The sequence below is a fragment of the Streptomyces sp. NPDC005955 genome (assembly GCF_042871255.1).
GTDB lineage: Bacteria > Actinomycetota > Actinomycetes > Streptomycetales > Streptomycetaceae > Streptomyces.
In genome coordinates this window covers 266,310-323,980 of record NZ_JBIAIF010000001.1, presented here as the reverse complement: position 1 = coordinate 323,980, position 57,671 = coordinate 266,310, and the positions used below count along the sequence as shown (strand labels likewise).

General features: G+C 70.4%; 43 protein-coding genes, 1 pseudogene and 1 CRISPR repeat array. Of the genes and pseudogenes, 22 read left to right on the top strand and 22 right to left on the bottom strand.

The window, feature by feature from the left end:
* Positions 1-162 precede the first annotated feature (162 nt).
* The gene (locus tag ACFYOU_RS01320; RefSeq protein ID WP_391302574.1) at positions 163-1,551 is read right to left on the bottom strand and encodes an amino acid permease; all 1,389 of its coding nucleotides are present in this window, start codon (positions 1,549-1,551) and stop codon (positions 163-165) included.
* 166 nt (positions 1,552-1,717) lie between these two features.
* On the opposite strand from ACFYOU_RS01320, the gene ACFYOU_RS01315 reads away from it, so the two are divergent.
* The 4 genes from ACFYOU_RS01315 to ychF all read left to right on the top strand — a co-directional run bounded on the left by ACFYOU_RS01315 (position 1,718) and on the right by ychF (position 5,742).
* On the top strand, positions 1,718-2,722 hold the full coding sequence (locus ACFYOU_RS01315; RefSeq protein WP_391302572.1) for a 4-hydroxy-3-methylbut-2-enyl diphosphate reductase: 1,005 nt from the start codon (positions 1,718-1,720) through the stop codon (positions 2,720-2,722).
* 82 nt (positions 2,723-2,804) lie between these two features.
* On the top strand, positions 2,805-3,599 hold the full coding sequence (ppgK, locus tag ACFYOU_RS01310) for a polyphosphate--glucose phosphotransferase (protein WP_391302570.1): 795 nt from the start codon (positions 2,805-2,807) through the stop codon (positions 3,597-3,599).
* 419 nt (positions 3,600-4,018) lie between these two features.
* Positions 4,019-4,498: a DUF6542 domain-containing protein gene (locus ACFYOU_RS01305; protein ID WP_391302567.1), complete on the top strand. Its 480-nt coding sequence runs from the start codon at positions 4,019-4,021 to the stop codon at positions 4,496-4,498.
* A 155-nt stretch (positions 4,499-4,653) separates the two neighbouring features.
* Positions 4,654-5,742 carry a redox-regulated ATPase YchF gene (ychF, locus tag ACFYOU_RS01300; RefSeq protein WP_385495975.1) on the top strand — a complete coding sequence of 363 codons (1,089 nt, stop codon included), beginning with the start codon at positions 4,654-4,656 and terminating at the stop codon, positions 5,740-5,742.
* Positions 5,743-5,876: 134 nt separating this feature from the next.
* On the opposite strand, the gene ACFYOU_RS01295 is transcribed toward ychF, so the two are convergent.
* From ACFYOU_RS01295 to ACFYOU_RS01285, 3 genes are all read right to left on the bottom strand, one after another.
* A complete protein-coding gene (locus tag ACFYOU_RS01295) occupies positions 5,877-6,140 on the bottom strand; it encodes a type II toxin-antitoxin system RelE/ParE family toxin (RefSeq protein ID WP_391302566.1) in 264 nt (87 codons plus the stop codon).
* Positions 6,133-6,402, bottom strand: a complete 270-nt coding sequence (locus ACFYOU_RS01290) for a type II toxin-antitoxin system Phd/YefM family antitoxin (protein ID WP_007266282.1) — start codon at positions 6,400-6,402, stop codon at positions 6,133-6,135. Before ACFYOU_RS01290 ends, ACFYOU_RS01295 begins: the two co-directional genes overlap by 8 nt.
* Positions 6,403-6,884: 482 nt before the next feature.
* Entirely contained in the window at positions 6,885-8,588 is a 1,704-nt protein-coding gene (locus tag ACFYOU_RS01285) for a TIGR04141 family sporadically distributed protein (RefSeq protein WP_391302563.1), read from the bottom strand.
* A gap of 337 nt (positions 8,589-8,925) precedes the next feature.
* Between ACFYOU_RS01285 and ACFYOU_RS01280 the strand changes: the two genes are divergently transcribed.
* From ACFYOU_RS01280 to ACFYOU_RS01245, 8 genes are all read left to right on the top strand, one after another.
* Positions 8,926-11,067, top strand: a complete 2,142-nt coding sequence (locus ACFYOU_RS01280) for an N-6 DNA methylase (RefSeq protein ID WP_391302561.1) — start codon at positions 8,926-8,928, stop codon at positions 11,065-11,067.
* Positions 11,068-11,091: 24 nt separating this feature from the next.
* On the top strand, positions 11,092-12,711 hold the full coding sequence (locus ACFYOU_RS01275) for an N-6 DNA methylase (protein ID WP_391302559.1): 1,620 nt from the start codon (positions 11,092-11,094) through the stop codon (positions 12,709-12,711).
* A complete protein-coding gene (locus ACFYOU_RS01270; protein WP_391302557.1) occupies positions 12,704-13,921 on the top strand; it encodes a restriction endonuclease subunit S in 1,218 nt (405 codons plus the stop codon). Before ACFYOU_RS01275 ends, ACFYOU_RS01270 begins: the two co-directional genes overlap by 8 nt.
* Positions 13,918-17,226 carry an HsdR family type I site-specific deoxyribonuclease gene (locus ACFYOU_RS01265; protein WP_391302555.1) on the top strand — a complete coding sequence of 1,103 codons (3,309 nt, stop codon included), beginning with the start codon at positions 13,918-13,920 and terminating at the stop codon, positions 17,224-17,226. Before ACFYOU_RS01270 ends, ACFYOU_RS01265 begins: the two co-directional genes overlap by 4 nt.
* Positions 17,227-17,486: 260 nt before the next feature.
* Entirely contained in the window at positions 17,487-17,672 is a 186-nt protein-coding gene (locus ACFYOU_RS01260) for a hypothetical protein (protein WP_391302554.1), read from the top strand.
* Positions 17,654-19,081 carry an N-6 DNA methylase gene (locus ACFYOU_RS01255; RefSeq protein WP_391302551.1) on the top strand — a complete coding sequence of 476 codons (1,428 nt, stop codon included), beginning with the start codon at positions 17,654-17,656 and terminating at the stop codon, positions 19,079-19,081. The genes ACFYOU_RS01260 and ACFYOU_RS01255 overlap by 19 nt, the downstream gene beginning before the upstream one ends.
* A gap of 119 nt (positions 19,082-19,200) precedes the next feature.
* Positions 19,201-20,280, top strand: coding sequence for a hypothetical protein (locus ACFYOU_RS01250; protein ID WP_391302549.1), 1,080 nt, complete (start codon positions 19,201-19,203; stop codon positions 20,278-20,280).
* 149 nt (positions 20,281-20,429) lie between these two features.
* Complete coding sequence (locus ACFYOU_RS01245; RefSeq protein ID WP_391302547.1) at positions 20,430-22,610, top strand: SNF2-related protein; 2,181 nt, start codon at positions 20,430-20,432, stop codon at positions 22,608-22,610.
* 11 nt (positions 22,611-22,621) lie between these two features.
* Here ACFYOU_RS01245 and ACFYOU_RS01240 read toward each other — a convergent pair.
* From ACFYOU_RS01240 to ACFYOU_RS01225, 4 genes and pseudogenes are all read right to left on the bottom strand, one after another.
* Positions 22,622-22,816 (bottom strand): annotated as a pseudogene (locus ACFYOU_RS01240) (type II toxin-antitoxin system RelE/ParE family toxin); the annotation flags it as partial.
* Positions 22,817-22,831: 15 nt separating this feature from the next.
* Positions 22,832-23,413, bottom strand: a complete 582-nt coding sequence (locus tag ACFYOU_RS01235; protein ID WP_391302545.1) for a Uma2 family endonuclease — start codon at positions 23,411-23,413, stop codon at positions 22,832-22,834.
* A 48-nt stretch (positions 23,414-23,461) separates the two neighbouring features.
* The gene (locus ACFYOU_RS01230) at positions 23,462-23,794 is read right to left on the bottom strand and encodes a DUF4326 domain-containing protein (RefSeq protein WP_391302543.1); all 333 of its coding nucleotides are present in this window, start codon (positions 23,792-23,794) and stop codon (positions 23,462-23,464) included.
* 53 nt (positions 23,795-23,847) lie between these two features.
* Complete coding sequence (locus tag ACFYOU_RS01225; protein ID WP_391302541.1) at positions 23,848-25,095, bottom strand: MFS transporter; 1,248 nt, start codon at positions 25,093-25,095, stop codon at positions 23,848-23,850.
* A 182-nt stretch (positions 25,096-25,277) separates the two neighbouring features.
* On the opposite strand from ACFYOU_RS01225, the gene ACFYOU_RS01220 reads away from it, so the two are divergent.
* Positions 25,278-25,790, top strand: coding sequence for a MarR family transcriptional regulator (locus tag ACFYOU_RS01220; RefSeq protein ID WP_391302539.1), 513 nt, complete (start codon positions 25,278-25,280; stop codon positions 25,788-25,790).
* Positions 25,791-25,800: 10 nt separating this feature from the next.
* Here ACFYOU_RS01220 and ACFYOU_RS01215 read toward each other — a convergent pair whose 3' ends face one another.
* Positions 25,801-28,671 (bottom strand): glycosyl hydrolase family 65 protein, encoded by a 2,871-nt coding sequence (locus tag ACFYOU_RS01215; RefSeq protein ID WP_391302537.1) that lies wholly within the window; start codon positions 28,669-28,671, stop codon positions 25,801-25,803.
* A gap of 483 nt (positions 28,672-29,154) precedes the next feature.
* Between ACFYOU_RS01215 and ACFYOU_RS01210 the strand changes: the two genes are divergently transcribed.
* The 7 genes from ACFYOU_RS01210 (at position 29,155) to ACFYOU_RS01180 (ending at position 38,100) form a co-directional block, all read left to right on the top strand.
* Positions 29,155-30,756 (top strand): S8 family serine peptidase, encoded by a 1,602-nt coding sequence (locus ACFYOU_RS01210; RefSeq protein ID WP_391302535.1) that lies wholly within the window; start codon positions 29,155-29,157, stop codon positions 30,754-30,756.
* Positions 30,757-31,252: 496 nt separating this feature from the next.
* On the top strand, positions 31,253-32,374 hold the full coding sequence (locus tag ACFYOU_RS01205; protein WP_391302533.1) for a DUF4190 domain-containing protein: 1,122 nt from the start codon (positions 31,253-31,255) through the stop codon (positions 32,372-32,374).
* A 165-nt stretch (positions 32,375-32,539) separates the two neighbouring features.
* Positions 32,540-33,292, top strand: a complete 753-nt coding sequence (locus ACFYOU_RS01200) for a GntR family transcriptional regulator (protein WP_389765067.1) — start codon at positions 32,540-32,542, stop codon at positions 33,290-33,292.
* 390 nt (positions 33,293-33,682) lie between these two features.
* Entirely contained in the window at positions 33,683-33,865 is a 183-nt protein-coding gene (locus ACFYOU_RS01195) for an SPOR domain-containing protein (RefSeq protein ID WP_385495985.1), read from the top strand.
* A gap of 199 nt (positions 33,866-34,064) precedes the next feature.
* The gene (locus ACFYOU_RS01190) at positions 34,065-34,454 is read left to right on the top strand and encodes an NUDIX domain-containing protein (protein WP_391302530.1); all 390 of its coding nucleotides are present in this window, start codon (positions 34,065-34,067) and stop codon (positions 34,452-34,454) included.
* Positions 34,455-34,756: 302 nt separating this feature from the next.
* Complete coding sequence (locus tag ACFYOU_RS01185) at positions 34,757-35,200, top strand: ATP-binding protein (protein ID WP_385495989.1); 444 nt, start codon at positions 34,757-34,759, stop codon at positions 35,198-35,200.
* 215 nt (positions 35,201-35,415) lie between these two features.
* Positions 35,416-38,100: a SpoIIE family protein phosphatase gene (locus ACFYOU_RS01180; protein ID WP_391302528.1), complete on the top strand. Its 2,685-nt coding sequence runs from the start codon at positions 35,416-35,418 to the stop codon at positions 38,098-38,100.
* A 36-nt stretch (positions 38,101-38,136) separates the two neighbouring features.
* On the opposite strand, the gene ACFYOU_RS01175 is transcribed toward ACFYOU_RS01180, so the two are convergent.
* Together ACFYOU_RS01175 and ACFYOU_RS01170 are read right to left on the bottom strand one after the other, a co-directional pair.
* Entirely contained in the window at positions 38,137-38,850 is a 714-nt protein-coding gene (locus tag ACFYOU_RS01175; protein ID WP_389765073.1) for a PspA/IM30 family protein, read from the bottom strand.
* Positions 38,851-38,935: 85 nt separating this feature from the next.
* A complete protein-coding gene (locus ACFYOU_RS01170; protein ID WP_391302525.1) occupies positions 38,936-41,008 on the bottom strand; it encodes a TPM domain-containing protein in 2,073 nt (690 codons plus the stop codon).
* Between the two features lie 221 nt (positions 41,009-41,229).
* Between ACFYOU_RS01170 and ACFYOU_RS01165 the strand changes: the two genes are divergently transcribed.
* On the top strand, positions 41,230-41,610 hold the full coding sequence (locus ACFYOU_RS01165) for a hypothetical protein (protein ID WP_391302523.1): 381 nt from the start codon (positions 41,230-41,232) through the stop codon (positions 41,608-41,610).
* Between the two features lie 17 nt (positions 41,611-41,627).
* Here ACFYOU_RS01165 and ACFYOU_RS01160 read toward each other — a convergent pair whose 3' ends face one another.
* The 5 genes from ACFYOU_RS01160 to ACFYOU_RS01140 all read right to left on the bottom strand — a co-directional run bounded on the left by ACFYOU_RS01160 (position 41,628) and on the right by ACFYOU_RS01140 (position 47,794).
* On the bottom strand, positions 41,628-43,046 hold the full coding sequence (locus ACFYOU_RS01160) for a glucoamylase family protein (protein ID WP_391303757.1): 1,419 nt from the start codon (positions 43,044-43,046) through the stop codon (positions 41,628-41,630).
* Positions 43,047-43,323: 277 nt separating this feature from the next.
* The gene (locus ACFYOU_RS01155; RefSeq protein ID WP_391302521.1) at positions 43,324-44,520 is read right to left on the bottom strand and encodes a family 1 glycosylhydrolase; all 1,197 of its coding nucleotides are present in this window, start codon (positions 44,518-44,520) and stop codon (positions 43,324-43,326) included.
* A 117-nt stretch (positions 44,521-44,637) separates the two neighbouring features.
* Positions 44,638-45,534 (bottom strand): ABC transporter permease subunit, encoded by an 897-nt coding sequence (locus tag ACFYOU_RS01150; protein WP_391302519.1) that lies wholly within the window; start codon positions 45,532-45,534, stop codon positions 44,638-44,640.
* The gene (locus tag ACFYOU_RS01145; protein WP_391302517.1) at positions 45,531-46,544 is read right to left on the bottom strand and encodes an ABC transporter permease subunit; all 1,014 of its coding nucleotides are present in this window, start codon (positions 46,542-46,544) and stop codon (positions 45,531-45,533) included. Before ACFYOU_RS01145 ends, ACFYOU_RS01150 begins: the two co-directional genes overlap by 4 nt.
* A gap of 5 nt (positions 46,545-46,549) precedes the next feature.
* Complete coding sequence (locus ACFYOU_RS01140; protein ID WP_391302515.1) at positions 46,550-47,794, bottom strand: extracellular solute-binding protein; 1,245 nt, start codon at positions 47,792-47,794, stop codon at positions 46,550-46,552.
* 541 nt (positions 47,795-48,335) lie between these two features.
* Between ACFYOU_RS01140 and ACFYOU_RS01135 the strand changes: the two genes are divergently transcribed.
* On the top strand, positions 48,336-49,424 hold the full coding sequence (locus ACFYOU_RS01135) for an acetylxylan esterase (RefSeq protein ID WP_391302513.1): 1,089 nt from the start codon (positions 48,336-48,338) through the stop codon (positions 49,422-49,424).
* A gap of 13 nt (positions 49,425-49,437) precedes the next feature.
* Here the strand turns inward: ACFYOU_RS01135 and ACFYOU_RS01130 are convergent, their stop codons facing one another.
* From ACFYOU_RS01130 to ACFYOU_RS01105, 6 genes are all read right to left on the bottom strand, one after another.
* Positions 49,438-50,547 carry a substrate-binding domain-containing protein gene (locus tag ACFYOU_RS01130; RefSeq protein WP_391302511.1) on the bottom strand — a complete coding sequence of 370 codons (1,110 nt, stop codon included), beginning with the start codon at positions 50,545-50,547 and terminating at the stop codon, positions 49,438-49,440.
* Positions 50,548-50,777: 230 nt separating this feature from the next.
* Positions 50,778-51,168: a CRISPR direct-repeat array (repeat unit 25 nt; unit sequence CCAACCCCGCACGCGCGGGGACGAC).
* A 595-nt stretch (positions 51,169-51,763) separates the two neighbouring features.
* Complete coding sequence (locus ACFYOU_RS01125; RefSeq protein ID WP_391302509.1) at positions 51,764-53,017, bottom strand: helix-turn-helix domain-containing protein; 1,254 nt, start codon at positions 53,015-53,017, stop codon at positions 51,764-51,766.
* A 228-nt stretch (positions 53,018-53,245) separates the two neighbouring features.
* Entirely contained in the window at positions 53,246-54,031 is a 786-nt protein-coding gene (locus ACFYOU_RS01120) for a succinate dehydrogenase/fumarate reductase iron-sulfur subunit (RefSeq protein WP_391302507.1), read from the bottom strand.
* Positions 54,028-55,983, bottom strand: coding sequence for a fumarate reductase/succinate dehydrogenase flavoprotein subunit (locus ACFYOU_RS01115; RefSeq protein WP_391302505.1), 1,956 nt, complete (start codon positions 55,981-55,983; stop codon positions 54,028-54,030). Before ACFYOU_RS01115 ends, ACFYOU_RS01120 begins: the two co-directional genes overlap by 4 nt.
* Positions 55,983-56,804, bottom strand: coding sequence for a hypothetical protein (locus ACFYOU_RS01110; RefSeq protein ID WP_389765098.1), 822 nt, complete (start codon positions 56,802-56,804; stop codon positions 55,983-55,985). The genes ACFYOU_RS01115 and ACFYOU_RS01110 overlap by 1 nt, the downstream gene beginning before the upstream one ends.
* Positions 56,805-56,864: 60 nt before the next feature.
* Positions 56,865-57,209: a hypothetical protein gene (locus ACFYOU_RS01105; protein ID WP_391302503.1), complete on the bottom strand. Its 345-nt coding sequence runs from the start codon at positions 57,207-57,209 to the stop codon at positions 56,865-56,867.
* Positions 57,210-57,671 lie beyond the last annotated feature (462 nt).

The window sequence follows — 57,671 nt, the reverse complement described above, 5'->3', positions numbered from 1 at the left end:
CCGGGGCGCCCCGATAGGGGCGCGGGGAACTGCGCAAACCCACAGCGCACCCGCACGGCACCAGCGCACGCGGGCCAGGGCGCACCCCCTGGGGGCGCGGGGAACTGCGCAAAACCACCGCGCACCTGCACGGGATCAGCGCACGCGGGCCAGGGTGCACCGTCAGGGCCGCGGGGAGCTGCGCGAGCGGCCCCGCTGGGCCCACAGCACCACCAACCCCACCACCAACCACGTCGCCCCGACGACCCGCGCAGTGCGCGACGCCTCGACGACCACCGCGACGGTGACCCCCGCACCCAGCACCGGCAACAGCACGTGCCGCCACCACACCACCGGGCCGCCCCGCCGCTGCACCACGAACCAGCCGACCACGCTCGCGTGCAACAGGGTGAACGCCGTCAACGCACCCACGTCGACCACCGACACCAGGTGGTCCAACCCGTCGTCCCGGCGCGCCGCCCACACCGCGGCCACCAGCGTGATCACCGCGGCCACCACCAACGCCACCCGCGGCGTCCCGTCCCCGGTCCGGGACAGCACCCGCGGCAGCCGCCGGTCACGCGCCATCGCGAACAGCAGCCGACCCGCCGCCGCCTGACCCGCCAACGCCGCGAAGGCCGCACCGATCGCCTTGCTCACCGCCACCAGGTCGTGCAACCAGGTCCCCACCGACGCGTCCACCGCGTCGTAGAACGCGGAACCCTGCCGCCCCGGCTCGGCCGCCAACTCCGCCGAGGACACCGGTTGGAGCAGCGCCGCCAGATACGTCTGCGCCACGAACAGCGCCCCCGCGACCACCAGACACACCAGCACCGCCCGGGCCACCTTCGCCGAACCCCCGGTGACCTCCTCCGCGAACGAGGCGATCGCGTCGAACCCCAGGTACGACAGCACCGCCACCGACACCGCCCCCAGCACCGCCCCGAACGCGAACCCGGTGTCCCCCGCGAACGGCGACCACAGGTCCCGCTGCGCCCCGTCGCGCGCCAGCACCACCACCGCCGCGACCACGAACACCAGCAGTACGACGATCTCCATCGCCAGCACCACGAACCCCACCCGCGCCGCGGCCCGCACCCCCCACAGGTTGAGCAGCGTGGTGACGAGCACCGCGAGCGCCGTCCACACCCACTGCGACACCGACGGCACCAGGGCGTGCATCGCGATGCCGGAGAACAGGTACGCCACCGCCGGGATCAGCAGGTAGTCGAGCATCGCCATCCACCCGGCGACGAACCCGGGCCCCTCGCCCAGCCCCGCCCGCGCATAGGCGAACACCGAGCCCGCCTGCGGCACCACCCGCACCATCTGGGCGTAGCTGTACGCCGTGAAGCCCATCGCGACGGTGGCGACCACGTAGACCAGGGCCACCGCCCCGTGCGACCGGGCGTCCAACGCCCCGAACACACCGACCGGGGCCATCGGGGCGATGAACAGCAACCCGTACACCACCAGGTCGCGGAAGCCCAGGGTGCGCCGCAGCCCGGGGGCGCCGGAACCGGCCGGGCCACCACCGCCGACCTCGTCGTCCGTCGTACCGCTCGCGGCCATCGTCCTGCCTCCGTGGAGCCGAACCCCCCGGAGCAGTGGGGGTGGTCGCCCCGCGGGGACGGGCCCGGGGACCGTCGGTGACGCACCCCGTGCGCGGGCGGCCGTGCTCCGGCACACCCAGTTTCTCCAAGAAGGCGATCAATGACCTGTCGGACAGGGCCTTACGATGGTCCGTATGACTGCTTCGCCAGCCCGCCGGGTCCTGCTCGCCGCCCCTCGTGGGTACTGCGCCGGTGTGGACCGGGCCGTGATCGCCGTCGAGAAGGCCCTGGAGCAGTACGGGGCCCCGATCTACGTCCGGCACGAAATCGTCCACAACAAGTACGTCGTGCAGACCCTGGAACGGAAGGGCGCCATCTTCGTCGAACAGACGGACGAGGTCCCCGAGGGCTCGATCGTCATGTTCTCGGCCCACGGCGTCGCCCCCACCGTCCACGACGAGGCCGCCCGCGGGAAACTCGCCACCATCGACGCCACCTGCCCCCTGGTGACCAAGGTCCACAAGGAGGCCGTCCGGTTCGCCCAGGAGGACTACGACATCCTCCTCATCGGGCACGAGGGGCACGAGGAGGTCATCGGCACCTCCGGTGAGGCCCCCGACCACATCACCCTGGTCGACGGTCCCGCGGACGTCGCCAAGGTCGAGGTCCGTGACCCCTCCCGGGTCGTGTGGCTCTCCCAGACCACCCTCTCGGTGGACGAGACCATGGAGACCGTCGACGCCCTGAAGGACAAGTTCCCGCAGCTCATCTCGCCGCCGAGCGACGACATCTGCTACGCCACGCAGAACCGTCAGGTCGCCGTCAAGCACATGGGCGCCGAGTCCGACCTCGTCATCGTCGTCGGCTCGCGCAACTCCTCGAACTCGAAGCGGCTCGTCGAGGTCGCCCTCCAGGCGGGCGCCCGGGCCTCCTACCTGGTCGACTTCGCCAGCGAGATCGAGGAGGAGTGGCTGGACGGCGTCACCACCGTCGGCCTGACCTCCGGCGCCTCCGTGCCCGAGATCCTGGTCGAGGAGGTCCTCGCCTGGCTCTCGGCCCGCGGCTTCGAGGACGTGGAGCTGGTGAAGACGGCCGACGAGTCGATCGTCTTCTCGCTGCCCAAGGAACTCCGTCGTGACCTGCGCGCCGAGGCCGCGGCCCTGGTCGCGGACCGCCTCGGAGCGCAGTAGTCCGCTCGCGCCCCCGGGAGCGGTCGGCCCGGAGGAGCCGTTCGGGAAGTGACGGGCGGCGGGGCACCGTAACGTGTTCCGCATGGAGATCTTCGGTGTGGACATCGGCGGTTCGGGCATCAAGGGAGCGCCCGTCGACCTGGACCGCGGCGATCTGGCCACGGAGCGGCACAAGGTGCTGACCCCGCAGCCCGCCACCCCCGACGCGGTGGCCGACGGCGTGCGCGAGGTGGTCCAACGGTTCGACTGGCAGGGCCCCGTCGGCATCACCTACCCCGGGGTCGTCACCGAGGGCGCCACGGTCCGCACGGCCGCCAACGTCGACAAGAGCTGGATCGGCGTCGACGCGCGCACCCTGCTGTCCGAACGGCTCGGCGGCCTGCCGGTGGTCGTGGTCAACGACGCGGACGCCGCCGGGGTCGCCGAGATGCGCTTCGGCGCCGGCCGCGACCGCACCGGGACGGTGCTGCTGCTGACCTTCGGCACCGGCATCGGCAGTGCCCTGTTCGTCGACGGGGTCCTCGTCCCCAACTCCGAGCTGGGGCACGTGGAGATGCACGGGCGCGAGGCGGAGAAGCACACCTCCACCAAGGCCAAGGACGACCACGGCCTGAGCTGGGAGCACTGGGCGCACCGGGTCCAGAAGTACCTGCTGTACCTGGAGAAGCTGTTCTCCCCCGAACTGTTCATCATCGGCGGCGGGGTGAGCCGCAAGGCCCACAAGTTCCTGCCGCTGATCGAGGACGTCCGGGCGGAGGTCGTCCCCGCGAAGTTGGAGAACAACGCGGGCATCGTCGGCGCGGCGATGCGGGCGGCCGAACAGGGCGAACAGCGGGTGTCCGCGGCTACGGCGCCCGACCCGTCCGGGGGCGTCTGACCGGTCCGGCGCCCGTCCGGTCCGATCGGCGGGGGCACGACGGGGGTACGACGGGGGCGCGGCGGGACCGCCCGCCCTCACCCGATCGGCGGTGCCGGTACCGCCTACGCCTCGAACACACCCCCAAGGTCGGCCAAAGCGCGTGTCCCGCTGGCCATTCAGCACATAACCCGACCTAAGTTGGACCAGTGGAACAACCCAGGACGCGCCCCCCTCAGAACCGCCCGCGACGACCCGCGCCGCTACCCCCGCAGGCGGGGCCCCGTGGCCGCGGGTCCGCCGCGGACGGCCGGGACGGGACCACGGCCGCGGGCTCCCGCCGTCCCGGCCGTCCACCGTCCCCGCTGGTCCGCCGGCTGCGCGCACTGCCGAACCCCCGGCTGACCGGGCTGGGCAGCGGGCTCTTCTGCATCGGCTCCATGACCCTGCTGGGGTGTCTCGTCGAGTTCCTCTTCGGCGGCTCCCCCGGGGCGTACGGGGTGCTGTTCCTGCTGCTCAGCGCGCTCACCGCACTGTGGGTGCGCCGTGCGGACCTCGTCACCGCGCCCATCTGCGTCCCCCTCGCCTTCACCGCCGGAGCCGTCCCCATCGCCGACGGCAACGGGTTCGTGGCCCGGGTCATGGGCGTGTTCACCGTCCTCGCCCTGCACGCCGGCTGGCTGTACGCGGGGACCCTCGTCGCGGCCCTGGTCGTCCTCGTACGGGGCGCCCTGCTGGTGGCCCGCAGGGCCGCGGCGGCCCGCGCCGTACGGACGGCCGCCCGCACCGGGCGCCCCGCACGGCCGACCGACCGGGCGGCCGGTGCCGCACCCCCGCCCGCCCGGCGCTCCCCCTCGGCCCCGCGGCCCCCGCACCCGGCACCGCAGCGGGCCCCCGGCCCCCGTCGCCGCACCGTCTGAACGGTGCCCGGCGCCGGCCGGCGGAGCCGCCGTCGGTCCCCGCCGGACAGGGGCGGGCACCCCGTAGACTGTGGGATCGGCCCGCGCCCCGGGTACCCCAACGGGGACCAGGAGACCAGGGCCTCCACCCAGCCTCTCGTACGGGAAGTCGCAACGTGTCGCTCACGATCGGAATCGTCGGTCTGCCCAATGTCGGCAAGTCGACCCTGTTCAACGCCCTGACCAAGAACGACGTGCTCGCGGCCAACTACCCGTTCGCCACGATCGAGCCGAACGTCGGCGTGGTCGGCGTCCCCGACCCCCGGCTCGGGAAGCTCGCGGAGGTCTTCTCCTCGCAGCGGCAGCTCCCGGCGACCGTCGACTTCGTCGACATCGCGGGCATCGTCCGGGGCGCCAGCGAGGGCGAGGGCCTGGGCAACAAGTTCCTCGCGAACATCCGCGAGTCCGACGCGATCTGCCAGGTCATCCGGGCGTTCAAGGACGAGAACGTCGTCCACGTCGACGGCAAGGTCTCGCCGAAGTCCGACATCGAGACGATCAACACCGAGCTGATCCTCGCCGACCTCCAGACCATCGAGAAGGTCCTGCCGCGCCTCCAGAAGGAGTCGCGGATCAAGAAGGACATCCAGCCCAAGGTCAAGGCCGTCGAGGCCGCGAAGGAGATCCTGGAGTCGGGCCAGACGCTGTTCGCCGCGGGCATCGCCCAGGGCACCGAGGCCGCCGAGCCGCTGCACGACCTCCACCTGCTCACCAGCAAGCCGTTCCTCTACGTCTTCAACGTGGACGAGGACGAGCTGACGGACGAGACCTTCAAGGACGAGCAGCGCGCCCTGGTGGCACCCGGCGAAGCGATCTTCCTCAACGCGAAGCTGGAGGCGGACCTCGCGGAGCTGGACGACGAGGAGGCCCTCGAACTCCTCCAGTCCGTCGGCCAGGAGGAGCCGGGCCTCGCCACCCTCGCCCGCGTCGGCTTCGACACCCTCGGCCTCCAGACCTATCTGACGGCCGGCCCGAAGGAGGCCCGCGCCTGGACCATCAAGAAGGGCGCGACGGCCCCCGAGGCGGCCGGGGTCATCCACACGGACTTCCAGAAGGGCTTCATCAAGGCGGAGGTCATCTCCTTCGCCGACCTGGTCGAGACCGGCTCGGTCGCCGAGGCCCGCGCGAAGGGCAAGGCCCGCATGGAGGGCAAGGAGTACGTCATGCAGGACGGGGACGTGGTGGAGTTCCGCTTCAACGTCTGAGCGGCTGACTTCTCGCCACGTCGCTGATCTGGCGAACATGCAGTTCAGAAGGGGTCGCCTCCTCCGGGAGGCGACCCCTTCGTCGTCACCGTGCTGGATGGGTGCTGGATGTTCTGACGCTGGCTCAGCCGGCGTCAAGTGTCGTGGACGGTGGAGCGGTGTCCGACGTGAACGACCCACACCACGAGCTCTCCGTTGTCGATCGTGTAGACGACGCGGTAGTCGCCGACCCGCAGGCGACGGCGGTCGGGTTGTGACACCAGTGCGGTGGTGTTGAAACCGAGGGGGTCGGTCTCCAGCTCGGTCAGCTTGGCCAGGATGCGCAGTGCCATGTCGCGAGGGATCTTCCGAAGTTCGGCCTGTGCTTCGGGGCGGAAGACGGTTCGGTACTCACTCACTGCGCGCCAGCGTCTCCCTCATGATGTCCTCGATCGGGATGCCGGGTGCTGGGTTGGCCATGCGCTCGTCGATGATCCGATTGATCTCGCGCTCTTCCCATTCCTGGTACTTGCGCAGTACCTCGATGGAGACGACGGCGGCGACTTCCTTGCCTCGGCGCGTGATCACTGTGGGTACGTCGTCGCGATCGGCGCGCTCCACGACCTCGGCGAGGTGGGCACGCACGTCGCGGATGGACTCTATGGGCAGCGGCTGCGTCATGCACCCAAGGGTACCGAGTGTCCCATGTGTACACAACGCATCGCGGGTGGTGGGTGTTCGTCGCGGTCGTGCGTGCTGGATGTGCTGGATGAACTCGCACCGTGCTGGATCGGTGCTGGATAAGGGCACCGAGAACCGCGTTTCCGCAGGCGGGAGCTCTGTGTCGAACGTTCCGGTTCAACGTCTGAGCGGCTGACTTCTCGCCACGTCGCTGATCTGGCGAACATACAGGTCAGAAGGGGGCCGACTCTTCTGGGCCGGGCCCTTCGTTTTTCCCGTGCTGGGACTGTGCTGGGATGAAGATGAGCCGCCCGTGCTGGGACGGTACTGGGCGTAGAGGGGATCAGCGTGCTGTACAGACCTGGTACGAAACTTAGCTTGCCTGCCTGTGCTGCCCTACCCAGGAATCGTCTTGAGGCAGGGCAGCTTGTTGGGCGGATGGGCGTATCGGGTGGGAAAGAGCATCTGTCGGAGCTGCGCGGCTACGCGGCGGCTGCGACGCTGACGTCCTCACTGCCCGGAGCGGCGTCAATGCCTACGACCTCCAGGGCCACACTCTTCACGGCCAGGGCCTTGGCGGTCTGGGCGAGGGTGATGAGAGAGAAGGGGAACAGGGACTCGGGGGTCAAGCGAGTCCCCTTCTTGAGAAGCACGGCGAGGATGACGCGCTTGGGCATGAAGTCTTCCGGGACGGTGTGCTTGCCTTCGCTGCGCTTGATGACGAGCTGGGAGAACTGCTGGCGAACGGCGGCCGATTCCTGGAGCAGTTCGACGGCTACCCGAGCCTGGGCGAAGAGATGGCTGAGAGGCCCGGAGCCGTGTGCCCGCTTGACCATGACCATCGTGTCATCCGGAGTCAGCAGGTCGCAGAGTTCGACCTGATTGGTGGCCTTGAAGGGGTTCTTCACGTTCTTGCGATCCAGGCAGACCCACTTGTCCCGGCCCTGGGCGGCGAGATCGTTGTAGTCGCCTTCATCCATGCTGAGTTCCCAGGGCGGAAGGTCATGCGACGGCCGGGTGGTGAAGAGGGTCGCGACGGTGGCGCGGACGGCGTCCAAGTAGTCGGTGCCAAACTCGTACCAATCACCGTCCAGAAGGCAGAACCGCCGCGCGCTGAGGGAGACCTCGGCTTCGACCCACCGCAGTGCGTTCGTGACGCACTGGACTTCGAGTGCCGCTGCCAGAGACCACGGCCGCGCTGAAGAATGGCGGAGGAGCGTGACGGATCCTTGACGCAGGGCTTCCAGGCGGTGGCCGACCCGCTGGATGCGGGCCCGGTCGAGGAGGTAGTCGAGACTGAACTCGTCCGACTCGAATGCTTCGCGGCTCGCGATCCGGGTCTGATAGATGCTTGCGGCCTCGAAGTCCTCCAGGTGGTCCGTCGGCACGGTGGCGGTGATCCGCCCCTCTCCTGCGGGCTGGCCAAGAAGTTTGTCCAACTGCTGGTCGAGCGCATGAATGGTGTCCCGGTCTTGGACCGGAATGACCTGCTCGACGAATTCGAGGCCTGGCTGGGGAACGCGGTCACGGCAGGCGTGGGAGATCGCGCGGATGTCGGAGATGAGGTCATCCGGCTCGATACCCAGGGGGAGACGCAGTCCGGTTCCGCCGTCGGCGGCGCACACGTCGCCACGGCCATTGCGAGCCCTGGTCAGTTCGATGCCATCGAGGTATCCGCCCAGACGCCGCACGATCCGGGCATGGTCGCGGACGCCGAGGGAGGGTACCGAGGTGCCACCGGGCACGATGGCGATATCGGTCCTGGCCTGCCCCAGAGTGTTGGAGACGAGGCCGCGGACGTGCAAGGGGTCGATCTGGCGGATGGCGAAGGACAGGCCGAACCTCTGGTCCTTGAGGTGCTGCGGGATCAACCGGTAGCCCTGGTCACGGCCGATCGCGTACACGGCCTCATCGACGGCGAGCAGCAACAGCGCTGCTGTGCGCCGCACTGCCTCGCTGACCCGTACCCCTGTGGTGCGTGCCAGCTCCCCACACCATTCGGCCTCGCCCAGCTCCAGCCCGGCGGTGACGACCAGCGCCGGGGTGCCCATCCACGTGTCGGCCATGTGAATGTCGGCCTTGAGCCGCGTGAGCTGTTCGTGGTCAAGGGACTCGAACATCGCCTCCAGCGTCGGGGCGACGCCGCGGAGCCGGTACAAGGTGCGCTTGGAAGTGCTGGGAGCCAAGGCTTCCTCCAGGGCGAGGGGAGCGCGTGCTGCGCGATGGGTGGGAAACCCGTGACGGGTCTTACGGGTCTTACGGGTCTTACGGGTCGTGCGGGGACGGTGGTGCTAGGCCGATAACGGTGGTGATGGCCCCGTCCCGATAGGACTGGGGTGTGGCGCATCCAAAGTGACAGCTAGAGTCATCGATGTGGGTACAGAAGTCTGATAACCCTGGTTATCAGTTGCTTGTAATTGCCCCGACGTGATCAGCGATAGCCTTCAGAAGGCTGGCGGAGGCACTGCGTCGCCAGATTCCGTACAAGCGGCGAGATCTGTCACGGGAAGGAGACGATCCCGTATGTCCACTGCGCACGATGCGACGCCGTCCATCCTGTCCGAGCCGATGTCTTGGCGGATCAGCTACGCCGAAATCGGCGCCTTGGCCCAGGTCAAGCGTCCCGTCGTGACCACGTGGGCACGACGACACCCAGATTTTCCTCGCCCTGTGCACCATGACGGAACCCGGCCGCTCTTCGACGGCCGCGAAGTCCTTGACTGGCTCCTCGCCACTGGCCGGGGCAACGTGGACGCCCGCCAGCTGCGCGCCGAACTTGCCCTGCACACGCTCGCCGCGTGGGGTGAACGACTTCCGGGCACGGCTCTTGTCGACACCCTGACCTCGCTGGTCTGCCTGCGCCGTCACGACGACCAACCACTCGCCGCCGACGGGTGGCCGGAGCTGGCCGCACGGGCCCGGTACTTCGATGAGGAAGACACCTTCTTCACCCGGGAGATCGAGGCGGCCGCCCAAGCCGGGGCGCATCTCGACGGCCTGCCGGCCGTGGCCGACGCACTGGTCGAGACCGCGTACTCGCCGACCGAACCGTTCACCTGGATCCTCGACGCGCGCCGTCGCCTGGGTGCTCATCACTTGGCGGAGGGTTCCGTCACCTCGGCCATGACCCAGTGCATCGCCCGGCTCTCCGGCATCGAGGAGATGGCGGAGAGCCGTGTCATCGGTATCCCATATGTGCGGACCGGCGACCTCCTGACGGCTCTGCGCGACAAAGACGTCACCGACACAGGACACCTTTACCAGGCCTGTGACCCGGACCCGTCCCTGGTGCGCCTGGTCCGGCGCCGGGCCCTGGTCCACGACATCGCGGAGTACGAACTCGACATCAGCGAGGGCGACGAGCTACCCATCGAAGCCTTCGACGCGCCCGACCTCGTCACTGCCGTGCTCCCATACGAGGCGGGCGAGAACCGGGACCCGCTTGTTGCGCTGGAGCGCATACAGGCCCTGACCGACCTCCTCGCGGACGGCCGCATGGCGGTGGTCCTCGGCCCTGCCGATGCTCTTGCCCAGGTGCTGCCCCCGGGAGGGGAGGCGGACCGGTTGCGCCGCTCTTTGCTCACTGCCGGTCTGGTCAAGGCCGTCGTCAACCTCCCTGGCGGGGTCATGCCCTACCGCCCCGCGTATCGCACCGCACTCTGGGTGTTGCACCGCACTCCGCAAGGCCAGCGACGAGGCCGTGTCCTGCTCATCGACCTCTCCGCGCAGGACCTCACCCGGCGCATTCTCGACACGCTGTGCGAGGACGTCCACATATGGCGCACAGCCAACTGGGACGACGACGGCCGTCACGAACCGCGTCACGGCGCTATCCTGCCGATTCAGGTTCTGGACGACCGGCCCGGCATCGCTTTCACCCCCCAACACCGCTCCCACGCCAGCCGCTACACCAGTGCGGTGATCGACCGTCCCGCCCTGATCTCAGAACTCGAAGTACGTCTGAGTCGACTTACCGACGCCGCGCACCGCCAGCACGATCAACGGCAGGAACTACGTACCCACGCGGCACTCCGTCCTGCTGACCGGCCCATACGACGCATCACGGTCACCCGTCTCATCAAGGAACGCCGCCTGCGTAAACTGCCGGGCCACCGCATCGACACTGAGCACCTTCGACCTGAGGGCCGTTACGACGTCCTCACCCCTGCCGAGATCACCGGCACCGCCCCGGTCGGTACGCACCGCATCGACCGTGCGGTGCTGATGAAGACGTACGAGCACGCGCAGTTCACCGAACCTGGCGACGTTGTCATCACCGTTACTCCTCGTTTCGGGGTCTACGTCGACGAGGAGGGCCTTTCCGTCGTCGCATATCCGGCCCGTGTCCTACGCGTCCGCTCCGACGCTGAACGACCCCTCCGCCCCCGTGTGTTGGCCGCCCTGCTCCGCGCGGCGGCGGCTGAACACCGCCGCGCCAGCGGAGCCGTCCGAGCCGCCCGACGCATCGAGGAGATGGCGATACCAGATCTGGAACCTGACGAAGTCGCCCGCTGTGACGCTCTGCTCCTCGAGATCGCCCAGCGTGCCGCACTCCTACGTGCACAGGCCGCGGCGCTGGAGGACTTGAGCGAACTGACGGCGGCTGGCCTCTCTGACGGCACCCTTACGATCCTCGCTCCCGACTTTCCGAGCCATGCACTCTGACACCTCGAAGGAGTCCTTCACCTCATGCCTCCAGCTAAGAAGCCCACACCGCAAGGCGAGTTGTTCTCAGCATCCACGCCCAAGGAGATCCAGGACATTCTTTGGAAGGCCGCGGACAAACTGCGCGGTTCCATGGACGCAGCCCAGTACAAGGAGTTCGTCCTCGGCTTGATCTTCCTCAAGTACATCTCGGACGCCTTCGATGAGCGCCGCGAAGCGCTCGCCAAAGAGCTCGCGGACGAGGGCATCGAGGAGGAGCGCCAGACCGAACTCCTCGAAGACAAGGACGAGTACACCGGCGAACACGTCTTCTGGGTCCCCGAGACCGGTCGCTGGGGCTGGATCGCGGCGAACGCCAAGGCCAAGGGCGTCGGCCTCCTCCTCAACGAGGCCATGGACGCGATCATGCGCGAGAACCCCTCACTCACCGGCGTCCTCCCCAAGATCTTCAACAGCGACAACGTCGACCAGAAGCGCCTGGCCGAACTCGTCGACCTGATCAGCGACGCCCGTTTTGGCGGCAGCGGCGACAAGCCCGCCCAGGACGTGCTCGGCGAGGTGTACGAGTACTTCCTCGGCAACTTCGCCCGCGCGGAGGGCAAGCGCGGTGGCGAGTTCTACACGCCGCGGTCCGTCGTCCAGCTCTTGGTGGAGGTCCTGGAGCCGTACGAGGGCCGGGTGTACGACCCGGCGTGTGGCTCGGGCGGCATGTTCGTCCAGGCCGGCAAGTTCATCGAGGCGCACCGGGGCCGCGACCACAAGTCCGACATTGCGGTCTACGGCCAGGAACTTAACGAACGCACCTGGCGCCTCGCCAAGATGAACCTCGCCATCCATGGCATCGACGGCAACCTCGCTGCCCGCTGGGGTGACACCTTCGCCGAAGACAAGCACCCGGATCTCAAGGCCGACTACGTCATGGCCAACCCGCCCTTCAACATCAAAGACTGGGCACGCAGCGAGTCCGACCCGCGCTGGAAGTACGGCGTCCCACCGAAGAACAACGCCAACTATGCCTGGCTCCAGCACATCGTCGGCAAGCTGGGCGAGAACGGCTCCGCCGGTGTCGTCCTCGCCAACGGCTCGATGAGCAGTCAGCAGAGCGGTGAGGGCGAGATTCGCAAGGCACTGGTTGAGGCGGACCTGGTGGCATGCATGATCGCACTGCCGTCGCAACTGTTCCGGACGACGCAGATTCCGGCGTGCTTGTGGTTCCTGTCGCACAACAAGTCGCCGCAGGGTGCCAAGCGCCTTGATGATCGGCGCGGAGAGATCCTCTTCATCGATGCGCGCGCGATGGGTGAGATGGCCGACCGCACGGAGCGCGTGCTGACGGAGGCGGACCTTACGAAGATCGCGGGGACGTATCACGCGTGGCGGGGGACGAAGTCGGCGCGGGAGGAGGGGCTTGCGTACGCGGACGAACCCGGGTTCTGTTTCACGGCTGACCTGAAGACGGTCCGGGAGCACGGGTATGTGCTGACGCCGGGGCGGTACGTCGGGGCCGTTGAGGCGGAGGAAGAGGACGCGGAGGCGGTCGCGGAGAAGATCGCGCGGCTGACGAGCGAGTTGTACACGCTCTTCGATAAGTCGGACGAGCTGGCTGAGAACATCCGACGACAGCTAGGAGGTATTGATGCCTGAGCGTGAGGAAGTTCGACTGAAGGACCTGATTTCCATTAAGCACGGGTTCGCCTTCAAGGGGGAATTTTTTGGGGATGACCCATCGGGTCCAATCTTGGTGACTCCCGGGAATTTCTCCGTGGGGGGAGGGTTTAAGAAGGTGAAACCGAAGAGCTATAGTGGAGAAATCCCTGAGGGGTGCTCTCTGCTGGAAGGGGATCTCATCGTCACCATGACGGATCTCAGTAAGGAGGCGGATAGTCTCGGATATGGAGCCCTAGTCCCCGGAGATTCCCATTATCTGCATAATCAGCGTATCGGATTGGTGAAAGTTCGCGACGAAAGTCGAATTGCAAAGGGATTTCTGTATTATGTTTTGCGCACGGACGGTTATCGTCAACATGTTATTGCGGGTGCAACCGGTACGACTGTGAAGCATACGAGCCCAGGGCGCATCTGCGACTACTCGTTTCGGCTTCCATCACTTTCTGAACAGTTCTCAATCGCTGCCGTGCTCGGGGCGCTCGACGACAAGATCGCCGTCAATGAGCGCATCGCTGCCACGTACGAAGCGTTGCTCCACTTGAGGTTCGCCGAGTTGGGGATGACTGATGAGCCTGATGATGCGATGGCCATGCCTCTGACGGAGCTCATCACCTTCAACCCCAAGTTGGCAAAGCCTGGTGATGAAGAGCCGATCTACGTCGACATGGCCGCCCTTCAGGCGAGCCGGGCTGGGATTCCTACCTGGAGTCGACGCGCTCCCAAGTCTGGTTCACGATTCATGAATGGCGATACTCTTCTGGCGCGTATCACGCCGTGTTTGGAGAATGGGAAAACTGGCTACGTTGACTTCATGGGTGAGGGAGAGATTGGGCTCGGGTCCACTGAATTTATCGTGATGCGCTCCCGGCCTGGAATCCCCAGCCAGTTGAGCTACTTTATAGCGCGTGACGCGCGGTTCAGGGCACACGCCATTCGGAACATGGTCGGCACATCGGGGCGTCAGCGCGTTAGCGCGGCAGACGCGTCAAACTACCTTGTGAGTGGGCCTGATCCTGCGGAACTCGAACAATTTGGCCGACAGGCATCGTCTGCCTTCGAGCACATGAATTCGCTGGAGGTCGAGTCCCGTACCCTCGCCACCCTCCGCGACACCCTCCTCCCCCAACTCATGTCGGGCCGACTTCGCGTCAAAGACGCCGAGAAGATCGTAGAGGACCAGGTATGACGAACGAAGGTCACGGCAACCGCGGCGACAGCACGTACGACTCCCACGCCGCCGAGAACTTCGCCAGCGGAAACTACCGTCCCCTGGAGGTCGACTGGGAGCATCTCGCCCTCGGCGAGCTCCTCGAACTCGGCTGGCCGAAGGCTGAGGGCACCGAACTCGCCCCCGGTTCAGGGCACCGGGCCTCCTGGGACGACCTCGTCCTCTACACCGATCTCCGTGACGCGGTCGAACGGCTGAACCCCGGCCTCCCCCCGGACGCCGTCCGCGACGCCCTCGTCATCGCCTCGACCCCCGCTTCGCAGGACGCGTACGAGGAAAACCGGAGCGCGCACGGCTTCCTGATCTCCGGCATCCGATCCGTCACCTACGCCGACAGCTTCGGCGCGGAACACAATCCCACTGTCCGCCTCGTCGACCTCACCGATCCCGAGGCGAACACGTACCGTGCCGTTCGCCAGGTCACCGTCATCGACGGCGAGAAGAACCGACGTTTCGACCTCGTCCTGTACGTCAACGGCCTCCCCCTCGCCGTGATCGAACTGAAGCGCGCCGGCGATGAGAGCGCCACCCTCGAAGGTGCGCACGCGCAGGTCAGCCGGTACGTGGAGGAGTTCCCCACGGCGTTCCGTTATAACGCGCTGGTGTTGCTATCCGATGGGATAACGGCCAAGTACGGCACCCCGTTCACGCCGTACGAGCACTTCGCCCCATGGAATACCGACGAGTTCGGCGCCCGCGTGGACCCCCTCCGAGGCGAGGGACTCGTCGACTCGGCTCAGAATCTGGCCCTGCACGGCCTGTTCACCCAGCCGCGATTCCTCTCCCTGATCGGCAGCTTCATCAACTTCGTACCGTCGAAGAAGATGAAGCGCATTGCCAAGCCGCACCAGTACTTCGCCGTCGTCCGCGCCGCCGACAAGGTTCGGCAGGCCGCGGCCAGCGACGGCAAGGCAGGCGTGGTCTGGCATACGCAGGGCTCGGGCAAGTCCGAGGAGATGGTGCTCACCAGCAACCTCGTCTCCCGTGACCCTGCCTTGCACAACCCGACCGTCGTCGTTATCACCGACCGCAACGACCTCGACGACCAGCTGTACGGCACCTTCCTGGAGAGCGAGGTGCTTCCGGAGAAGCCCCAACAGGTCCTCACTCGCGCCCGGTTGCGTGAAGAGCTGGCTGCCAAGCGCACCGGTGGCATCCTCTTCACGACCCTGCAGAAGTTCGGCAAGACCAAGGAGGAGAAGGAGTCGGGCACTGACCACCCGCTGCTCTCCGATCGCCGCAACATCATCGCCATTGTCGACGAGGCCCACCGCAGTCACTACGACAACCTCGACGGCTACGCTCGTCACCTGCGCGACGCGCTCCCGCACGCGACTCTGCTCGCGTTCACTGGAACCCCGCTCTCCGAGTCCGACCGAGACACCCGTGAGGTCTTCGGCGACTACATTGATGTATACGACCTGAAGCGGGCCGCTGACGACGGCGCGACTGTGAAGGTCTACCACGAGAGCCGCGTGGTGCAGCTCGTCCTCGACCGGGACGTCGACCCGACGTCCATCGACGAGGAAGCCGACCGGATCACTGACGGTCTCGACGACTCCGAGCGCTCCCGTATTGAGCAGGCCGTGGCCACCATGAACGCCATGTATGGTGCCCCGGCCCGGATACGGGACCTAACCCGGGACCTGGTCGAGCACTGGGAGGCGCGCCGCACACGGATGAAGCCGTTCGTCGGAGTCTCCGAGAACGGTGGCGCGCCCGGCAAGGCGATGATCGTGTGTGCCACCCGCGACATCTGCGTCAAGGTCTACGACGAACTGCGCACGCTGCGCCCCGAGTGGCACAGCGATGAGATCGCCAAGGGTGCGATGAAGATCGTGTTCTCGTCCAACACCCGTCAGGACGCCGACCATCTCAAGGCCCACGCCTTGCGCGACGGCCAGCGCAAGGCTGTCATCAACCGGGCCAAAGACCCCGACGACGAACTGGAGCTGCTCATTGTCCACAGCATGCTCCTGACCGGCTTTGACGCACCGCCGATCCACACCATGTACCTGGACCGCCCCCTAAAGGGCGCCAACCTGATGCAGGCCCTCGCCCGCGTCAACCGTCGCTACCGGATGAAGGAGGACGGCCTCCTCGTCGGCTACGCCCCGCTCACCGAGAGCCTGCAGCGTGCCATCGCCGAGTACTCGGAGTCCGACCAGAAAGATCGCACCCTCGGCCAGGACATCGACCGGGCTCTGGAGGAACTGCGCAACGAGTACGACGTCCTCGACGAGATGCTCCACGGCTGGGACTGGCGCGACCGGCTCGGCCGGCCCACCCGGACGGCGTTCATCGACGCCGCCCTGGGCACCGCGAACTACCTGCGCAGTCCGCAGACTCCGGGCAACAACCCCGAGGAACTCGACAACCCGGAGGAGACGCGCGCCCGCCGCTTCCGCAACCACGCACATCGCCTTGAACGCTTCTTCGCGCTCGCCGGCTCGTCTGCTGACATCGGAGCGTGCTTCGAGGATCAGCTGTACTGGAAGCGGGACATCCAGTTCTTTGTCGAGGTCCGGGCGTACATGGCGAAGCTCGACGCCATGGAGCGCGAGGCGCGGGGTCTGCCGATCTCCCGCGACGTACAGCTGTACCTCTCCCAGCTGACTTCCGCGGTCGTCGAAACAGGGGGCGTGACGGACCTCTTCGCCGAAGCCGGCCTGGAGACCGCGGACTTGACCCATCTCAACGATGCGCTGGTCGCTAAGCTGCAAGGCAGTGAGACCCCGCATCTGGCGGCGGAGGCCCTGCGCCGCCTTGTCGAGCAGAAGATGCGCGAGGTCACCCGGCACAACGTGGTCCGCCAGACGGCTTTCTCCGACCGGCTCCAGGACCTGATGGTGCGCTACATGCGACAGCAGCTCACCAGCGCCGAAATCATCGCCAAACTGGTCGAGATGGCCAAGGAGATCGCAAACGACGCCAGGCGAGGTAAACAGTTCACCCCCGCCCTCGACAGCAACGAGCTTGCCTTCTATGATGCCGTTGCTGACCTCGGCAGCGCTCGCAAGCTCATGGGCGACGAGACCCTTGCGGAGATCGCCCGCGAGCTCGTCGTGCAAATCCGACAGCAGCTCAAGCCGGACTGGATCTCTCGTGAACCTGTCCGTGCCAAACTTCGTACCACGATCAAGCGCCTTCTCGCCCGCCGCGGTTACCCGCCGAAGCAGGCCCCGGCAGCCATCGAGCTCGTGCTGAAGCAGATGGAACACTTCGCCAACGAGTGGTCCACGGATAGGCCCGCTGCCAGCTGATTCGAACTCCCCAGCTCGTCGCCAGGTTCTCGCTGTCTGCGGGCCCCAGCGACGGGGGCGTGTCCCGGACCCGTCTGGCCCCACAGTGAGCATGCCGTTTTCGCCAGGATGACGATGGCCGTGTTGAGGCCGGGTGTAGTCGTCTCTACCTCTCAGAAAATCAAAATCTCGTGCTGCGGGACGTGAGGGGGGTCCGGTCGCTACTTTCGTGTCCGCGGAACAGTCCGCCTAACTGTCGGGACACGTAAGGGAGTAGCAGCATGCCGCACAGAGCGCTGCCGTTGGCCGTGGTCATCCTGGCGTCCGTCGTAGTGGGTCTCGTCGCCGGCATTCTCGAGTACGCGAGCGCGGGCAAGGTTGTTACGGCCGTCAAGTATGGCGGTGGAGCCTGTGGGACGGCCGTGCTGATCGGTCTGGCCACCGCAACTTGGCTGATGTCGTCGTGACGCCGGGGGAGCGGGAGAGAGACCAGGGGCAGCTGACGTATCGCCGCGTGCTCGGTGCGCTTGATCGGTTGCGGCGTGCGTCGGATGCCGATACGGCCTACCGGTTGGCTTTTCAAGTGGTGTATCTCCAGTGCAAGTTCGGAGCCGGAGAACGTGGGGTGAGCGGGACGGGCAAGTGGTGGTGGAACGACGCTACCCCCCGGCCCCGGTCCGTGGGGGAGGTGCTGAGCGCTGTTTGGTCGCGCACCCATCTTGCCCGCGAGTACCGACTCCCTGCGTACCGCGACGAAGGCGTGAGCCGCCCCTTCGCGCAGACGGAAGCAGCTCTCGAAGAGCTGGTCACGGAAGTGGGACGGTTGGAATCAGCCGAGTATCTGCTCGATGTGTTGCTGGATGTGTATTCCACGCGCTATGCGCGTGGCGGTGACTATTTCACGCCGGATACGGTGTCGTACCTCTTCGCGGGACTGGCCGCGCCCCGAGCCGGGGAGATGGTGCGAGACCCGGCGTGCGGATCGGGGCGACTCTTGCGCGCCGCCGCCTTCCGGGCCCAGAAACAAGGGGCCGAACTGCGCCTGTCCGGGGCAGACATTCGGCCCTTGGCGCGCTATGCCGCAGCTGTGAACCTGGCACTGCACGGATTCCGCATCGACCTCGCCGGCGACGGAACTGACACTCTTAGAGAGGGGATTCCGCAGGAACGGGCCGACGTGATCATCACTAACCCTCCCGTGAACATGCGGGATTGGGGCCATGGTGAGTTGCGGGGCGACTCACGGTGGGACCTGGGTGTGCCACGGCCTGGCAACGCGAACTTCGCCTGGATCCAACACGTTCTGGCCGATCTCACGCCGCACGGACGGGCGGTCATCCTGCTCTCCTCGGGGGCGGCGCACAGCAGTAGCAGTTCGGATGGGCTGATCCGCCAGAGGTTGCTGGAACACGGTCTGGTCGCAGGCATTGTCGACTTGCCGTCGTGGCCGTTCCCACACACCAGAACGAGCACAGCGTTGTGGCTGCTGGCGAAAGGGGCTCGGCCCAACGGCGATCGAGTCCTGTTCGCAGATGCGGGCAAACTGTCGATGTGGAGGGACGGCGCGCGGCGCGGCTTCGACGCCGCGCAGGCTGAGCGTCTTTTCCGGATCTTCAGGGCATGGCAGGAGGAACAGATTCCTGAAGGAGAGGACGCGCAAGGCTCCGTGCCTTGGTGCCGCGCGGTAAGCCTTGAGGAAATCGTCCGGGCGGGCTTTGACCTGAGGCCTGCGCGCTACCTGCAGCCGCGAAGCAACGTGACATTGAATTCCGGGACGGACAGCCGGATCCGGAAGCGTCAGCTGTACGAGGCCATGGACCGTAGTTCCGCTGCCTGGCGTCGAGTCCGCGTCGTGCTGGAAGGCAGGCATGAATGACTGGAGATCCGGATGGCCTTTACTCGTCGTGGCCCGTTGTTGAGCTGGGCGAGTTCCCCGGCGTCGAGCACACCACGTACGGCATCGCGCGCCCGCGAAAATCTCCCCATGGAGTTCCCATGATCGGTGCCAAAGAGATTGTCGGGGGAGTCCTCCAGGACCAGGCGCCCACGTACGTGGATCCAGATATAGCCAGACGTTACCCGCGCAGCATGATCAGAGCGGGGGATCTCCTCGTCGTGGCTGTAGGACGTGTGGGGGAGACGGCGGTGGCGACGGAGGAGCATCACGGGTGGAATGTCGCCAGGTCTGTCCTTGTCGTCCGCTGGACACCTGAATCCCGTGATCAACAATGGGATCTGTGGCTTCGCTGGTGGCTCAGAACCCAGCAGAGCCGCGACTATCTCACGGTCTCCTCGTCGAACTCCGAGCACGTGACCCTGCCCCTGCAAGCCCTCAACCGGCTACCCGTACCGGTGCCACCACCTTCGGAGCGTAAACGGCTGCTACGAGCGATTTCCCTTGCCGAGCAGCGGCATGCGCTGAGCACCCGGATCGAGGCCTGCGCGACCGAACTTGCTGACACGTACTTCGTCAAGACGCTTGATGACTACGGACGTCCTCCGACTACCGAGCGTGCGGTGGGTGACGTGGGCCGGATTGTGACCGGTACGGTCCCGTCGCCGCCGAACGGTGAGCAGGTGACCTATCCGTTCGTGTCCCCCGCGGAAGTCTTGAACAGCAGGTCCGTCTTCCTGGATGCGACAGCTGCGCGCACTGTGGCGCAGCCCGATGCCGTGTGCCCGTCCGGCACTCTTCTGATCGCGCCGCGCCTTGGTGAGGTACGGACTGTTCTGACCGCTGTCCCAGTAGTTGCGGGTCCCCGCACGCTTGCGATCCGTACAGAATCAGATGCTGATCGGATGTGGCTGCTGCACTCACTGCGACATCGGAGTCGGGAGCTGGTGGCCCTGGCCCAGGGGATGCAGGCCCGAGCGATGCGGCGTAAGGACTTCTCCCGCTACAAGATCCCCTGGCCGGATGTTGCGGTCAGGCAGGAGTTTGCCACGCGTGCCGTTGCTTTGCATGACCTTGCACGGGCGGCGGTCAAAGAGAGCTGTGTGATGGAAGAACTGGTGCTGCACGAGATGTCACAGGGCGGCTCCCGGCCGATTGATGTGGGCCTCGATGTCCTCTGAGCCGAGCGCTGACCCTACCGGCGGTCGTAAGTCTGGGGTGTGCATGACTGCCCCGAGGATCGGTCGATCCGCAGGGGCTGAGAACTCCCGCCGAGGCCCGGTGCGGCCGGTGGGAAGATGCGGGGACGGGCCGGAGAGGGGCGGGAAGCGTGGGGCGTGGCGAGCGGGACACAGTCGCGAGGGGAGCGCGGCTGTATGAGGCGGCGCAGGCAGTGGTCGGTGACCACGGAAGGGCAGTGGAGGCGGTACGGGCGGCACTGAAGCCGATCCACGATGCGGCGGTGAAGCGGGAGCTCGACGCCATTCCCGTCGCCCGTCTGCAGGAAGTCACCGAAGGGCGGCTGCGGCTGGGGAGCGTCGAGAAGAGCGGACTGCACACCCTGGGCAGTGTTCTCGAAGCGGGCCCGTACCGGCTGCGGCAGATTCCCGGTGTCGGGCAGCGCACCGTCGACCAGATGCTCGCCGCCGCCCGCCGGCTCTCCGAGGCCGTACATGAGACCGTGGCCGTCCACATCGACGTGGACCGGCCGGAACCGCGCACCACCGTGCTCGTCATGGCCCTACACGTCCTGGTGGAGGCCGGCCCGGACGCCCGGCGTGCGGTCGACAAGGCCACCGTCCTGGCGGAGCGGCTCGGTCCATTACTGGCCGATGCAAGGCCCGCCGCCGGAAGGATCCGGATGCTTCTGGCCGGCCGGGAGAAGAAGGCTCGCGCGTGGGCGGCGGTCGCCGAGATCCGGTCGCTGGTGGACGAGGCGGAACAGGCCTGCTTGCCCGAGATGCTCGCGCAGACGTCGGTGGACCTGCTCAGAGGGTCCTCGTCCGACGTCGCGGCCTGGGTGGACTTCGAACTCCGCTCCGCCGAGTACTACAGCCTGCTCGCCGTGATCTCCGGGAGGTTGTCAGACGCAGCTGCCGCAGAGGGCTTCCTGCCGGACGAGATTGCGGAGCGGGTACGGACCCAGTACCTCGACGACACACACCGGCGGGTCTCCCTGCGCGGATACCAGTCGTTCGGCGCACGGTTCGCGCTTGCGCAGCGCATGGTGATACTCGGCGACGAGATGGGCCTCGGGAAGACCATCCAGGCGATCGCCGTCCTTGCGCACCTGGCCGCCGAAGGACAGAGCCACTTCATGGTCGTCTGCCCGGCGAGCGTCCTCGTGAACTGGACACGGGAGATCGAGGCGCGGAGCGCCCTGCGCGTCATGGTGCTCCACGGTCCCGACCGGCACTATGCGTTCGCCGAATGGAAAGGGCGGGGCGGCGTCGGGGTGACCACGTTCGACGCGCTGCGCGGCTTTCCCGCACCGGGTGGCGGAGAGGTCGGGCAGCTGGTGGTCGACGAGGCGCACTCCGTGAAGAACCCGAGAGCCAAGCGGTCCCAAACGGTCGGTCTGTGGGTGGAGCGTTGCGAGCGCACCCTTTTCATGACCGGAACACCGATGGAGAACAGGGTCGTGGAGTTCCGCAACTTGGTCCAGATGCTCGACGGCGACGTCGCGGACTCTCTGAGCGAGCGGGACGCGTTGGCCGGATCAATCGCCTTCCGCAAGGCCGTGGCCCCGGTCTACCTGCGGCGCAACCAGGAGGACGTGCTGACCGAACTCCCAAGCCTTCAACAGACCGACGAGTGGGAGGAGCTGAGTGCTTCGGACGAGGAGGCGTACCGCGAAGCCGTACGCGCGGGCAACTTCATGGCCATGCGCAGGGCCGCATACATGCGCCCCGAGAAGTCGGCCAAGCTGGACCGGCTCCGGGAGATCGTTGAGGAGGCCGGCGAGAACGGGCAGAAGACGGTGGTCTTCTCCAACTTCAAGGACGTACTGGTCGTGGTGAAGGAGGCCCTCGCGGCCGGAAGCGCCAAGACCACTCCGGTGTTCGGTCCGCTGACCGGTGACGTTCCGGCACAGCGGCGCCAGGAGATCGTCGACGACTTCGCCGGTGTCCAAGGGCCGGCGGTGCTCCTAGGGCAGATCCAGGCAGCGGGCGTCGGCCTCAACATGCAGGCCGCCTCCGTCGTCGTCATCTGTGAACCCCAGATCAAGCCGACCATCGAGCACCAGGCGGTGGCCCGGGCCCACCGTATGGGTCAGGTCAGGCCGGTTCGCGTGCACCGTCTCCTCGCCACCGGAGGCGTGGACGAACGCATGGTGAAGATGCTGGAGGCCAAGACGCGCCTGTTCGACGCCTATGCCCGCCGCAGCGCTGTGGCCGAAGCCACCCCGGACGCGATCGATGTGTCGACCACCGAACTGGCACGTCGGATCGTCGAGGAGGAACAGGCTCGGCTGGGTATGACCGACGAGAGGCTCATGCCGGCCGAGTGAATCGGGCACCGTCAAACGGTGGACCTGACTGACGGGTTTCCTCCGGACATGAGTCGGTGCGGTCGATCCACGTAGACCACGCGGTGCTCGTTCACCCGCAGGCGTCGGCGGTCCGGCTGGGACACGAGCACGGTGGTGTCGAAGCCGAGCGGAACGGTCTCCAACTCGGTCAGCTCGGCCGGGACGCGCAGCGCCATGTTGCGGGGGAACGAGGCCCCCCTTCAGGCGCGGCGCGGTGGTGTGAGCTCGTCGAGGTCCAGGGCGACCTCGAAGGGCACCGGGCGCTGGAGGGTGCCCCGGAAGATCCCGGCGGGCGCGTACGCGCCGGTGGGTCCGTCGAGCTCGTAGACGTGGACGACTGGTGCCCCGTCCTCGTCCTCGATGCACCAGTAGTGCGGGATGCCGGCCTCCGCGTACTTGCGGAGCTTTACTGTGCGATCGCGATGGGCGGACTCGGGAGAGACGACTTCCACGACCAGCACCACTTCGTCCGGTGCGAACCAGGTGCGGTCGCCGTCGAAGTCGGCCATCGTCACCAACAGGTCGGGTTCCGGCCGGTTGCGCGGATCGAGCTTGACGGTCATCTCGCGGCTGACTCTGACGCCGGCGGGTGTCTGCTCCATGAGGGCGACGGTGAGCATGGTGACGAGGTGGCCGTGCCACCACCGCTGGGGGGACAGCATGAAGACGAGGGCTCCGTCGATGAGCTCGGTGTGGCGGGGTGCCTCGGGGAGGCGGTCCAAGTCCTCCGCGAACCAGCCTTCCGCGCGCGGCGGGCGCATCCAGTCGGGCAGTGCGGTCATGCGTCCACGGTAGCCGCTCGGCTCGTGTGCGTGGTGTCCTCGCCGGTGCTACGGCTGCCGCGGCGGCGGGCGTTCCGGGGCGTCGGCCAGTTCGGCGATCACCTGGGCGTGGCAGGGCAGCGGTACGCACCAGCAGCCCAGGCGGTGACCGCGCAACTCGGGCAGGAGGGCGAGGAGGTCGGGGCGGGACAGGAGGTGTGCGCGGTACCGGGCGAGGACCTCCTCGCGGCTCCCGTCCGGACCCGGGCGGTACGGGCTGGCCAGGGGTGACCCGGCCAGGTGCCAGCCGCCGCGGTGCATCGCGCGTCCCACGTAGACGACGTCGTCGTAGGCGGGGTCCCCGCGGTGGCCCTTCAGGTTCACGACCGTGGTGCGCGTCATGGCTCCATCGTGCCGCCCGGACGGGTTCGCCGCCCGCCCCGCGGCACTCCGCCTCAGCTCAGCACCAGTGCCGTGGCGATGCCCGGGCCGATCGCGCCGCCCAACTGGTACGTCAGGGTGAACAGTCCGATCGCCGTGGGGCGCAGGGGTTCCGGGGCCGCGCCCGCCGCGTGGACCGAGAGGTTCGCGTTGCCCGCCGTCGCGGTGAACACGGACGCGCCGGCGACCACCAGCAGCGGCCACGGCGACCGGGCGAGCGCGGCCGTCGTCAGGGCGGTGGCCGTCACGGTGAGCAGGAACGTCCGGATCGCCGCGCGGCTCAGCCGGTGGGCCGCCGCGGCCAGTAGCCACGACAGCGCCGAGCCGGTGACCAGGGCGACGAGCTGTCCCGTGCCGATCGCCTGGGTGGACCAGCCGGCGCGGTCCGCCATCAGCCGGGGCACCGCGAACAGCAGCACGAAGTACTGGGTGGAGAACACCGCGATCAGCGCGCAGGACAGGGCGAACGTACGGCTGCGCAGCACGCTCAGCGGGACGAAGCCGTCGGGGCGGCGCCGGACGTGCACCGCCAGGAGCACCGCCGAAGCGCCCGCCGCGAGGAGGGCGGGTGCGGGGAGGGCCGGGATCAGGGCCAGCGCCGATGCCAGTACGGCCAACAGCGCGGCGCCCCGGGCGTCGAAGGGGCCTTCGGCGCGGGGTGCGGGGCGGGCGTGGCGTGCCACGGCGGGTACGGCGAGCAGGGTGACGGCGGACACCGCGAGGGCCAGTCGCCAGGACACCGCATCGGACAGTTGGGCGCCGACGAGGGGGCCGGCCGCGCCGAGCGAGCCGAATCCGGCGGTCAGGACGCCCATGCGACGGGTGGTGCCGGCGAGGCTCATCGCCACGGTGACCAGCCCGGCTCCGCCCGCGCCCTGGGCCGCGCGGCCCGCCAGCACCAGGGGTAACCAGGGGGCCACCGCGATCAGCAGGGTGCCGCCGGCGAGGAGCGCGGCGCTCAGTCGGAGGGCGGCGCGCAGTCCGCGCCGTCTGAGCAGCCCGGCCACCAGGGGGGTGCCCACCGCCATGGCCACGGCGAAGGCGGTGACCAGCCAGGCCGCGGTGGGCACGGTCGCGTCGAAGGCGGCGGCGATGTCGGGGAGCGTGAGGACGACGGTGTTGGCGCCCGCCGCGGTGGGAGTGGCGAGCAGTACGAGCCACAGCACGGGCACCGCGCCCCGGTCGGTCGCTCTCGGACGGGTTGCTGCCGCCGTGTCGCGTCCCTCCGCGTCCCGCGCGCGACGAGTGGAGTGCTCGGGCATGGGCCCACCCCTCATTAGGTCAAGATTGATAATCTCAACGTTGAGATAAAACCTCGTCCGAGTCGGCGACGTCAAGCCCTTCGGGCTGACATGCTCACGTGCACAGCAGCACCACAGGCACGCAGGAACACGGGCGTGGCAGGAACGTGGGCGGAACGCCTGCGTGCGAGGAGGGACGCGGCATGGCGGACTGGGTCGACGGGGTCGTGGGGCAGTGGGAGCGGGAGCGCCCCGACCTCACGGAAGCCTTCGGTCCGATCGAGGTCCTGATGCGCATCCAGCGCCTCAACCGCGTACTGGACCGGGAGCTCAAAGCCTTCTTCACCGCACACGACCTGGAGGTGGGCGAGTTCGACGTGATGGCGTCGCTGCGCCGCGCGGGGCCGCCCTTCACGCTCACCGCCGGTGCCTTCCTCAAGGTGTCCATGGTGACCTCCGGCGCCATCACCAACCGGCTCGACCGGATGGAGGCCAAGGGTCTGGTCGAACGGGTCCGGGACGGCTGCGACCGGCGGACCGTCCACATCCGCCTCACCGAACGGGGGCGGCGGCTCACCGACCGGGTGCTCGGCGCGCACCTCGACAACTACGCCCGCCTCCTGGAACCGCTGGAGGCGGGCGAGCGGGAGCAGTTGGCCACCGCCCTGCGCAAGCTGCTGGAGGCCCACGGGGACACCACGCCCCCCGAGGGCTGAGCCGTACCGGCTACTCGACCACCACCTCGGTCACCGCCGCGTCCGCCGACCCGCCGGTCAGCGTCACCCGTACCCACCGCGCCGCCCCGCCCGGGGCGAACGGCTCCCAGTGCCGTCCGTCCGCGGACAGTTCCACCCGGTGGGTCTCGGTGGCCCGGACGTCCACCGCGCGCACGGGGCGTTCCCGGCCCAGGTCCACGGTGAGCGACGCCCCGGCGGCGCCGGGCCGCCACGCGGTGGCCGCGTTGCCGTCGACGGCCGCCACCGCGTACGCACCGGGCTCCTCGTCCGTGGCCGTCACGGGACGGCAGCGGGCCAGATCGGAGGTGGGCGTCAGATCGGGGCGACGGGTCGTCAGGACGGCGGGCGCGTCCCGGGTGACGGTGAGCCGGCCCCGGGGGGAGTCCACGGGCAGCGGGGCGCCGGAGCGCAGGTGCACCGTGGTCTCGCGCGGCCCGATCACCACGTCGTACTGCCGGCCGCGCCAGCGCAGCCCGCGCAGGGTCACCCCGCGCTCCCCGTCGACGAGTTGCGGGGGCAGCGTCGGATCGAGGTGCACGGCGTCCGGGCGCAGGCGCAGCCCGGTCAGACCGTGGGTGAACACCTGGAGGAAGCCGCCCTTGCCGGTGAGGAAGTCCTGTGCGGGGGAGCCGGACAGCGGGTCGTCGGCGCCCGCCTTGTCCCCGCGGGCCTCCGAGAACAGGGCGAACGGCCCCCGGAAGAAGGGGCGCGAGGCCCGTTCCAGGAAGGTGTACGCGGCGCAGCCGGGTTCGCCGGTGGTGGCGGCGGCGATCGCGTAGACGGAGTCCGTCATCGCGGGACCGTCGGGGTCGGTGCGGGCCACGTAGTAGTCGAGGGTGGCCGCCGCCGCGCCGCGGGGCATGGGCCACTCCAACGGGTAGACGAGCAGCACCGTGTCGGCCTGTTTGATCCGCGACCCGGTGTACCCGTCGTACTGGAGGAACACCTTCCGCTGCGCGTCGTACGGGATGCGCAGCCCGTCGGCGATCCGCGTCCAGAGGGCGGGCGCCTCGTCGCCCACCTCGCGGGCGGCGTCCACCGCGTACCGCAGGGCGGTCGCGGCGACGGCGTTGGTGTAGGCGCCGTCGTCGACGCCGTTGCTGTACTCGTCGGGCCCCGCCACCTCGTTGACGGAGTACGTGCCGTCGAGGTTCGCGGTCGCCCGGGAGGCCCAGTACTCGGCGGCGCCGCGCAGCAGCGGCCAGCCGTGCGCACGCAGCCAGGCCCGGTCCCCGGTCGCGAGGTGGTACTGCCACACGGCGAGGGCGATGTCCCCCTGGAGGTGGTTCTGGGTGAGGCAGTGGGGCGGGTTCCAACTCTGGCACTCGGCCCACAGATCGCCGTCGCGGGCGCTGGTCCACGGGTAGAACAGGCCCTTGACCCAGGTCCGTACGGCGTTGGCGGCGGCGGCCGGGCGGGTGCGGTCGCGGTAGTCGACGACGGGTCGGGCGAGTGCGGGGCGGGTGGCCAGCAGACCGGGGAACATCCAGGTCTCGGCGTCCCAGAAGACCATGCCGGCGTAGTCGTCGCTGCTCAGGCCGCTCGGCGCCACGCTGTTGCGGGCGCCGGGGCGCAGTGCGGTGAGCAGTCCGTACTGGGTCGAGCGCAGCCACCGTTGCACCTGGGCGTCGGCCGGTGTCTCGACGTCCGCGGACCACAGGGCGCGCCAGGCGGCGGTGTGCTCGGCGAACAGGGCGTCCCAGCCCCGTTCGGTCGCGCGCGCGGCGTGCGCGCGGGCGCTTTCGCGCGGTGAACGGGAGGTGAGTGCGGTGTCCACGCCCACGTACTTGGTGATCTCGTAGGTCCGGCCGGCGCGGACGTCCAGGGTGGTGGACTGGGTCGCGGTGAGGTCCCGGGCCGGGGTGGCGGAGCGGGGGCGCCCGGGCGCGCGGAGGGTGGAGACGAGCGCCCCCTCGGTGGGTTCGCGCCCCTTCGCGCCCGCTGCCTCGGGTGCCTCCTGCTCCTCCGTACGGAAGGCGACGGCCATCGTGTCCGGGGCGAGGGCGCCGCCCACCTCATCGCCGGACGGGGTGATCCGGCGGGCGCCCCGTCCGTCGATGCGGTCGGTGATCCGTGCCGTGCCGTCCCAGTGCGGGGTGATGCGCAGCCGGACGGCTCCGACGTGCGGGGAGGTGCGGTCGGTGAGGACGTCGTACACCAGGTCGGTGCGGCGGCCGTCCGGAGCGGTCCAGGTGAGGGAGGTGCGCAGGAAGCCGCAGCGCAGCGAGAGCGCCTGCCGGTAGTCGCTGGTCCCGGAGCCGTCCGTCCCGTAGGTGTGGTGACCTGCCGTCACCTCCAGTCCCGTCCAGGTGGGGAGGGCGGCGACGGCGTCCCGGCCCCCGGTGTTCGCCGGGCCCCGGGCGTAGAGGCCGGACACGAACGCGCCGTCGTAGCGCGGGGTGTATAGCGGCCAGCCGGTCGCACCGCCCGGCTCCGCGTAGCCGCTGCCGGCGGGCGGGACGCGGACGCCCAAGTAGCCGTTGCCGAGGTGCGGGTGGTACGCGTCGGTGGGCGCGGGGACCGCGGTGGCGGCGGGCGTCCAGTCGGGGGAGTCGAGGGCGCAGTCCCGCTCCCCGGGGTCCGTACCGGAGCCCGCAGCGGGGTCCGTACCGGGGCCCGCACCGGGCGCGGCTGTGGCGCCGGCACCGCTCGCGGCCGCCGGTGCCAGGGGGAGCAGCAGGGCGGCGGCGAGCAGGGTGGTGGCGAGGCGCGGTGCACTGCGTCGGCGGCGGGGCGCGGGGGGTCGGTCGGGAGGCCCGGCGGGAGGCCCGGCGGCGGGCGGGCCGATGGGGGCACCGGTGGCGGCAGCGGCGGGCGGGTCGGCAGGTGTGTCGGTGGGGGTGGTGGTCGGGGTGTCCATCGTCCGACCTTGGCCCGGTCCACGGACGCGGTCGGGTGTGCGCGCCGGGGTGTCCCACGTTCGGACGGGGTGCGCCGCGGCGCGGTGGCGCGAAGCCGCGCACGGTGGCGGGGGGCCGTCGCGGGGGGCGGTGAGGTGCAGTGACGGGGGCGGTCGGGTGCTGGCACGACGGGCCGTGTGTGGTGTGGGTGCGCAGGTCGGGGGCGGTGTGACGGGTGGGGCGCGACGGTGGATGAGTTCACGTCATGAAGGGTGCGTGGCCTCAGTGTTACATCCGCGCACAGCCCTTGTGGATTCCTCTGGGTCGTTCAATCATTCCTCGGGCGACCTGGTTGACATGACCCTGTCGCTTGGCGGGCGTCGCTCCCTGCGGACGTTCCGTCGACCGCCTCCCGCGTGCACCCCGGGCGGGACGGCACCCGAGCGGAACCGCACGACGCACCACCCCCCACCAGCGCTCCATCGATGAGGAGGAACCCTCGGATGGCACTGCAACGTGATGCCGGGCACCGCACCAAGAACCCCGTGCGACGCAGAGTGCTCGGCACCCTGGGAGCCGCCGTCACGGCCGCCCTCGCCCTCGGCGCCGTCACCGCGCTCCCGGCCACGGCCGCGCCCGACCCCAAGGAGGGCCGCATCCTGAACGCCGGTGCTCCCGGCACGATCGACAACAGCTACATCGTGACCCTCCGCAGCAGCGAGGCCCGCGCCGGTTCGGCGGCCGGCAAGGCGCTCGCCAGGGAGTACGGGGCGAAGATCCAGCGCACCTACACCAAGGCCCTCAACGGGTACGCGGTCACGCTCTCCGAAGCGCAGGCGAAGAAGTTCGCCGCCGACCCGGCCGTGGCCAGCGTCGCGCAGAACCGGACCTTCACCACCACCGCCACCCAGGTCAACCCGCCGTCCTGGGGCCTGGACCGGATCGACCAGCGCAACCTGCCGCTGGACAGCAAGTACACGTACCCGGACGGCGCCGGCCAGGGCGTCACCGTGTACGTCGTCGACACCGGGGTGCGCGTCTCGCACAGCGACTTCGGCGGTCGGGCGGCCAACGGCTACGACGCCATCGACAACGACAACGTCGCCCAGGACGGCCACGGCCACGGCACGCACGTCGCCGGGACCGTCGCCGGCACCGCCCACGGCGTCGCCAAGAAGGCCAACATCGTCGGTGTGCGGGTCCTCAACAACTCGGGCTCCGGCACCACCGCGCAGGTCGTCGCCGGCATCGACTGGGTGGCCAACAACGCGGTCAAGCCGGCCGTCGCCAACCTGAGCCTCGGCGGGGGCGCGGACGCGACCCTCGACGCCGCCGTCCGCAACGCCATCGCCTCCGGCGTCACCTTCGCCGTCGCGGCGGGCAACTCCAACGCCAACGCCTCGAACTACTCCCCGGCGCGGGTCAGCGAGGCCATCACCGTCGGGTCCACCACGAACACCGACGCCCGCTCCTCGTTCTCCAACTTCGGTTCGGTGCTGGACATCTTCGCGCCGGGCACCTCCATCACCTCCACCTGGAACACCAGCGACTCGGCGACCAACACCATCTCGGGCACCTCGATGGCCAGCCCGCACGTGGCCGGCGCCGCCGCGCTGTACCTCCAGGCGAACCCGACGGCGACACCCGCGCAGGTGTCCGCCGGGCTGGTCTCCGCCGCCACCAACGGGGTGGTCAGCAACCCGGGCACCGGCTCGCCCAACCGCCTGCTGAACGTGGGCGGCGGCACCACCAACCCGCCGGGCGACCGCTTCCAGAACCTCGACGACCACGCCATCGCCGACAACGCGACGGCCGAGTCGCCGATCACGGTCACCGGTGTCTCCGGCAACGCCCCCGCCGCGCTCGGCGTCGAGGTCGCCATCCAGCACACCTACATCGGTGACCTCCAGGTCCAGCTGATCGCCCCCGACGGCACCGCGTACACCCTCAAGGGCTACGGGGAGGGCGGCTCGACGGACAACATCAACACCACGTACAGCGTGGACGCCTCCGCCGAGACGGCCAACGGCACCTGGAAGCTGCGCGTCAGCGACAACGCGGCCCAGGACGTGGGGAAGATCGACTCCTGGGCGCTCCAGTTCTGACGCCCACCACGCGTGACCCCGGTGCGCTGAGCGGGCCCGCCCGCTGACCGGACACCCGACCTCGTCCCCGTGACCTGCGGCCCGCGCCGCGCACGGGGGCGAGGCACGTCACCCCGCGTACCGGCTGCCGCCCCTGCCGCACCGCCACATACGATGCGTGGGCCATGCACCGTCGTCGCCCCCCCCGGGCGACCGGCCGCCCCGGCCCGAACCCAGGAGCACCGCACTCGTGTCCATACCCCCGCCGCCCGGCCCGGGCACCCCGCAACAGCCTCGGCCGCCGCACTCCGGGGAACCGGTCGGCAATCCGTTCGCAGCGCCCGCCGCGGGTGGCGTGCCCGGCCGGCCGCAGGGCCCGGTGGGGTACCCCGGCGGCCCCTACGGTCCGCCGGTCGGCGTTCCCGGGGCTCCGGGCGGTCCGGGCGTGCCGGGCCCGCCGTACCCGCGGTGGCCGGGCGGGCCGGGTGGATGGAGCGGTCCGCCGCTGCGGCCCCCGGTGAGCGGGCTCGCGATCACGGCGCTGGTCTTCGGCATCCTGTGCTTCCTGCCCGCGGTCGGGCTCGTCCTCGGGGTCGTCGCGCTCTCCCGCATGCGCCGCACCGGTGAACGCGGCAAGGCGATGGCCGTGTGGGGGATCGCCCTGTCCTGCTTCGGCCTGCTGCTGCACCTGCTGGTCCTGCTCGGCGGCGGCTGGGACGACGTGCGGGCGGGGGTGCGGGACGCGGCGTACCCCGTCTTCGCGGTGGACAAGGGCGACTGCTTCACCACCCCGGGAGGCGGGCTCGCCGGGGTCACCTACGACGTCGACGAGGTGTCCTGCGCCGAGGAGCACGACGGCGAGGCGTTCGGCAGCTACCGGGTGAGCGGCGCGGACGGCGCCTACCCCGGTGACAAGGCGATCTCCGCTGAGGCCGACGTCAAGTGCTACGACCTGCGCTCCGTCTACGCGATGGACCTGTGGGCGCATCCCGCGGACGTCGACGTGTACTACTTCACGCCCACCCCGGAGAGTTGGAAGCTCGGCGACCGCGAGGTCACCTGCATGTTCGGCAGTTCGGACGGCAAGACCCGGCTCACCGGGTCCCTGCGCAACGACGCCGCCATGCAGACCGGTGACCAACTCGTCTACCTCCAGGCGGCGCGGCACCTGGAAGACGCCCTGGAGGCGACGCCCGAGGCCGCCTACGTCGAGGACGACCTGCCGGGCCACCAGGAGTGGGCCGCCGAGATGTCCGAGGCCCTGGTCGCGCAGACCGACCTGCTCCGCGACCGCACCTGGCCGCAGCGGAGCGCGTCGGCCGTCGCCGCACTGGTCAAGGACCTCGACGCGGCGCGCAAGGAATGGGACCGGGCGGCCCGTGCCACCGACGCGGACACCTTCTACCTCCACTACGACAAGGGCATGGACCTGGTCGAGCCCGCCGGCGCGGTGCCGTCCCGCGAGGCGCTCGACCTGGGGACGACCCCGCCGCCCCACCTGGTGGGCGATCCCGAGGACTCCGGCGACGGCGGGGCCGAGGGAGACAAAGGAGATCAGGGAGGCAAGGGAGGCAAGGGAAACGAGCGGGACAACGGGGGCAATGGGGACGGGGGGCCCGGGGTCGGGGCGGCCGTGTGATCCGCGGCTGAACGGTTCACGGACGAGGGTCCATGGCGCCATACCCGGAGAAATGGCCTGGGTAAAGGCATGTCATCACTTCGGGTGATTCTCTGGCCCTTGGTTGCACGGCGCCACCCACGGTTGCGAACCTGTTGCTGTGCGTCAACCCGTTGGGAGGGGCCAGTGACATTCGGTGACCAGCCGGCGTATCTGCGGGTCGCGGGTGATCTGCGCAGGAAGATCACCGACGGCTCGTTGCCCCCGCACACCCGCCTCCCCTCGCAGGCCAAGATCCGTGAGGAGTACGGCGTCTCCGACACCGTCGCCCTGGAGGCCCGCAAGGTCCTGATGGCGGAGGGTCTGGTCGAGGGCCGTTCCGGTTCCGGTACGTACGTCCGCGAGCGTTCCGTGCCCCGTCGCATCGCCCGCTCCGGGTACCGCCCCTCGGAGGGCCCCACCCCGTTCAAGCAGGAACAGGCGGACTGCTCGGTGCGCGGCGCTTGGGAGTCCCGCAGCGAACAGACGGACGCCGACCCGGACGTGGCCGAACGGCTCCGCGTCGACGTCGGGGACCGGCTGATGCGCACGCGGTACGTGTACCGGGACGGCTGTGACGCGATGATGCTGTCCACCTCCTGGGAACCGCTCGCCCTGACCGGTCGGACCCCCGTGATGCTGCCCGAGGAAGGGCCGCTGCGGGGTACGGGAGTGGTGCGGCGGATGGCCGCCATCGACGTCGTCGTGGACAACGTCACGGAGGAGGTCGGCGCCCGACCGGGGCTGGCGGACGAACTGCTGGCACTGGGCGGAGTGCCCGGCCACGTCGTGATCGTCATACGGCGCACGTTCTACGCCTCCGGGCGACCCGTGGAGACCGCCGACCTGGTCGTTCCCGCCGATCGGTACCGGGTGGCCTACCACCTGCCCGTTCGGTAGCGCCCCGGTCGGTCGCGGTCGCCCCGGGGCCCGGTCGGCGGGAGTGGGTGGAATCTGGCCGTTCTGCCGGGGCGCGGCCCGCGGTGGGCTGCGGGGAGTTGTTCGCTGACGCGTGAGGGGTGGGGGGTTTTGTGCGGACGGGCGGCGCGGTGTTGTGGGAGGGCGGTGGCAGGGAAGCGGCGCCCGCCGGGTGTGCAGGGCGTTCGGGATCCGGCAAGGGGGGCGCGCGGACGCAGACGTGCCCCCTTGTCCATGGCTTGTTGCCTACCTCTTTGTGCAAAGGCATATCCGGTGCGTGAAGGTCGGGCGTAGGCTCGGGCATATGCAGATTGCGGTTTCCTTGGTGGACACGGCACGGATCGAGCCACGGGGAGAAAGGGGAGGGGCGCGATGACCGAAGGCACGGCCACCTTGCCCTGGCTCGTCATAAGGGAGGACGACAACGGCAACCGCTACCGCGTGGGCCGGTACGCCACGCGCGCGGAGGCGGAACGGATCGCCGACAGCCTCGGCGCCCCGGGGCACCAGCACCTCTACTGGGTGGAACAGGTCGGCCCGAGCAGCACCCCGTGACCCCGGTGCTCCGTACCCGATAGCTCCGGTGCTCCGGCACACCCCGTAACCCTGGTACGTCTTCACCCCGGTGCGCGGGCACCCCGTACCGCTTGGCGCCCGTACCCGTACTCCTGGGGGAACGCCCGTCCCGGTGCGCGGTCCGCCCAGTGCCCCGCGCGTCGCGGCGTCCGCCGCGCCCACGGATAGGCTCCGGGGCGTGGAGGAACGAGTGGTGGTCGTCGCGGGGGCCCTGTACGCGGGGGAACGGCTGTTGGCGGCGCGGCGCAGCGCCCCGGCCGAACTGGCGGGGCGGTGGGAGCTACCGGGCGGCAAGGTCGAGCCGGGGGAGCCGCCGACCGACGCCCTCGTCCGTGAACTGCGCGAGGAACTCGGCGTCGAGGTCGGGGAACTGACCCGGGTGCCGGGTGAGTGGCCGCTCAAGCCCGGCTACGTCCTCCAGGTGTGGCGGACGCACCTCCTCGACGGTGAGCCCCGCCCGCTCCAGGACCATGACGAGGTCCGCTGGCTGAGCCCGGCCGAGGTCTGGTCCGTCGACTGGCTGGATCAGGACGTTCCCGCCGTACGGGAAGTGCTCCGGTCCGTCTGAATTCCCCGCTGACCCCACGTCCGTGCGGGCGTCTTGACGGGATTTTTGCCTTTCCGCTCCGGTGCCCGCCCTCGGGAGCCCGGATCGGTGCTCGATACAGCGTTCCCTCAGGTCCCAGGGGTGTTGTGGGGTGCGCAGACGGAGCACGAGCCCACCTTCGTGCGCCCTGCGCGGGCGCTGTTCGCGCTCCTCGACCTTCTGTGCGCCCCGCACGGGATAGAGCGCAGCGCATATCGGGTATGTGACCACTAAGCACATGAATCCGGACGCGGTCGCGCGGGTGGCCAGGGAAGTGATGCGGCGTGATCGACACCGACCGGGACCGGGGCGACCCGGGTGATCGGAGCGAGGGCGACCGCGTGGAGTGGACGTTCCCCGCTGACCCGGGAGCCGTGCGGGACGCCCGGGCCAGGGTCCGCGGACAACTCGGCGACTGGGGGCTCGAATCCCTCGGCGATCTGACCGCCCTGCTCGTCAGCGAGTTGGTGACCAACTCCCTGCGGTACGCCTCCGGCCCCATCGGCGTCCGGCTCGTACGGCCCCCGCGCCCGCCCGGCGCCCTGCTGGTGGAGGTCTCCGACCCGCTGCCCCACCCGCTGCCCGAACCGCCCCCCGAGCACCACGCCGACGTCGACGAGGAGGGTGGCCGGGGACTGCGCCTCGTCGCCTCCACATCCAGCCGTTGGGGCATGCGTCCGGGCAGGTCGGGCAAGACGGTGTGGTTCGAGTTGGCCCTGCCTGGTTAGAAGGGAGAGAGGGCGCGGACCGGTCACCACCGGTCCGGAAAGTGTCGGGACCGAGCTGTGATCGTGAACACCGTGTTGCGCGGGGCCGTTGTGCTGGATACTGCGGGCAGCCGCCACCGGTGACCGGTACCGGGTGCGGTGAGCTGGAGGGGACGGTTCGCGTGAGCGAGATACCAGCGCAGGCCACTGTGCCCGGTCATTCGTCGGAGGGTGCGATGGGTGAGACGCGCGGCGACGCGATGTGGCAGGGCACGCCACCCGGGTCCATCTACGACTACCTCAAGGTGGCCTCCTTCTCGATCGGCCCGGACGGGCTGATCGAACAGTGGAGCACCCGCGCCGAACAGCTCTTCGGGGTGCCCGCTTCGGTCGCCGTCGGCAAGGACCCCATCGAGGCGTTCGTCCCGCCGGAACTGCGCGCCCGAGGTCAGCGCACCATCGCGGAGATCCTCGACGGCCGGGAGTGGACCGGCGCGGTGCCCTTCCGGACACCGCCCACCGAGGGCCCGGCCGCCCGGTCGTACCCCCGCCCGGGGCGTTACGCACCGTCCGGCCGCGACGGCGCGCGGAGCGTCGCCACCACCGGGCAGCGCGGCGGGAACCCGGACGCACGGGCGGCCGCCCCGGGCCGCGGCGCGCGCTTCACGGGCGACCACGGCGACCCCGGGAGCGTCGGCATCGCCGAGCTCTACGTCATGCCCACCGAGAACGCGAAGGGCGAACGCGCCGCCGTCTGCATCGTCGTCGACGTCCGCGCCCTGCGCCGCATCGAGACCGACATCGCCGCCTCGCAGGCGATTTTCGGTCAATCCCCCTTCGGGTTCGTGTTGTTCGGAACCGAGCTGCGGGTGCAGCACGCCAACCGGCAGTTCGCCTCCGTGTTCGGCGGGCGGGCCGAGGACCACCGGGGCCGCACCGTCCACGACTACCTGCCCCGCCAGGAAGCCGACCGGATCTCGGCCGCCCTGCGCCGCGTCCTGGAAACCGGCGAAGCCGTCACGGACATGCAGATCGTCGGACCCGCCCCCGGCTCCAGCGACCGCCGCCACTGGTCCATCAACCTCTACCGGGTGCACAGCGGCAGCGGACGCCCCATCGGGGTCGCCGGACTGGGCACCGACGTCACCCGCCGCCACGCCGCCGCCCGCGAGGCCGCCCAGTCCCGCCGCAACCTGGCCCTCCTCAACGAGGCCGGCGCCCGGATCGGCAACTCCCTCGACATCGAGGCCACCGCCCGGGAACTCCTCGACGTCACCGTCCCCGGCTTCTGCGACCTCGCCGCCGTCGACCTCTACCAGGGGCTCCTGGACGGGGACGGCGCCGCCCCCGGCCAGTGGAGCGTCCCCGACTCCGGCGGCGGCAGCGGTGACCTGCGCCGGGTCGCCTACGCCAGCGCGGTCGCCGACGCCCCCTTCACCGACGGACGGGCCCCGGTCAAGGTCGGCGCGACCCACCACTTCGACTTCTCCTCCCCGTTCGCCGACGCCCTGCGCACCGGACGCCCCCGCCTCATCGACGGCGTGCCCGGGGGACTCATCCGCTCCACCCTCGCCGTGCCGATGGTCGCCCACGACACGGTCGTCGGGCTCGTCCAGTTCACCCGCACCAAGGGCAGCGAGCCGTTCAGCGAGCGGGACCGCGCGCTCGCCGGTGAACTCGCCGCCCGCACCGCGGTGTCCATGGACAACGCCCGGCTCTACCGGCGCGAACACCAGCGCGCGCTGATCCTCCAGCGCTCCCTGCTCCCGCCCGACAACCCGGTGGCCGCCGGACTCGACATCGCCTGCCGCTACCTCCCCAGCAACGCCGCCACCGAGGTCGGCGGCGACTGGTTCGACGTCATCGAACTCCCCGGGCACCGCACCGCCCTGGTCGTCGGCGACGTCATGGGCCGCGGTCTGCGCGCCGCCGTCGCCATGGGCGAACTGCGCACCGCCGTCCGCACCCTGGCCCTGCTCGACCTCGAACCCGCCGAAGTGCTCTCCGCCCTGGACGAGGTCGCCCGCGGCCTCGGCACCCCCGGCGGCGTGCAACAGGCCACCCGGGCCGCCCGCACCTCCCGCGACGCCGACCTCTCCGAGGTCTACCTCGCCACCTGCGTCTACGCCGTCTACGACGCCGTCACCCGCCGGGTCACCTTCGCCAACGCGGGCCACCTCCCGCCGGTGATCCTGGAGCCCGGCGAATCCGCCCTGATGCTCGACGTGCCGCCCGGCATGCCGCTCGGCGTCGGCGGCGAACCCTTCGAGGAGGTCGAGGTCGAACTCGCCGAAGGAGCGCTGCTCACCCTGTACACCGACGGCCTCGTCGAGTCCCGCGACCACCCCCTAGACGAGGGGCTGCACGCCCTCGTCGGCGCCCTCACCGAACCGGACCGCCCGCTGGAGGACGTCTGCGACCACGTCCTCGGCGCCCTCGACACCCACCACGGCGAGGACGACATCGCCCTCGTCATGGCCCGGGTCCAAGGGCTGCCCGCCGAATCCGTGGGCGACTGGTCACTGCCCCGCGAACCCCAGAGCGTGGGCCGCGCCCGTGAGTACGCCCGCGCCCAACTGGAGTCCTGGGACCTCGAAGCGCTGGTCGACACCACCGAACTCCTCGTCAGCGAACTCGTCACCAACGCCCTGCGCTACGGCGAGGGCGAGATCAGACTCCGGCTGCTGCTCGACCGCACCCTCGTCTGCGAGGTCTGGGACGCCGGACTGGTCCAACCCCGGCGCCGCCGCGCCCGCGCCACCGACGAGGGCGGCCGGGGGCTCCAACTCGTCGGCCTGCTCAGCGCCGGCTGGGGATCACGCAGGACCCACCGCGGCAAGACCGTCTGGTTCGAACTGCCCCTCCCCGACGGCGAGGGCGGCCAGATCGACGTGGCGGAAGCACTGATGAGCATGTTCTGAGCGGCCGGGACGCAGCCGTCGCACCCCCCTGACCCGTCAGCCGCCGGACTTCAGGGCGGCCAGCCGGGCCTCCACCTCCGCGGTGTCGCCCAGCGCGTCCAGCCGCTCGAACTGCGCGTCCAGCGACGAGGCCGCCAACTCCTGCCTGCCGAGCGCCCGGGCCTCCTCCCGACGGACCTTCTCCTCGAAGCGGCCCAGGTCGCTCGTCGGATCGAGCACGTCCACGTTCTTCGCCGCGTCCAGCATCTGGTTCTGCGCCTGCGCGGTACGCGACCTGGCCACCAACTGGTCGCGCCGCGACTGGAGCTCCGACAGCTTCCGCTTCATCTGGTCCAGGCCCGACGTCAACTTGCCGACCACCTCGTTCTGCGCGGCGATCACCGGCTCCGCGTCCTTCGCCTCCCGCTCCGCCTGCAACTGCCGCTCCAGCGCCACCCGGGCCAGATTGTCGAAGGTGTCCGCCTCCGGGGCGTCGCCCGCCGCCCGCAACTCGTCGGCCTTGCGACTGGCGGCGAGCGCCTTGCGCCCCCACTCGGCCGCGGCGTCGACGTCCTCCCGGTGGTCCTGCTCCAGCATCCGCAGATTGCCGATCGTCACCGACACGGCCTCCTGGGCCTCCCCGATGTGGGCGGTGTAGTCGCGGATCAACTGGTCGATCATCTTCTGCGGGTCCTCAGCCTGGTCGAGGAGGGCGTGGATGTTCGCCCGGGCCAACTGGGTGACACGGCCGAGGACGGTCTGCTTGCTCATCGGAGGGCCTTTCGGGTGAGGGCGCCGTGGTGGAGCCGGAACCTGGTGTCGTCGCGACGTTCCGCGGCCGGTGCCGCAACTGCTGTCAGAACCGTCCGCCCCCACCCCTGCGGCCCCGGGTGGCACCGCCGCCGAAGCTCCCCGGACCGAAACCGCCCCGCCCCGACGGACCCCCGAAACCGCCCGCGCCGCCGGACCGGCCGAGACCGCCCAGCACCTGGCCGAGGATGATCCCGCCGAGCACCGCGCCGCCCGTCCCCCCACTGCCACCGGGGCGCCCGCCGTACGGGGTGCCGCGCGCCCGCACGTCCTGCTCCGCCAACTGCCGGGCCTCCCGGGCCAACGCGTCCGCCCGCTGGGCGTCGGCGAGCGCACCCGCCGGGTCGCCCGTCGCCCCCTGGGCCCGCGCCAGATGACGTTCCGCCTCGGCGAGCCGGGTCCGCGCCTGGCTGCCCACCGCGCCCCGGTGCGTGGTGACGTAGTCCGCCGCCGTACCGACCGCACTGCGACCCGTCAGCAGCGCCTGCCCGAGCAACGACCGGGCGCGCACCTGTGTCGCCTCCCGCTCCCGCGCCCCCGCCAACGCCGCGTCGAGCGCCCCGTCGGCCTCCTCCAACCTCCGCAGTGCGCCGATCGGGTCGTAGGGGCCCGCCGCCCGCTCCGCCCCCACGTCGTGCAGCACCGCCTCGGCGCGCGCGACCCGGCCCCTGAGGTCCGCCGTCGGCTCGCCCGCCCCCGTGCCGTCGAGCATGCCGCGCGCCTCGGCGAGGTCCGTCTCCGTCTCCGTCAGCGCACCCGGCACGGCCCGGTCCGCCGCCGCGATCTCCTCGGCCAGCCGCTCCACCGCCGCCACGAAGGTCCCCGCCTGGTCCAGGGCCCCCTCGGCGGCCCGCAACTGGACGGCGGCCCGACCGCTGTCCCCGGCGGCCACCGCCTCACGGGCACCCGCCAGGCCCGCCGCCGCGAACACCAACCGGTCCTTCGCCTGCTCCACATGGCCCGCCACCGGCACCGAAGCGGCCGGTGCGTAAGCGGCGCCGAGCCGGTCCAGGGTCTTCTGCGCGCCCTCCGTCCGGCTGCTGACCTGCTGGTACACCCCGTCGGCCTGCTCCAGCGCCGCGGGCGCCGACTGCTCCAGGGCCCGCAGCCGGTCGAACGCCGCCGACTCCGCGTCCAGCCGACGGTTCGCCTCCGTGCAACGCGCGATGATCTCGTCCAGCATCCGCCGTCGGGTGGCGTCGTCCTCCGGGAACGCGTCGTCGAGCTGCTGGCGCAACCGGAACGCGGCCGTCAGCTCCGTACGGGCGTACTCCAACGCCTCGGTGAACGGCCGGGTGGCCTCCTCGCCGAACTGCGCCGTGGCGAAACCCAGCTCCTCCGCACTGGTGCGCACCGCGTCGTCGGTCGTCACCAGCAGCCGCCGGGCCCGCCCGTCCCACTCGGGCAGCGGGACGGGACCCGGCGCGCCCGGGGCCCTGGCCCCCCACTCGGGACCCTGCCGCACCGTCTTCGCGCGCCGTCGCTTGCGGGCGACCGCGTACACCGCGAGCGCGCCGGCCGCGCCCACCGCGACCACCGGGAGCACGAAGTCCCCGGTGCCCACGTCCGGACCGACCAGGCTGCCCGGATCGGGGTCACCGGGCGTCAGCGACGGCACGGGGACGGGCCGCCCCGACAGCACCGCGTCCATCCCGTCGGCGGCGCCGATCCCGGCGCCCGCCCAGTCGTTCGCCCGGAGCGCCGGCTCGATCGCCGTGCGGGCGACCGCGGCGAGCTGCGCATCGGTCAGCCGGACGTCCTGGTCCACCGAGTACGCGTACTGGCGGTCGTGCGTGGCGACGGCCAGCAGCAGGTCGTCCAGCCCGAGGCCACCGCGGTCCGCGGTCGCGTCCGCCCAGCTCTGCGGCGTCCGCCCGGAGAAGTCGCGCACGTACACCAGGTACAGCTGGAGGCCCTGATCGCGGTCCAGGCGTTCCAGGGCGGCGGCCACCTCGTCGCGGCGGTCACCGAGGGCGCCGACCGTGTCGGTGATCTGCCCGGTGCGGGACAGCGGTACGGGATCGTCCGCGCGGGTGACCCCGGCGGCACCGAGCACGAGCCCCAGCCCGAGCAGCACCGCCAGCGCGAGCAGGGCCACCGGCCCGCCACGCGCGAGCACGGCCCCCGTCCGCCGCACGGTCCGTCGAGGGTGCGCCGGCCACCCCGGCGCGCCCTCCCACCTGCCCGGACCCCGCGGGGGCCGACTCCTGGGCGACGTCACATCCTTGAACATATGACCCCGCACCCCGCCCCGCGACCGCGATCGTGCGGCAGCCGCGGCACCGCGGGCGGGCTCCCGGGCACGCCCCGCTGTCAGTGGGGGCGGTCATCCTGGACCCCATGACCACCCCGACACTGATCACCACCTGGCGCACCCTCCTCGCCGACCCCCACAAGACCTGGGCCCTGTTCGAGCACGGCACCTGCGTGGTCCTCGCGACCGCGTCCGGTGACCCCGCGGGCCGGGCCGCCGACCTCCTCGCTCAGTTCGGTCCGGTGGGCGCGGGCTCGGCCGCGGGGGACTTCGGCGTCATCACGCCGGACGCCGTCGAGGGCTGGGTGGTCACCGGTCACCACCCGGACGTCCTCACCTACGTCGCGCCCCAGGAGGTGGCGGAGCCGACGGACCTGTCCGTCGGGCTCTACGGCCGCACCAAACGCGCGCTGGACGCCGTCGGGCTGCGGATCGTGCACCTGGAGAACGGGCGCGACGACGGCTGAGCCGGTGCGGCCGGCGCTCAGATGCTGAACCGCTCCCGGGCCAGCAGCGGCTTGACCCGGGAGGCGAACCCGCCCGTCCGGAAGGGGCGTTGGAGCAGCCCGGGCCGTAGCTCCTGGGCGAGCGCGGCGGCGATCATGCCCTGGTCCAGGGCGAGGACGAAGTCGCTGACCCGCCCGCTGCGGACGTCCACGGAGTCCCGGAACCCGTACCCGTCGTCGTACGCACCGAAGTCCCGGGCGAGCGCGCGGAGGTTGGCGACGGCCTCGCCGCGCGCCTGGGGCAGGGCGAGGAACGAGGCGTGCGGGGTGACCACCCCGTGCGACCGGTACCCCTCGGTCTGCATGCCCATCGCGTCCACGCCGTACTCGCGGTAACCGCCGTCGGGCACGTTGGATGGGGAGAAGCCCCAGTACCCGTACCCCTCCTCGACGAGTCCGTGTTCGATCTGGCCGCGCACGTAGTGCTCGTGGGAGCGGCCCCAGGCGTGCGGGGACCACGCGGACTCGGGGACGAACAGCGGCACCATCAGCGCCTCGAACATCGATCCGCCCCAGCTGGGCACCAGCTTGCGGCCCCGGTAGGAGTAGTGGCCGTTCCACACCCGGACGCCGTCCACGGTGACGTACGAGCCGCCCGGCGTCTGCTCCTGCTCCCACTCGGGCAGCATCGTCCGGTACATGCACCAGTAGTGCTGCGCGGGCAGCGAACCGTCCGCGATGCCGAGGTAACTCGCCATCCGGGGCTCGGTGTTCAGGGCGCCGTAGTGGTGGCCGGTGGGCTCGTCGGTGTCGGTCCAGACGCCGCCGCGCAACTGGCCCGGACGCTGCGCCGGGTCGGCCGCGTCGTACGGGGTGTAGAAGAACGACCAGTCGGCGGTGGCGAGGATGCGGGCGATGCGGCGGCGCAGCGAGGGGTCGGCGTCGGCGGCGATCCGCAGCCCGGCGACCAGCCAGGCGTTGTCGACGGAGGAGAGGAACGGACGGACGGCCGCGCCGGTCTCCGGCCACTGCGTCAGCGTCGAACCGTCGTACGCGTCGTACCAGTTGAGCCAGAAGCCGTGGTGCCGTTCCAGCTTCTCCACGGCGGCGACGGTACGGGCGAGGTCGCGGCGCATGGTGCCCCGGCTGATCACCCCGAGTCCGGCGGCGGCCACCGTGGACCACAGACCGCAGCCGATGTTGGTGGGCGAGGTCTGGCGGGAGGGGACCGGGCGGCCGGCGGCGCTGAGGTCCGTCTTGTCGGCGGTGAGCCCGAAGTCCGTGGTCATCGCGTCGATCGAGCGGTAGGTGTCGCGGAACCACCGGTGCAGCAGGGGCGCGTCGGCGGCGGGTGCGCGGGACGGGTCGCGGTGCGCGGCGGCCCGGGCCGGTGCGGCGGCCAGGGTCAGGGCGGCGGCCCCGGCTCCGGCGGTGGTGAGGAACGATCGACGGTGCAGGCGGATGCGGTCCATGCGGTTCCAGCTCCTGGTGTCGGGAGGTGTGGAGTCGTGCGGAGGGCCGTGCAGCGCGGCGGTCGGGCCCGCGGCACGTCGGTGCCGCCCCGCGCGGGAGCGGTCGGGGCGCTGCGGGTGGGGATGCGGGGGAGCGGGGGAGCGGGGGAAATGGGGGGGTGGGGGGGTGGGGGACGCCGTCGGCCCGGCGGGGCTGCGACGGGCCGACGGCGTCGTCCGGTGGGGCGCGGGGCGGCGGAGGGGGCCGCCCCGCGCCCGCGGCTCACTCCCCGGTGGGGAGTTCCCGGGTGCGGCCGAGCCCGCCGAGCCAGACGGCGGAGGGCTTGGCGGTGCGCTCGAAGGTCACCGGGTCGTAGGAGATCAGCCCGAAGGTGGGCGCGAAGGAGCCCCACTCGTAGTTGTCGAGTGCGCTCCAGTGCAGGTAGCCGCGGATGTCGAGCCCGTCCCGCAGCGCCGCTTCGACCTCCTCCAACGCGCCCTTGGTGTAGGCGATGCGGCGGTCGTCGTCATCGGTGGCGATGCCGTTCTCGGTGACGATCAGCGGGACGTCGCCCACCACGTCCGCGGTGTGCCGCAGGGCGTGGCCGACGGCCGCCGGGTAGTACTCCCAGCTGGTCAGGGTGCGCTCGACGTCCTCGGGTGCCGGGATGGGTCCGTCGGGGCCGATCCGGGTCCGGGTGTAGGACTGGACGCCGATCCAGTCGTCACCGCGGGCGGCCTCGATGAACACGTCCTCGCGCGGGTGCCGGTAGGCGGCGGTGACCCCTTCGGCGCCGGGAAGTGCCTGGTAGACCTGGTTGGCGATGGTCCAACCGACCTGGATGTCCGGGTTGACGGCCTTGACGGCCTTCGACGCGGCGTGGTGGACGGCGATGATCGCGCGGGTGGTGTCCTCGTCGGGCGTCGGCAGTCCGGCCGGCGGGAAGCCGATGTCCCCGGCCTTGGCGGCCCCGGCCATCACGGCGATCATGTTCGGCTCGTTGATGGTGCAGACGTGGTCCACGCCCTCGGCGATGACCGGGGCGGTGGCCTCGACGTACCGGGTGAACAGGTCCACGGCCTCGTCGGCGGTCCAGCCGCCCAGGTCCTCGAACCACTGCGGGACGGTGAAGTGGTGCAGGGTCACCATCGGGCGCAGACCACGGGCCCGGGCGCCCTCGACCATGCGGCGGTAGTGGGCGATCTCGGCGTGCGAGAAGTGACCGCGGGCCGGCTCGATGCGGGCCCACTCGATGCTGAACCGGTAGTCGGTGAAGCCGAGCTCCGCGAGCAGGTCCATGTCCTCGGGCCAACGGTGGTAGCTGTCGGCCGCGTCCAGGCTCGGTTCCTGGATGTGGGAGGTGCCGCTGTGCTCCTTGCGCCACCAGTCGCTGGTGGTGTTGTTGCCCTCGATCTGGTGGGCGGCGGTGGAGGCCCCCCAGAGGAAGCCGTCGGGGAACCGTGTCGGGGCGTGCGTCATCGTCCTGTCTCTCTGGTGGGTGCGGGCGCGCTCCGGTCCCAAGGGGCCCGAGGGGTGGGGGAGCGGCCCGGCGTGCGGGGGGAGCGAATCGGATGTCGAGAAGGGGGGCGGGCGGCGCTACTTCATGCCGGCGGTGGCGATGCCCTGGGTGAAGTGGCGCTGGAGCACGGCGAAGACGAGCAGCACCGGCAGCACGATCAGGAAGGACCCGGCCATCAGCATGCCGTTGGAGCCGGCCGACTGGTTGGGGTCGGTGGCGAAGGTCGCCAGCGCCACCGGGAGCGTGTACTTGTCGGGGTCGTTGGTGGCGATCAACGGCCACACGAAGTTGTTCCAGGACCCCAGGAAGGTGAAGATCGTCAGCGTGGCGAGGGCGGGCTTGACCAGCGGCATCACGATCCGCCAGAAGATGTACCACTCCCCGGCGCCGTCCATCCGCGCCGCTTCCAGCAGTTCGTCCGGGATCGACTGCATGAACTGCCGCATGAGGAAGACCCCGAAGGCGCCCGCCGCGAACGGCAGCACCAGACCGGCGTACGAGTCGATCAGCTGCAACTTGCTCATCAGCACGAACAGCGGCAGCAGCATCAGGTTGCCGGGCACCATCAGCGCACCGAGCACCAGCCCGAAGAGCTTGTTGCGGCCGGCGAACCTGAGCTTGGCGAGCGCGTAGCCGAGCATCGAGCAGAAGAGCAGGTTGGAGACGGTGACGAGGGTCGCCACGATCACCGAGTTGAGGAAGTAGCGCGGGAGGTCCAGCCGGTCCAGCAGTCGCTCGAAGTGCGCGAGCGTCCACTCGGTGGGCAGCCACACGGGCGGTGAGGCGCTGAGCTCCTCGTTGGTCTTGAATGCCGACAGCGCCATCCACAGGAACGGTGCCGACATGATCAGCAGACCGAGCGAGACCAGTGCGTACACCAGCACCCGGCGCAGTCGCGGACCGGTCGACCGCGGCGGCGCGGCGCCGGTCGGGGCGGGCGGGGCGGCGACCGGGGTGGACTTCGTGGCGCTCATGCCGTGTTGTCCTTCAGCAGTCGGAGCTGGAGCACGGTGATGCCCATGATCACCACGAAGAGGACGTACGCCATCGCGCTCGCATAGCCCATGTGGAAGAAGTTGAAGCCCTCGCGGTACATGTGCAGCGAGACGGTGAGCGTGCTGTCCGAGGGACCGCCCTGGGTCATCACGAACGGCTCCTCGAAGACGTTGAGGTAACCGATCGTGGTGATCACGGTGGCGTACAGCAGGGTCGGCCGCAGCAGCGGCACGGTGATCCGGCGGAACTCGCCCCAGGGACCGGCGCCGTCGAGCTTCGCGGCCTCCCGCACCTCGGTGGGGATGGCCTGGAGCCCGGCGATGAAGAGCACCATGACCGTGCCCATGTTCCGCCACACCGCCATCAGGATCAGCGACGGCATCGCGAGCTTCTCGTCACCGAGGAAGTCCGGCGCGGTGAGCCCGACCTCGGCGGCGAGACCGGCGATCAGCCCGTCCGCCGGGTCGAGGACGAACCGCCACACCACGGCGACGGCGACGATCGAGGTGACCACGGGGGCGTAGAAGCCGACGCGGAAGAAGGTGCGCGCCCGGTCGATGCCGTTGTTGAGGAGCACCGCGACCAGCAGACCGAGTCCGATGGTGAGCGGAACCCCGATGACGACGAAGTAGGCCGTGTTGAAGAGGGCGGTGAGGAACTTCTCGTCGCCGAAGAGCTTCGTGTAGTTCTCGAAGCCGACGAACTCGGCCTCCAACGGGTCGGTCACGTTGCGCAACCCGAAGTCCGTGAAGCTCATGACGAGCGTCGCGATGATCGGGAAGGCCATGAAGACCGCGAACAGCACGAGGAACGGGGTGGAGAACAGCCACCCGGCGAGGTTCTGCGTGCCCAGCCGCGCCTTGCGTCGCCCGCGGCCCCGGCGGTCGGCCCCGCTGTCGGGTGCCGTCCCGCCCGGGCCGGGGCGGCCGCCCGGCCCGGCCTTCGCCCTGGCCGCGCCGGCGGCGGCAGGTCCGGTCGTGGTGCTCATCGCCGCTACTCCACGAGGCTTTCGACCTCGGACTGCGCCTTCTTCGCGGCGTCCTCGGCGGAGGCCTTGCCCTGGGTCACGGACTCGATGGCGGTGTCGACCTTCGAGGTGATCTCGGACCACTCGGCGAGCGGCGGCGAGGTCTTCGCGGTCTCCATCTGCTTCCGGAAGACCTGGAGGTTCGGGTCCTCGGCCAGCGCGCCGGACTCCCAGGCGGCGGTGGCGGCGGGCAGGTCACTGGTCCGCTCGAACCAGTCCTCCTGACCCTTGGTGTCCGTCAGGTACTTGATGAACTCCTTGGCGGCCGGCTTGTTGTCGCTGTCCTTGGAGATCACCAGGCTGGAGCCGCCGGCCATGGACACGGACTGCTCCCCGGTCGGGACGGGGGCGACGGCCCACTTGCCGTCCAGGTCCGGGTACTGGGTCTTCAGCATCGACATGATCCACGGGCCGGAGAAGAACATCGGCACGTCGCCGGTGTTGAAGTCCTTGGTCACGTCGTAGCCGGGCTGCACGCTCTTCTTGGCCAGGCCCTCGTCGAAGTACGCCCCGTACTCCTCGAACGCCTTCACCGCGGCCGGGCTGCCGATGGCCGCCTTGCCGTCCTCGCCGACGATCTCGCCGCCCGCCGAGTACAGGAACGGGTAGAAGCTCTGGACGGTGTCCAGGCCGCTGGGCTGGATCGACAGGCCCCACTTCGTCCCGGCCTCGTCCTGGTACGCGGCGGCGGCCGACCGGAGCTCCGCCCAGGTGGCGGGCGGCTCGTCGATGCCGGCCTGCTTCGCGAGGTCGGTGCGGTAGTAGAGGACGCGGGTGTCGACGTACCACGGCACGCCGTACGCCTTGCCGTCCACGACCCCCTGGTCCCACCCGGCCGGGAAGAAGTCCTTCTGGTCGAACATCTCGGTGTCGACGGGTTCCAGGGCGTCGATCGCGGCGAACTCGCCCATGTACGTCCCGCCCATCTGCGCGATGTCCGGGAGGTTGCCCGCGGCGGCCGCGGCGACGAGCTTCTGGTGGGCGACGTCCCAGCCGACGGGGGTCACCTTGACGGTCACGTTCGGGTTCGCCTCGGTGTACTCCTTGGCGACGTCGCCGAGCTTCTCGCCCTCGGCGCCCATGGCCCACACGGTGAGCGTCTGCTTCGCGTCGGCGGCGACGCTCTCACCGCCCGACGTCCCGCAGGCGGTTGTTCCGAACGCCGTCGCGAGGGCGATGGCGACCGTGGCGGTTCTGGCGGCGCGGTGCATGGACGGCTCCTCCTTGAGCTTCCCGGGCCTTGCTGGCGTCCCTGACTCCTCGCGCCCGAAGACCCCTGATCGTCTTCGGGTACCCAGGACGCCCGCCCGTGATGTATGCGCTGTCTGTAAGCGCATACATCACTCTGCGCCAGGCGTTCCGGGATATGCAAGGGGGCTTTACATCACACTCCGGTAACGGCGCCCGCGGGTCGCCCGCCCTCCGGTGTGCGCCGGTGCGGGCCCTCCGGGTGGGGGGTCCGTGCGGGGAGCGGGTGCGCGGTGTCGTGCGAGGTCTGTCGCATGGGGGTGGGGGCTCACGGCTCGGGGGTGGGGGGATATGTATGAGTTGCAGCACCTTGCACGCTAGATCGGATGTTTGCGCACGGAAAGGGAATGTGGCGCACAACGCTTTCACCCCGCCCGGTCGGGGCCGGGGCGGGGCGGTGTGGCGAGCAGGGTGCCCGCGGTCGAACTCGCCGCCTGTCGAGCGGGTCGGGTGCGCGCTCGGAGCCCGGTGCCCCCAGCGGTCCGCACGACCTAGGCTCCGGCCATGCCCGTACCGCCCGTACCGCCCGTACCACCCGTACCGTCTGGCTCATCCGTACCGGTCGAGCCGTCGTCCCGCTCGACGCCCGCCGTGCCGGAGCGGGCGCCGGACCTGCCGCACCCGTTCCCCTTCGATCCCGCGCACGGGTACGAACCGGCCCGGCTGCTCGCCGTGACCCCGCCCCCGGAGCCCGCCGGCTTCGACGCGTTCTGGCGCTCCCGGTACGCGGCGGCCCGCGCCGTCGACCCCGACCCCGTCGTCGGCCCTCCCGAGGACGAACGGGACGGCGTACGGCTCCACCCGCTCACGTACGCCTCCACCGGGGGCGTCCGCACCGGCGGCTGGCTGGCGCTCCCCGCCGACGGGCGGCCCGCCCGGTACGGGTTCGTGATCGGACACGGCTACGACGGCCGGGACACCCCGGCGCCCGCCCTGCCGCTCCCGCTGTCCGGGTCCGCCGCGATCCTGCCCTGCGCCCGCGGACTGCCCGCCCGGGGACTCCAGCCGGACGTGCCCGACACCGCCGACGCGCACGTCCTGCACGGGATCGGCTCGCGCGACACCTACGTCATCGGCGGTTGCGTGGACGACCTGTGGTGCGCTGCCTCCGCGCTGCTCCGCCTCGTCCCCGAACTCGCCGCCCCCGGGGCTCCCCGACTCGGGTACGTGGGCGAGAGCTTCGGCGGCGGGATCGGCGCGCTGGCGCTGCCCTGCGACGAACGGTTCGGCGCCGCCCAGCTCACGGTGCCCACCTTCGGGCACCACCCGCTACGGCTCACGATGCCGTGCACGGGCAGCGGCGAGGCGGTGCGCGCCCACCACGCACGGCACCCGGAGGTCACCGACGTCCTCGCCCACTTCGACGCGGCGACGGCGGCGACCCGGCTGCGCATCCCGGCCCTGGTCGCACCCGCGCTGTTCGACCCGGCGGTGCCGCCGCCCGGACAGTTCGCCGTGCACAACGCGGTGGCCGGGCCGCGCGAGTCGTACGTCCTGACGGCCGGACACTTCGAGCACGAGGGGACCCGCGCCGAGTACGCGGGGCTGGACGCGGCCCGGCGACGGTTCTTCGCCCGCTGGCTGGGGGCCTGACCCCCGTCGTACGTCAGCAGCCGCAGCTCGCGCGCCGGGCCACCGTCACCGGCAGCATCAGCGAAACGGGCACGCCCGGGGCCACCTCCGGCACGCCGGGCACCCGCTCGCTCCCGTCGCCGCCCAACCTGCGCACCAGCAACTCCACGGCCGCCTCGCCCATCTGCCGCATCGGCTGACGGACGGTGGTCAGCGCCGGGCGCACCAGACGGCTCAGCGGAATGCCGTCGAACCCGGTCACTGCGACGTCCTCCGGCACCCGCACGCCCCGGCGCTCCAGCGCGTGCAGCGCGCCCACCGCCATCTGGTCGTTGGCGAACAACATGCCCTGCGGCGGCGGTTCACCGTCCGCTTGCGCGCGGTCGAGCAGGGCGTCGGCGGCGCGGGCGCCCTCGGCGCGGGTCATCATCGGGGCCCGCAGATCGGGTTCGTCCCGCACCGGGACGCCCGCCTCCTCGCAGGCCGCCCGGTACCCGCGGAAACGGGCCGCCACGTCGGGGGAGTCCTCGGCGCTCCCGATGAACGCCAGCCGCCGCAGCCCGTGGTCCACGATCAGGTGCCGGGTCAGCGCGCGCTCGCCGTCCTCGTTGGCCGCCTCGATGTGGTCGAGGTGGTCCAGCTGCTCGGACTCGCGCGGACCCGCCAACATCACCACGGGCAGCCGTCGCGAGATGACCTCCAGGTCCTCGGTGGGCACCGTCCGGGCCAGCACTGCGAAGCCGTCCACCCGGCCCGCGACCTTCGCCACCAGGCTCTCCGGGCCGCCGGCCAGCGAGGCGGCGATGAGCAGGGCGTACCCGTGGCGACGGGCGGCGCGTTCCATGCCCCGGATGATCTGGTCCGAGTAGAGCATCGCGGCGTCATCGTCGTCGGACTCGCCCGCCTCGTGCTCCGCGTCGGGGTCCGAGTAGTCCGGGAAGCAGAGGCCGAGCACGCCCGTGGAGCGGCTGGCCAGGCCCCGGGCGTTCCCGCTCGGCACGTAGCCGAGTTCCCGCGCGGCGGCGAGTACGCGGTCGCGCGTCTGCTGCCGTACGGAGTCGGGGTTGCGGTACACCCGCGACACCGTCGCGATCGACACTCCGGAGCGCTCCGCGACGTCGTACACCGTGGGGGCTGTGCTCACCCGACTGACCGCCTGCCTGTCCGTACGTATCCCCTGGTGGGTGCGCCGGCACGGGGGTGCCTGCGCTCATGAAAGCGCATTCACAGTAGGTCGCGGGGCGGGGTGCGGGCAAGGTGGGCCCGGGGCGGTGCCCTGGGGGCGGGGTGCGCTTGGGCCCCGCGGAGCGGGGATCGCTGACCGGCGCGGACGCAGGTACCGCCGTGGTTGGGGCTACCCCCGCATGCGCGGGGACGACGCCGTCCGCGCGGGGACGGCACGGTGGCCGCACTGCTGAACCAGACGAACACGGGACCAACCCCGCACGCGCGGGGACGACTCATACAGTGCTATCTCGGACGGTTGAGTGATGGGGCCAACCCCGCACGCGCGGGGACGACGAGGACGGCGTGAACGCCCAGGTCGTGTGGCTGGGACCAACCCCGCACGCGCGGGGACGACCCACAGACCACGACGTGGTTGTCCCGGTTGAGGGGGCCAACCCCGCACGCGCGGGGACGACTGGCCTTCGGCGTCGAGGATGTGTCGGCGGGTGGGGCCAACCCCGCACGCGCGGGGACGACCGCTCGCCGTCGATGCCGTTGCGGGGGTTCTCGGGGCCAACCCCGCACGCGCGGGGACGACAGGTCGCGACCTGGGGTTTTACTGGCCGGGGGAGCTGTTTTTCATCAGAAGCGGAAGGTCCGGCAAATCGAGCAAATGACGTGTACCGGCTCGCCGTCGAAGCATCTCGCCCCCATGGACGTTCGTGTTCACCCCGGACCCTGCGCGTCCGGGTGCTGGCACCGTACCGGAGGGTCGCGGTCGGCGGTAACGGGGAGATCGTTCCGTTCGAGCAGGGATCGGTGGAGTAGCCATCCTCTGGGGGGCGGGGTGCACGGTGTGGGGAAGTGGCAGGTTTGTTACGCTATGCGGCCTGCCGGGTGCGCAACGCGTTGTGCCGGGCGGTGCGTTCAGCCCGGGCGATCTGCGTCTGCGTGTAGATGCGCCGTCCTCGTTCGTCGGACCACCCCCGCGCATGCGGGGAGCACCCTTCCGACTTGCGGCTTCCAAACGGCGTTGCCGTCTCTTGATCAGCGAACCCAGCTGCGTCACCCCCAACTTCATCCTGCCAACGACTGCTCCGCCTGACGGGAGTTCGCAGCGAGGCGGCCGCGTCCGCGAACCGGACCTCACCGTGCTCCGGCGCGCAGTAGCCTCGCGCTCACCACTGACCGACTCAAGCAGAGAGGAACCCGAGGGTCACCGCGAGGTCGGACGCCTGTCGACGGCGGTTTGTGAGGGAGGAGTTCGCCTCCTCAAGGACGATCCGCTTGGCGTACCCGTTGTAGGCGACGGTCTCCGGAGCGCTGCGGTGCGCTTCCTTCAGCATCGCCAACGCGGCGTCGGGCTGGCCGTCCAGGTGGTAGCCCCGGGCCGCTTCGATCCAGTGGCGGGCCCGACGCGGTCGCGAGGCGATGGCCGAGGTGTCGGTGGCCGCCGCATGGCGCACCGATTCGTTCCCCGCACGCAACTCGACGGCGACCGTCACCGCGTGAGCACCCATCACGGCACGGGAGAAGCTGGTGATCGGGTGGTAGTAGTCCCAGGGCAGTCGGTCGGCCATCGCCCGTGCCGTGTCCCAGTACCGCCAGGCGGTGCCGGTCTCCCCGCGGCAGGCGGCCGTGTACCCGACCTCGAAGGTGAGCGCTCCGGTGATGGCGAGGACTGTGTCCGGGGCGTCCGGCAACAGCGGTTCGAGGAACGCCAACGTCCCCCGGTTGATGGCGTCGGCCGCATCGAAGTGGGCGGGTCCGCCGTCGCGGTGAGCCTGGGTCGCGAGCCATGCGGCCACCCCGATGGCGTGCGGGTCCTCCGATTCCTGGGCGGCGATCAGAGCGCGTTCGGCCACGCGCCACAACAGTGCGGCGTCCGGCTGGTAGGCGACGAAGAACTGCGCGAGTGAGTACACCTCGGAGAGGACGGCTTGCCCCGCCCGCCGCTGGTCGGCCCGGTCGGCCTGCCGTACCGCCAGCTGAGCGTCGAGGATCAGCCCCGGGAGCAGCGCGCCGATCACTTCCCGGTGGTGGGGCGAGGAGTGGCGCGCGGTCCATGCGCGGGTGACCCGGGAGGCGAGGTGGTCGACGGGGGGTGCCTGGTGTTGCGTGCTGAGGGGGTAGGCGTCAACGGCCGCCTTGACCTCGCCGAGCCGTGCGTGTCCCGCTCCGGCGAAGAGGGGCAAACAGCTGTGTTGGTCGCCCGTCAGTTCTGTGAGGTCACGAACCCTCAGCACCTCCGCGAGCCGTAGCACGACGGGTAGCCGGGGGACCGAGCGCTGCCCGCTCTCCAGCTTCTTGACCCACTCTGCGGAGTACCCGGTGAGGCCCCCGAGCTGTGGGCGGCTGAGGCCACGTCGCATGCGGAGCATCCGGAGCCGTTGCCCGAAGGCGATCGGTTCGTCCTGCGGGCCGGCCGGGTCAGCGGTGGACGGCATGGCGTGTTGCCCCTCTCTGCGCTACTCGTCCTCGTCAGAGTAGGGGCCGGAGTGCGGTTGGCGTCGGAACTGCTCCCTTCGAGTGAACGCACTTATCTGGCACGCGAGTTCGTGTTCCTCGGAACGTCGGACGAGCGCCGTCCGGGCCCGCCGCGGAGGTTGACGTACACCACCGCGACGGACCAGGGCCCCGTACCCGCGCAACCGCGCCCCGTACAGCCGTGCGGGCTACTCGCCGCGGCGGCGGATCTTGTTGCCGAGCCAGACCAGGGGGTCGTACTTGCGGTCGGCGGCCCGCTCCTTGAGGGGGATCAGTGCGTTGTCGGTGATGTGGATGCCCTCCGGACAGACCTCCGTACAGCACTTGGTGATGTTGCAGTACCCGAGCCCGTGCTCGTCCTGCGCGGTGGTCTTGCGGTCGAGACCGGTGTCGGCCGCGGCGTCCAGCGGATGCATGTCGAGTTCGGCGATGCGCATCAGGAACCGCGGACCGGCGAACGCCGCCTTGTTCTCCTCGTGGTCCCGGACCACGTGACAGGTGTCCTGACACAGGAAGCACTCGATGCACTTGCGGAACTCCTGCGACCGGTCCACGTCCTCCTGCTGCATGCGGTACTCGCCGGGCGCCAGGTCCGGCGGCGGGACGAAGGACGGGATCTCGCGGGCCTTGGTGTAGTTGAAGCCCACGTCCGTGACGAGGTCCCGCACCACGGGGAACGCGCGCAACGGGGTCACCGTGATGGTCTCGGTACGGTCGAAGACCGACATCCGGGTCATGCACAGCAACCGCGGCCGCCCGTTGATCTCGGCGCTGCACGAACCGCACTTGCCGGCCTTGCAGTTCCAGCGGACCGCGAGGTCGGGCGCCTGGGTGGCCTGGAGGCGGTGGATGATGTCGAGGACCACCTCGCCCTCGTTCACCTCGACCCGGAAGTCGCCCAGGTCACCGCCGCCCGCGTCCCCGCGCCAGACCCGGAAGTGTGCCTCGTAACTGGTGGATGCGGAGGTCGTCACTCGTACAGCTCCTCTTCGGCGAGGTACTTGACCAGCTCCTCCTTGTCGAAGAGGGCCAGCAGATCGGAGCGGATGGGGTCGGTCTCGACGCGGGTGAGGTCGATCTGTGCCTCGCGGGGGTCCCGTCCGGAGCTCAGGGGCCCGGTGAGCGAGCACAGCAGGTTGACGTTGCGCCAGGAGCGCTCCATGCCGGGGCGGTCCTCACGGGTGTGGCCGCCCCGGCTCTCGGTGCGTTCCCGTGCGGCCCGCGCCACGCACTCGCTGACCAGCAGCATGTTCCGCAGGTCGAGCGCGAGGTGCCAGCCCGGGTTGAACTGCCGGTGCCCCTCGACGGTCACCCGGCGCGCCCGTACCCGCAGGTCTTCCAGCCGCTCCAGGGCCCGGGTCATCTCCGCCTCCCGACGGATGATGCCGACCAGGTCGTTCATCGTCTGCTGGAGTTCCTGGTGCAGCGTGTACGGGTTCTCCTGCGGCAGCGTCGCGTCCGACGTCCCTGCTGAGTCCGCCGCGTCGGTGTCCTCCGTGCCGAACGGTCGGAGCGCTTCGGTCACCGCCTCCTGGACCTGTTCGTCGGCCGCGACCGGGCGTTCGTCCGTCAGCCGGGCCGCGTACCGGGCCGCGTGCAGTCCCGCCCGGCGGCCGAAGACCAGCAGGTCGGACAGGGAGTTGCCGCCGAGCCGGTTGGAGCCGTGCATGCCGCCCGCGACCTCGCCCGCCGCGAACAGCCCGGGCACCCCGCGGGCCGCCGCCGTGTCGGATTCCACGGAGACGCCGCCCATGACGTAGTGGCAGGTGGGCCCGACCTCCATCGGCTCGGCCGTGATGTCGACGTCCGCCAGTTCCTTGAACTGGTGGTACATCGACGGGAGTCGACGCCGGATGACCTCCGCGGGCATGCGGGTGGAGACGTCGAGGAACACCCCGCCGTGCGGGGAGCCGCGGCCCGCCTTCACCTCGGAGTTGATCGCCCGGGCCACCTCGTCGCGGGGGAGCAGTTCCGGGGGGCGACGGTTGCGGTCGGGGTCCTCGTACCAGCGGTCGCCCTCCTCCTCCGTCTCCGCGTACTTCTCCTTGAAGACGTCGGGCACGTAGTCGAACATGAAGCGCCGGCCCTCGGAGTTGCGCAGGACGCCGCCGTCCCCGCGCACCGACTCGGTGACCAGGATGCCCTTCACCGAGGGCGGCCAGACCATGCCCGTCGGGTGGAACTGCACGAACTCCATGTTCACCAGGGGCGCCCCGGCCATCAGCGCCAGCGCGTGCCCGTCGCCCGTGTACTCCCACGAGTTGGACGTCACCTTGAAGGATTTGCCGATGCCCCCGGTCGCCAGGACCACCGCGGGGGCTTCGATGACGACGAAACGACCCGTCTCGCGTTCGTAGCAGAAGACGCCGGCCACCCGTCCGTCCGGAGCCTTCAGGATGCGGGTGACCGTGTACTCCTGGAACACCTTGAGGCAGCACTCGTGGTCGCCGGACTCGGTCGCCGCGGCCTGCTGGAGGGAGACCACCTTCTGCTGGAGCGTGCGGATCAGCTCCAGACCGGTGCGGTCGCCGACGTGGGCGAGGCGCGGGTACTCGTGGCCGCCGAAGTTGCGCTGCGAGATGCGGCCGTCGTGGGTGCGGTCGAAGAGGGCGCCCCAGGTCTCCAGTTCCCACACCCGGTCGGGTGCCTCCTGGGCGTGCAGCTCCGCCATCCGCCACTGGTTGAGGAACTTGCCGCCGCGCATGGTGTCGCGGAAGTGGACCTTCCAGCCGTCGCCCGAGTTGACGTTGCCCATCGCCGCCGCGATGCCGCCCTCGGCCATCACCGTGTGCGCCTTGCCGAACAGGGACTTGCAGATCACCGCCGTCCGCAGGCCCTGTTCCCGCGCCTCGATCGCCGCGCGCAGTCCGGCGCCACCGGCGCCCACCACGACAACATCCCACTGCTGCCGTTCCACCTGAAGCATCAGAACAACCTCGGATCGTCGAGTGCACCGCTGGCCAGGAGGTACACGTAGAAGTCGGCGAGCCCCACGCTCACCAGGGACGCCCACGCGAGCTGCATGTGACGGGCGTTGAGCTTGCCGACCCACCCCCACAGCCGGTAGCGGACGGGATGTTTGGAGAAGTGTTTGAGCCGTCCGCCCACGATGTGCCGGCACGAGTGGCAGGACAGGGTGTACGCCCAGATCAGCACGATGTTCACCAGGAAGACGAGGGTGCCCAGGCCCATGTGCCCCCAGGCGTAGTCCGCGTCCCGGAACGTCAGGGCGGTGTCGTAGGTGAGGACGACGGCGACGAGGAGCGCCGCGTAGAAGAAGTACCGGTGGAGGTTCTGGAGGACCAGCGGGAAGCGGGTCTCACCGCTGTACTTCCGGTGCGGTTCGGCCACCGCGCAGGCGGGCGGCGAGGCCCAGAACCCCCGGTAGTACGCCTTGCGGTAGTAGTAACAGGTGAGGCGGAAGCCCAGCGGGAACACCAGGACGATCAGCGCGGGGGACAGGCCCCACCAGCCGCCGAGGACCTCCCAGTTGGGGCCGCCGCGCATCGGGGCGCAGTTCTCGGCGAGGCAGGGGGAGTAGAAGGGGGAGACGTACGGGGCCGCGTAGTAGTCGGTGTTCGCGAACGCCCGCCACGTCGAGTAGACGATGAAGGCCAGCAGCCCGGCCGCGGTGCCGGCGGGGGCCAGCCACCAGCGGTCGGTGCGCAGGTGCGGGGCGTCGATGGCGGCGCGGGTGCCTGTTCTGACACCGCCGCGGGGGATGGGGGGTTCCGTGCCAGTGGCCAACGAGGACTCCACTCGGGTCGGGACTCGGGCTCGGGGCGGGGCCCCCGGGCCGCGAGCGACTCAGGGGCCGTGGCGGTGCAGAGCGCCGAGTCCCTCGTCGTCCGCGTCCGTCCACAGGGTGCTGTCGTACGGGGTGTCGGGAATCCGTACGACGTCCGGCCCGGGGGCCGGTCGGTGCGGGGCGGCGGTCGGTCGCCGGTGCGTACCGCCCTTGGTGCCGGGTCCACCGTCCGCCGCGTGGACCTCCCTCAGGAGGTCGATGCTCTCCCTGAGGTGAGCGGCGTCGGTACGGACCCGTCGGATCTCCAGTCCGTCCCGCCCGACGTGCTCCGCCAGCCGTCCGACGGTTCGGGTCAGGTCGTCGATGCAGCGCTGTACAGCCGTCAAGTCGTCGTGGACAGACATGATTTGCCCTCATTTCCGCGATGGCGGGCGGCAATGTTCATGCGCTGCGAGTGTTCCGTGTCACATCGCGACTTGGGAAGACGCCGGCCGCGCTTTCTTGACACTGTCCGGTAGTGGTGGTGGGCGTGGGGTGAGAGGGGTCTCACGTGCGCAGGTGGCGCCCGGTCCCCCGTTCGCTCCGGGCGCGGTCCGGTCGGCCGTCCACTGACTGGATTGCTTCCGGTCACCCTGGGGGTGTCGGCGACGTCCCACCGCAGGTCCGCGGCCCCTGAGCGGGTGCGATCCGCTCGATGTGCGCGGTGCGGTGCGGTGCGCTGTGGGTTCGCGCAGTTCCCCGCGCCCCTGAGGCGGTGCGATCTGCTCGACGTGCGCGGTGCGGTGCGGTGCGCTGTGGGTTCGCGCAGTTCCCCGCGCCCCTGAGGCGGTGCGATCTGCTCGACGTGCGCGGTGCGGTGCGGTGCG

Coding starts and splice junctions, on each gene's coding strand:
- ACFYOU_RS01320 (WP_391302574.1), bottom strand. CDS start 1,551: ATGGCCGCGAGCGGTACGACGGACGACGAGGTCGGCGGTGGTGGCCCG.
- ACFYOU_RS01315 (WP_391302572.1), top strand. CDS start 1,718: ATGGTCCGTATGACTGCTTCGCCAGCCCGCCGGGTCCTGCTCGCCGCC.
- ppgK (WP_391302570.1), top strand. CDS start 2,805: ATGGAGATCTTCGGTGTGGACATCGGCGGTTCGGGCATCAAGGGAGCG.
- ACFYOU_RS01305 (WP_391302567.1), top strand. CDS start 4,019: ATGACCCTGCTGGGGTGTCTCGTCGAGTTCCTCTTCGGCGGCTCCCCC.
- ACFYOU_RS01290 (WP_007266282.1), bottom strand. CDS start 6,402: ATGACGCAGCCGCTGCCCATAGAGTCCATCCGCGACGTGCGTGCCCAC.
- ACFYOU_RS01280 (WP_391302561.1), top strand. CDS start 8,926: ATGTCCACTGCGCACGATGCGACGCCGTCCATCCTGTCCGAGCCGATG.
- ACFYOU_RS01275 (WP_391302559.1), top strand. CDS start 11,092: ATGCCTCCAGCTAAGAAGCCCACACCGCAAGGCGAGTTGTTCTCAGCA.
- ACFYOU_RS01270 (WP_391302557.1), top strand. CDS start 12,704: ATGCCTGAGCGTGAGGAAGTTCGACTGAAGGACCTGATTTCCATTAAG.
- ACFYOU_RS01265 (WP_391302555.1), top strand. CDS start 13,918: ATGACGAACGAAGGTCACGGCAACCGCGGCGACAGCACGTACGACTCC.
- ACFYOU_RS01260 (WP_391302554.1), top strand. CDS start 17,487: ATGCCGCACAGAGCGCTGCCGTTGGCCGTGGTCATCCTGGCGTCCGTC.
- ACFYOU_RS01250 (WP_391302549.1), top strand. CDS start 19,201: ATGATCGGTGCCAAAGAGATTGTCGGGGGAGTCCTCCAGGACCAGGCG.
- ACFYOU_RS01235 (WP_391302545.1), bottom strand. CDS start 23,413: ATGACCGCACTGCCCGACTGGATGCGCCCGCCGCGCGCGGAAGGCTGG.
- ACFYOU_RS01230 (WP_391302543.1), bottom strand. CDS start 23,794: ATGACGCGCACCACGGTCGTGAACCTGAAGGGCCACCGCGGGGACCCC.
- ACFYOU_RS01225 (WP_391302541.1), bottom strand. CDS start 25,095: ATGCCCGAGCACTCCACTCGTCGCGCGCGGGACGCGGAGGGACGCGAC.
- ACFYOU_RS01220 (WP_391302539.1), top strand. CDS start 25,278: ATGGCGGACTGGGTCGACGGGGTCGTGGGGCAGTGGGAGCGGGAGCGC.
- ACFYOU_RS01215 (WP_391302537.1), bottom strand. CDS start 28,671: ATGGACACCCCGACCACCACCCCCACCGACACACCTGCCGACCCGCCC.
- ACFYOU_RS01210 (WP_391302535.1), top strand. CDS start 29,155: ATGGCACTGCAACGTGATGCCGGGCACCGCACCAAGAACCCCGTGCGA.
- ACFYOU_RS01195 (WP_385495985.1), top strand. CDS start 33,683: ATGACCGAAGGCACGGCCACCTTGCCCTGGCTCGTCATAAGGGAGGAC.
- ACFYOU_RS01180 (WP_391302528.1), top strand. CDS start 35,416: ATGGGTGAGACGCGCGGCGACGCGATGTGGCAGGGCACGCCACCCGGG.
- ACFYOU_RS01175 (WP_389765073.1), bottom strand. CDS start 38,850: ATGAGCAAGCAGACCGTCCTCGGCCGTGTCACCCAGTTGGCCCGGGCG.
- ACFYOU_RS01165 (WP_391302523.1), top strand. CDS start 41,230: ATGACCACCCCGACACTGATCACCACCTGGCGCACCCTCCTCGCCGAC.
- ACFYOU_RS01155 (WP_391302521.1), bottom strand. CDS start 44,520: ATGACGCACGCCCCGACACGGTTCCCCGACGGCTTCCTCTGGGGGGCC.
- ACFYOU_RS01150 (WP_391302519.1), bottom strand. CDS start 45,534: ATGAGCGCCACGAAGTCCACCCCGGTCGCCGCCCCGCCCGCCCCGACC.
- ACFYOU_RS01145 (WP_391302517.1), bottom strand. CDS start 46,544: ATGAGCACCACGACCGGACCTGCCGCCGCCGGCGCGGCCAGGGCGAAG.
- ACFYOU_RS01140 (WP_391302515.1), bottom strand. CDS start 47,794: ATGCACCGCGCCGCCAGAACCGCCACGGTCGCCATCGCCCTCGCGACG.
- ACFYOU_RS01135 (WP_391302513.1), top strand. CDS start 48,336: ATGCCCGTACCGCCCGTACCGCCCGTACCACCCGTACCGTCTGGCTCA.
- ACFYOU_RS01125 (WP_391302509.1), bottom strand. CDS start 53,017: ATGCCGTCCACCGCTGACCCGGCCGGCCCGCAGGACGAACCGATCGCC.
- ACFYOU_RS01115 (WP_391302505.1), bottom strand. CDS start 55,983: ATGCTTCAGGTGGAACGGCAGCAGTGGGATGTTGTCGTGGTGGGCGCC.
- ACFYOU_RS01105 (WP_391302503.1), bottom strand. CDS start 57,209: ATGTCTGTCCACGACGACTTGACGGCTGTACAGCGCTGCATCGACGAC.